This window comes from Hahella sp. CCB-MM4 (assembly GCF_002260525.1).
In the GTDB taxonomy this organism is placed as follows: Bacteria; Pseudomonadota; Gammaproteobacteria; order Pseudomonadales; family Oleiphilaceae; genus Hahella.
Genome location: NZ_MRYI01000003.1, coordinates 461,371 through 519,041, shown reverse-complemented (window position 1 = coordinate 519,041; position 57,671 = coordinate 461,371). Strand labels below are relative to the sequence as shown.

General features: G+C 48.4%; 50 protein-coding genes and 1 tRNA gene (2 of these 51 only partly in view). 20 read left to right on the top strand and 31 right to left on the bottom strand.

Annotation, left to right across the window (positions count from 1 at the left end; translation table 11 throughout):
* From rplT to BTA51_RS09405, 6 genes are all read left to right on the top strand, one after another.
* Positions 1-180, top strand: the 3' portion of a protein-coding gene (gene rplT / locus BTA51_RS09430; protein WP_020406610.1) for a 50S ribosomal protein L20. The gene continues 177 nt to the left of window position 1, outside the view; 180 of the gene's 357 nt are visible here — the last part of the coding sequence; the start codon falls outside the window, past its left edge; it ends in the stop codon at positions 178-180.
* 85 nt (positions 181-265) lie between these two features.
* On the top strand, positions 266-1,261 hold the full coding sequence (pheS, locus tag BTA51_RS09425) for a phenylalanine--tRNA ligase subunit alpha (RefSeq protein WP_094707176.1): 996 nt from the start codon (positions 266-268) through the stop codon (positions 1,259-1,261).
* A gap of 151 nt (positions 1,262-1,412) precedes the next feature.
* A complete protein-coding gene (gene pheT, locus BTA51_RS09420) occupies positions 1,413-3,785 on the top strand; it encodes a phenylalanine--tRNA ligase subunit beta (protein ID WP_094707175.1) in 2,373 nt (790 codons plus the stop codon).
* Between the two features lie 2 nt (positions 3,786-3,787).
* Positions 3,788-4,093: an integration host factor subunit alpha gene (gene ihfA / locus BTA51_RS09415; protein ID WP_020406607.1), complete on the top strand. Its 306-nt coding sequence runs from the start codon at positions 3,788-3,790 to the stop codon at positions 4,091-4,093.
* Entirely contained in the window at positions 4,071-4,427 is a 357-nt protein-coding gene (locus BTA51_RS09410; protein ID WP_020406606.1) for a MerR family transcriptional regulator, read from the top strand. The genes ihfA and BTA51_RS09410 overlap by 23 nt, the downstream gene beginning before the upstream one ends.
* 127 nt (positions 4,428-4,554) lie before the next feature.
* Positions 4,555-4,631: transfer RNA gene (locus BTA51_RS09405), tRNA-Pro, on the top strand.
* A 294-nt stretch (positions 4,632-4,925) separates the two neighbouring features.
* On the opposite strand, the gene BTA51_RS09400 is transcribed toward BTA51_RS09405, so the two are convergent.
* Together BTA51_RS09400 and BTA51_RS09390 are read right to left on the bottom strand one after the other, a co-directional pair.
* A complete protein-coding gene (locus BTA51_RS09400) occupies positions 4,926-6,371 on the bottom strand; it encodes a DHA2 family efflux MFS transporter permease subunit (protein WP_094707174.1) in 1,446 nt (481 codons plus the stop codon).
* A gap of 329 nt (positions 6,372-6,700) precedes the next feature.
* On the bottom strand, positions 6,701-7,318 hold the full coding sequence (locus tag BTA51_RS09390) for an aspartyl/asparaginyl beta-hydroxylase domain-containing protein (RefSeq protein ID WP_094707172.1): 618 nt from the start codon (positions 7,316-7,318) through the stop codon (positions 6,701-6,703).
* Between the two features lie 506 nt (positions 7,319-7,824).
* Between BTA51_RS09390 and BTA51_RS09385 the strand changes: the two genes are divergently transcribed.
* On the top strand, positions 7,825-8,667 hold the full coding sequence (locus BTA51_RS09385; protein ID WP_094707171.1) for a sulfotransferase domain-containing protein: 843 nt from the start codon (positions 7,825-7,827) through the stop codon (positions 8,665-8,667).
* A gap of 95 nt (positions 8,668-8,762) precedes the next feature.
* On the top strand, positions 8,763-9,686 hold the full coding sequence (locus BTA51_RS09380) for a sulfotransferase domain-containing protein (protein WP_094707170.1): 924 nt from the start codon (positions 8,763-8,765) through the stop codon (positions 9,684-9,686).
* 84 nt (positions 9,687-9,770) lie between these two features.
* Here BTA51_RS09380 and BTA51_RS09375 read toward each other — a convergent pair whose 3' ends face one another.
* The 26 genes from BTA51_RS09375 to BTA51_RS09245 form a co-directional block, all read right to left on the bottom strand.
* On the bottom strand, positions 9,771-10,754 hold the full coding sequence (locus BTA51_RS09375) for a hypothetical protein (protein WP_094707169.1): 984 nt from the start codon (positions 10,752-10,754) through the stop codon (positions 9,771-9,773).
* 266 nt (positions 10,755-11,020) lie between these two features.
* A complete protein-coding gene (locus BTA51_RS09370; RefSeq protein WP_094707168.1) occupies positions 11,021-11,803 on the bottom strand; it encodes an OTU domain-containing protein in 783 nt (260 codons plus the stop codon).
* A 270-nt stretch (positions 11,804-12,073) separates the two neighbouring features.
* Positions 12,074-13,669 (bottom strand): DUF4157 domain-containing protein, encoded by a 1,596-nt coding sequence (locus BTA51_RS09365; RefSeq protein ID WP_094707167.1) that lies wholly within the window; start codon positions 13,667-13,669, stop codon positions 12,074-12,076.
* A gap of 37 nt (positions 13,670-13,706) precedes the next feature.
* Complete coding sequence (locus BTA51_RS09360; protein ID WP_094707166.1) at positions 13,707-17,066, bottom strand: DUF4157 domain-containing protein; 3,360 nt, start codon at positions 17,064-17,066, stop codon at positions 13,707-13,709.
* Positions 17,063-18,454, bottom strand: coding sequence for an ATP-binding protein (locus BTA51_RS09355; protein ID WP_094707165.1), 1,392 nt, complete (start codon positions 18,452-18,454; stop codon positions 17,063-17,065). Before BTA51_RS09355 ends, BTA51_RS09360 begins: the two co-directional genes overlap by 4 nt.
* An 8-nt stretch (positions 18,455-18,462) precedes the next feature.
* Positions 18,463-19,521 carry a hypothetical protein gene (locus BTA51_RS09350; RefSeq protein ID WP_094707164.1) on the bottom strand — a complete coding sequence of 353 codons (1,059 nt, stop codon included), beginning with the start codon at positions 19,519-19,521 and terminating at the stop codon, positions 18,463-18,465.
* Complete coding sequence (locus BTA51_RS09345; RefSeq protein WP_094707163.1) at positions 19,505-20,104, bottom strand: DUF4255 domain-containing protein; 600 nt, start codon at positions 20,102-20,104, stop codon at positions 19,505-19,507. Before BTA51_RS09345 ends, BTA51_RS09350 begins: the two co-directional genes overlap by 17 nt.
* Complete coding sequence (locus BTA51_RS09340) at positions 20,101-21,882, bottom strand: hypothetical protein (RefSeq protein WP_094707162.1); 1,782 nt, start codon at positions 21,880-21,882, stop codon at positions 20,101-20,103. Before BTA51_RS09340 ends, BTA51_RS09345 begins: the two co-directional genes overlap by 4 nt.
* 8 nt (positions 21,883-21,890) lie before the next feature.
* On the bottom strand, positions 21,891-22,763 hold the full coding sequence (locus BTA51_RS09335) for a hypothetical protein (protein WP_094707161.1): 873 nt from the start codon (positions 22,761-22,763) through the stop codon (positions 21,891-21,893).
* Positions 22,760-23,968, bottom strand: a complete 1,209-nt coding sequence (locus BTA51_RS09330) for a hypothetical protein (protein ID WP_094707160.1) — start codon at positions 23,966-23,968, stop codon at positions 22,760-22,762. The genes BTA51_RS09335 and BTA51_RS09330 overlap by 4 nt, the downstream gene beginning before the upstream one ends.
* A complete protein-coding gene (locus BTA51_RS09325; protein WP_094707159.1) occupies positions 23,958-27,641 on the bottom strand; it encodes a baseplate J/gp47 family protein in 3,684 nt (1,227 codons plus the stop codon). Before BTA51_RS09325 ends, BTA51_RS09330 begins: the two co-directional genes overlap by 11 nt.
* Positions 27,638-28,033 (bottom strand): GPW/gp25 family protein, encoded by a 396-nt coding sequence (locus tag BTA51_RS09320; protein WP_094707158.1) that lies wholly within the window; start codon positions 28,031-28,033, stop codon positions 27,638-27,640. Before BTA51_RS09320 ends, BTA51_RS09325 begins: the two co-directional genes overlap by 4 nt.
* 2 nt (positions 28,034-28,035) lie before the next feature.
* Positions 28,036-28,431, bottom strand: a complete 396-nt coding sequence (locus BTA51_RS09315; RefSeq protein ID WP_094707157.1) for a PAAR domain-containing protein — start codon at positions 28,429-28,431, stop codon at positions 28,036-28,038.
* Between the two features lie 59 nt (positions 28,432-28,490).
* On the bottom strand, positions 28,491-29,168 hold the full coding sequence (locus tag BTA51_RS09310) for a phage baseplate assembly protein V (RefSeq protein WP_094707156.1): 678 nt from the start codon (positions 29,166-29,168) through the stop codon (positions 28,491-28,493).
* Positions 29,169-29,178: 10 nt separating this feature from the next.
* Positions 29,179-30,219 carry a phage late control D family protein gene (locus BTA51_RS09305; RefSeq protein WP_094707155.1) on the bottom strand — a complete coding sequence of 347 codons (1,041 nt, stop codon included), beginning with the start codon at positions 30,217-30,219 and terminating at the stop codon, positions 29,179-29,181.
* 2 nt (positions 30,220-30,221) lie between these two features.
* Positions 30,222-30,854, bottom strand: coding sequence for a peptidoglycan-binding protein LysM (locus BTA51_RS09300; RefSeq protein ID WP_094707154.1), 633 nt, complete (start codon positions 30,852-30,854; stop codon positions 30,222-30,224).
* Positions 30,854-32,479 (bottom strand): hypothetical protein, encoded by a 1,626-nt coding sequence (locus tag BTA51_RS09295; RefSeq protein ID WP_094707153.1) that lies wholly within the window; start codon positions 32,477-32,479, stop codon positions 30,854-30,856. Before BTA51_RS09295 ends, BTA51_RS09300 begins: the two co-directional genes overlap by 1 nt.
* Positions 32,480-32,944 (bottom strand): phage tail protein, encoded by a 465-nt coding sequence (locus tag BTA51_RS09290; protein ID WP_094707152.1) that lies wholly within the window; start codon positions 32,942-32,944, stop codon positions 32,480-32,482.
* Positions 32,945-32,957: 13 nt separating this feature from the next.
* Complete coding sequence (locus tag BTA51_RS30885) at positions 32,958-33,158, bottom strand: DUF6760 family protein (protein ID WP_094707151.1); 201 nt, start codon at positions 33,156-33,158, stop codon at positions 32,958-32,960.
* Complete coding sequence (locus BTA51_RS09280) at positions 33,155-33,523, bottom strand: phage tail assembly protein (protein ID WP_094707150.1); 369 nt, start codon at positions 33,521-33,523, stop codon at positions 33,155-33,157. Before BTA51_RS09280 ends, BTA51_RS30885 begins: the two co-directional genes overlap by 4 nt.
* Before the next feature lie 41 nt (positions 33,524-33,564).
* Entirely contained in the window at positions 33,565-34,008 is a 444-nt protein-coding gene (locus tag BTA51_RS09275) for a phage tail protein (protein WP_094707149.1), read from the bottom strand.
* Positions 34,009-34,021: 13 nt separating this feature from the next.
* The gene (locus BTA51_RS09270; protein ID WP_094707148.1) at positions 34,022-35,620 is read right to left on the bottom strand and encodes a phage tail sheath C-terminal domain-containing protein; all 1,599 of its coding nucleotides are present in this window, start codon (positions 35,618-35,620) and stop codon (positions 34,022-34,024) included.
* A gap of 37 nt (positions 35,621-35,657) precedes the next feature.
* Positions 35,658-36,359, bottom strand: coding sequence for a hypothetical protein (locus BTA51_RS09265; protein ID WP_141215568.1), 702 nt, complete (start codon positions 36,357-36,359; stop codon positions 35,658-35,660).
* A 47-nt stretch (positions 36,360-36,406) separates the two neighbouring features.
* Positions 36,407-37,003, bottom strand: coding sequence for a hypothetical protein (locus BTA51_RS09260; protein WP_141215567.1), 597 nt, complete (start codon positions 37,001-37,003; stop codon positions 36,407-36,409).
* Between the two features lie 163 nt (positions 37,004-37,166).
* On the bottom strand, positions 37,167-37,808 hold the full coding sequence (locus BTA51_RS09255; RefSeq protein ID WP_094707145.1) for a hypothetical protein: 642 nt from the start codon (positions 37,806-37,808) through the stop codon (positions 37,167-37,169).
* A gap of 467 nt (positions 37,809-38,275) precedes the next feature.
* Positions 38,276-38,968, bottom strand: a complete 693-nt coding sequence (locus BTA51_RS09245; RefSeq protein WP_094707143.1) for a response regulator transcription factor — start codon at positions 38,966-38,968, stop codon at positions 38,276-38,278.
* A gap of 735 nt (positions 38,969-39,703) precedes the next feature.
* Here BTA51_RS09245 and BTA51_RS09240 point away from each other — a divergent pair.
* Positions 39,704-40,159 carry an isoprenylcysteine carboxylmethyltransferase family protein gene (locus tag BTA51_RS09240; protein WP_168188111.1) on the top strand — a complete coding sequence of 152 codons (456 nt, stop codon included), beginning with the start codon at positions 39,704-39,706 and terminating at the stop codon, positions 40,157-40,159.
* A 606-nt stretch (positions 40,160-40,765) separates the two neighbouring features.
* Positions 40,766-42,103 carry a CSLREA domain-containing protein gene (locus tag BTA51_RS09235; protein WP_094707141.1) on the top strand — a complete coding sequence of 446 codons (1,338 nt, stop codon included), beginning with the start codon at positions 40,766-40,768 and terminating at the stop codon, positions 42,101-42,103.
* Positions 42,104-42,175: 72 nt separating this feature from the next.
* Here the strand turns inward: BTA51_RS09235 and BTA51_RS09230 are convergent, their stop codons facing one another.
* The gene (locus tag BTA51_RS09230; RefSeq protein WP_094707140.1) at positions 42,176-43,450 is read right to left on the bottom strand and encodes a YncE family protein; all 1,275 of its coding nucleotides are present in this window, start codon (positions 43,448-43,450) and stop codon (positions 42,176-42,178) included.
* 697 nt (positions 43,451-44,147) lie between these two features.
* On the opposite strand from BTA51_RS09230, the gene BTA51_RS09225 reads away from it, so the two are divergent.
* A complete protein-coding gene (locus BTA51_RS09225) occupies positions 44,148-44,930 on the top strand; it encodes an outer membrane protein OmpK (protein WP_210404794.1) in 783 nt (260 codons plus the stop codon).
* Between the two features lie 84 nt (positions 44,931-45,014).
* Positions 45,015-46,079, top strand: a complete 1,065-nt coding sequence (locus BTA51_RS09220) for a BMP family ABC transporter substrate-binding protein (RefSeq protein WP_094707139.1) — start codon at positions 45,015-45,017, stop codon at positions 46,077-46,079.
* A 143-nt stretch (positions 46,080-46,222) separates the two neighbouring features.
* On the opposite strand, the gene BTA51_RS09215 is transcribed toward BTA51_RS09220, so the two are convergent.
* Positions 46,223-48,271, bottom strand: a complete 2,049-nt coding sequence (locus BTA51_RS09215) for an NADH:flavin oxidoreductase (RefSeq protein WP_094707138.1) — start codon at positions 48,269-48,271, stop codon at positions 46,223-46,225.
* Positions 48,272-48,566: 295 nt separating this feature from the next.
* On the opposite strand from BTA51_RS09215, the gene BTA51_RS09210 reads away from it, so the two are divergent.
* Positions 48,567-49,199 (top strand): TetR/AcrR family transcriptional regulator, encoded by a 633-nt coding sequence (locus BTA51_RS09210; RefSeq protein WP_094707137.1) that lies wholly within the window; start codon positions 48,567-48,569, stop codon positions 49,197-49,199.
* Entirely contained in the window at positions 49,189-49,989 is an 801-nt protein-coding gene (locus tag BTA51_RS09205) for an IclR family transcriptional regulator C-terminal domain-containing protein (RefSeq protein WP_094707136.1), read from the top strand. The genes BTA51_RS09210 and BTA51_RS09205 overlap by 11 nt, the downstream gene beginning before the upstream one ends.
* 77 nt (positions 49,990-50,066) lie before the next feature.
* Here BTA51_RS09205 and BTA51_RS09200 read toward each other — a convergent pair whose 3' ends face one another.
* Positions 50,067-50,504 carry a heme-binding protein gene (locus BTA51_RS09200; protein WP_094707135.1) on the bottom strand — a complete coding sequence of 146 codons (438 nt, stop codon included), beginning with the start codon at positions 50,502-50,504 and terminating at the stop codon, positions 50,067-50,069.
* A gap of 306 nt (positions 50,505-50,810) precedes the next feature.
* On the opposite strand from BTA51_RS09200, the gene gcl reads away from it, so the two are divergent.
* From gcl to xdhC, 6 genes are all read left to right on the top strand, one after another.
* Complete coding sequence (gcl, locus tag BTA51_RS09195; protein ID WP_094707134.1) at positions 50,811-52,586, top strand: glyoxylate carboligase; 1,776 nt, start codon at positions 50,811-50,813, stop codon at positions 52,584-52,586.
* 66 nt (positions 52,587-52,652) lie between these two features.
* Positions 52,653-53,429 (top strand): hydroxypyruvate isomerase, encoded by a 777-nt coding sequence (gene hyi / locus BTA51_RS09190; RefSeq protein WP_094707133.1) that lies wholly within the window; start codon positions 52,653-52,655, stop codon positions 53,427-53,429.
* Between the two features lie 109 nt (positions 53,430-53,538).
* Entirely contained in the window at positions 53,539-54,435 is an 897-nt protein-coding gene (locus BTA51_RS09185) for a 2-hydroxy-3-oxopropionate reductase (protein WP_094707132.1), read from the top strand.
* 53 nt (positions 54,436-54,488) lie between these two features.
* On the top strand, positions 54,489-55,802 hold the full coding sequence (locus BTA51_RS09180; protein WP_246840982.1) for a glycerate kinase: 1,314 nt from the start codon (positions 54,489-54,491) through the stop codon (positions 55,800-55,802).
* A 169-nt stretch (positions 55,803-55,971) separates the two neighbouring features.
* Entirely contained in the window at positions 55,972-57,261 is a 1,290-nt protein-coding gene (locus BTA51_RS09175) for an NCS2 family permease (protein WP_094707275.1), read from the top strand.
* 122 nt (positions 57,262-57,383) lie between these two features.
* Positions 57,384-57,671 carry the beginning of a xanthine dehydrogenase accessory protein XdhC gene (gene xdhC, locus BTA51_RS09170; RefSeq protein ID WP_094707130.1) on the top strand. Its footprint extends 597 nt past the window's final position, so the window shows 288 of its 885 coding nt (coding positions 1-288); the start codon lies at positions 57,384-57,386; its stop codon lies off the right edge, out of view.

The following is a 57,671-nucleotide window of genomic DNA, read 5'->3' as shown; positions in this document are numbered from 1 at the left end:
CTGTGGATTGCACGTATCAACGCCGGTGCGCGTGATAACGGTCTGTCCTACAGCCGTTTGATTGCCGGTTTGAAGAAAGCCAACATCGAAATCGATCGTAAAGTTCTGGCTGATCTGGCCATGAACGAAAAAGCAGCTTTTGCTGTGGTCGTCGAGAAAGCGAAAGAGGCCCTGGCTTAATCTACATAGTCAGCATACTTGTTGATGAAAACTCAATAGGGGAAAGGGGCGACTCTTCCCCTATTTTTGTTTCTTGGAGCAATCAATGGAGAATCTTGAAGGCATCGTTGGACAGGCCAAAGATGCGATTACCCAGGCGGCTAACGAGCAGGCACTTGAGCAGCTGCGTGTTGAATATCTTGGTAAGAAAGGCCTGATCACCCAGCAATTGAAAGAGCTGGGAAAACTGGACCCATCTGAACGTCCTGCCGCTGGCGCGCGTATAAATGAAGCCAAAGTTCAGGTCCAGGACTTGATCAATTCAGCGAAAAGCTCCATGGCGGAGAAAGTTGAAGCCGAAAAGCTTGCATCGGAATCCATCGATGTGACTTTGCCCGGCAGAGCTCAGTCTCAGGGAACCATCCATCCGGTCACCCGTACGATGCAAAGGATCGAAGACTTCTTTGCCCGTTGTGGGTACAGCGTAGAGGAAGGCCCGGAGATTGAAGACGATTATCACAACTTCGAGGCGCTGAATATTCCTTCTCATCACCCTGCCAGGGCGATGCACGATACCTTTTATTTTGATCCGACAACGCTGTTGCGGACTCATACTTCTCCAGTTCAGATCCGTGTAATGGAAGAGCGTGAGCCACCATTTCGCATGATTTGTCCGGGGCGGGTATACCGTTGTGACTCGGATATGACTCACACTCCGATGTTCCACCAGGTTGAAGGTTTGCTGGTTGATAAGAAAGTCAGCTTCGCCGACTTGAAAAGTACCATCGTTGAGTTCCTTAGAGAGTTCTTTGAAAAGGATCTGGAAGTCAGATTCCGTCCTTCTTATTTTCCATTCACTGAGCCTTCAGCAGAGGTTGATATCGAATGGGGGCGTGATGAGGAAGGCAATGTTAAATGGCTGGAAGTCATGGGGTGCGGAATGGTTCATCCAAAAGTATTCCAGGCAGCGGGAGTGGATCCGGAAATATACACCGGTTTTGCTTTCGGATTGGGCGTAGAGCGTCTTGCAATGCTGCGTTACGGTGTTAACGACCTGCGAATGTTCTTTGAAAACGACATGCGTTTTCTGGAGCAGTTTTAAGCCGGGGAAGTTGTTCGCGCCAGCCGGCATTGAGCGCGGGCAATCGGCCAGGCATTGAAGATAACCAAAAACAGAATTGAATAGAATTTTGAAGACCTTCCTCTGCAAGAAGACACAGGGAAAGCTTCACAGAATATCCTAGGCGAGCAAAATGAAATTTAGCGAAAGATGGCTGCGAGAGTGGATTGATCCAAAACTGAGTTCAGAGGCTTTGGTACAGCAGATTACCATGGCGGGTCTGGAAGTGGATGGTACAGAGTCAGTTGCCAAGCCATTCAGCGGAATTGTTGTTGCTGAAGTGACTGGATTGGAGCCTCACCCTGATGCAGACAAGCTCAGGGTCTGTAGTGTCAGTGATGGCAAGGAAGTTTTTCAGGTGGTATGCGGGGCGCCTAATGTTGTCGCAGGAATGCGGGTGCCTTTTGCGCGTATAGGCGCAGTTCTGCCTGGCGATTTCAAAATTAAGAAAGCAAAGTTGAGAGGGATTGAGTCCCACGGAATGCTTTGTTCAGAAGAGGAGCTGGGCCTGGCAGAAAAGTCAGATGGTTTAATGCCTCTTCCAAAGGACGCTCCACTTGGTGTGGATGTCAGAGAATATCTGAGCCTGGACGATACCATTATTGATGTGGACCTTACCCCTAATCGAAGCGACTGTCTGAGTCTACTTGGATTGGCCAGGGAAGTGGGTGCGCTGAATAAGGTGACCCTGGATGATCCTGAGGTCAAGGCTATCCCTGCCATCAACGAAGACACTTTTCCTGTCTCCATTGAAGCCATGGAAGCATGTCCGAGATATGTTGGCCGGGTTATCCGGAATGCGGACTTATCGAAGCCGACACCTCTTTGGATGATTGAAAAATTACGTCGTAGCGGGATCCGCAGCATTGACCCTGTCGTTGATATCACTAACTTCGTTATGCTGGAGTTAGGGCAGCCGATGCACGCTTTCGATCTGAACGAGCTGAAAGACGGTATTGTGGTTCGGATGGCCAAGGAAAACGAGAAGCTTGTTTTGCTGGATGGTCAGGAAATCTCAATCAACGAAGATACGCTGGTCATTGCAGATCACGAGAAGCCCTTGGCGCTTGCAGGCATCATGGGAGGCGAGCACAGTGGTGTCAGTGAGAATACCCGTGATATTTTCCTGGAAAGTGCGTTCTTTGCACCACTACATATTGCCGGGAAGGCCAGAAGTTACGGTCTGCATACAGACTCATCCCACCGTTTCGAGCGTGGAGTGGACTTTGCGCACCAGGCCAGAGCCGTCGAACGGGCTACACAATTATTGCTGGATATCGTGGGTGGAGAGCCTGGCCCTACAACGACGGTCGAAAGCAAGGAACATGTACCGGGTAGAGAGTATGTCACTCTGCGTCACAGCCGAATTGATGAAGTTCTGGGGATTCACCTGGACCGGACCAAGGTAGAAGAACTGCTCGCGCGTCTTGGTTTAGTGGTTGAGAAAGTTACCAAAGAAGGTTGGACTTTCAAGGTTCCTACCCATCGCTTTGATATTTCCATTGAAGTGGATCTGATTGAAGAGATCGCCCGGGTATACGGCTACAACAAACTGCCTACCACAGAACCAGTTGGGTCTATGGCTATACAGCCTTTGCCTGAAAAGAAAACTTCTTTGCGTCGGCTGAAGCAACATTTGGTCTCCCTGGGTTATCAGGAAGTTATCACTTATTCATTTGTGGATCCCAAGTTGCAGGCATTGATTACTCCTGAACAGGAAAACATTGCGCTGGCGAATCCTATAGCCAGTGATATGTCTGTAATGAGAACTAGTCTCTGGGCTGGATTACTGAAGACGGCGCAGTATAACCAGAACCGTCAGCAGTCCAGGCTTAAATTCTTCGAGTCCGGTCTGACTTTTGTTAAGGAAGAAGGTGGAATTGTTCAGGAACCGGTATTGGCAGGCTTGATTGCTGGGTCCAAGTCGCCTGAGAACTGGTCTCAAGCAAAACAGTCAGTCGACTTTTTCGATGCTAAAGGTGACGTTGAAAGCCTGTTGGGAATGATCGGGGACGAATTTACCTGGGAGTCGACTCAACACTCTGCTTTGCATCCTGGCCAAACAGCTCAGATCTGCAGAAATGGACAGGTTGTCGGGACTTTGGGAGCTGTGCACCCAAAAATTGCTAAAACTTTGAATTTAAATGGCCCACTTTTTATATTTGAGCTATTCTTAAATCGAATAGCAGACGGAAAAGTGCCATTTTTCAAAGGAGTGTCGCGTTTTCCGGAAATCCGTAGAGATCTTGCTATTATTATTGATGAAGCAACGCCTTATGCCGAAGTCGCTAAATCAATTATAGAAAGTGCAGGGGAATGGCGTGTCAGACACCATATTTTCGATGTATACCACGGTGAATCTGTCGGAAAGGGCAAGAAGAGCCTTGCCATTGGGGTTATTTGGCGTCATCCGGAACGCACTTTACGGGACGAAGAAATCACGGAGGCATTCAATAACGTGATCCAAGAACTTAGCAATCGTTTAGGTGCATCCTTGAGGAGTTAGTCGTGGGAGCTTTGACTAAAGCAGATATGGCTGAGCGCCTCTATCAGGAGGTTGGGCTCAATAAGAGAGAAGCCAAAGAAATGGTGGAAGCCTTTTTTGATGAGGTTCGGGATGCTCTGAGCCACAACGAGCAAGTGAAACTATCAGGCTTTGGCAATTTTGATTTGCGAGATAAAAAACAACGTCCGGGCAGAAATCCGAAAACGGGAGAGGAAATTCCTATTACTGCACGCCGTGTGGTAACGTTTCGTCCGGGCCAAAAACTAAAAGCAAAAGTAGAAGCCTATGCTGGAACCCAGTCACAATGATGAATTGCCCCCTATACCGGGCAAGCGTTATTTCACCATTGGTGAAGTCAGTGATCTCTGCAGTGTAAAAGCTCATGTGCTGCGTTATTGGGAACAAGAATTCCCGCAACTGGCGCCGGTAAAGCGACGCGGTAATCGCCGCTATTATCAGCGTCAGGATGTACTGATGATCCGTCAGATCAGGAGCCTTCTGTATGATCAGGGCTATACGATCGGTGGTGCAAAGCAGAAACTATCGGGTTCCGAAAATAAAGACGATGCAACTCAGGCTAAACAGCTGATTCGTCAGATGATTACGGAGCTTGAGGAAGTCCTGCTGGTTTTGGAGCGATAGGCTCACGTTCTATGGACGAATTGTGGTAATAAATTCGTCCTAAAAATTTACCCATCAACTCTTTAAAAATCTCCAAGCTTGGGGTAATATTCGCACCCGTTCCAACAATCGTGTGGAACTTCTCAGTCGGGGCGTAGCGCAGTCTGGTAGCGCACTTGTATGGGGTGCAAGTGGTCGCAGGTTCAAATCCTGCCGTCCCGACCAATTTAAAGTTCTTTCAACTAGATCAATGATGAAGATAGTGGTCGCATACCGCAGCCGGCCGCGTTCAAATCCTGCCGTCCCGACCAATTAATTCCCTTAAATCTATATGTAAAACCACTTCAAAGTTCGTATTTTTATACCACCGCAGTTCCGGGATGGTCCCTGTCTTCAGCTTTAATCTTCAGAAATGCCAGTCGTTTAGGGGAGGTTTACAAATGGAAGCACAGTCCCCTGGTCTTTGTTGATGGAAGCCACCTTGCTGCTATCAGGAATAACTTCCGTAAAATCTGGAGATCAACAACCAGAATCCTGGTTGCTGCGCTTTGTTTTACGGCCTATTTTCAAGGCCGGAATAATGGCCAGAAGGGTCAGAGTCCCCATCATCCCAAACGCTTCAAAATAGTTCAGACTGCTGACTGACACTTCCGCTCCTGCCTGAATACCAGCGCTGGTCCCACCGGTTTCCAAAACAATTGCCACCAGGTTGATACCAAATGCCGCCCCAAACTGCCGACAAAAATTGATCATTCCTGTAGCCTGTCCCAAATGCTGATCATCCAATTCCAGCAATGCACCGGTACTCAAGGCAGGCATCATCAAAGCCTGCCCAATCCGCCCGAGAACGACGAGTAAAGTTAAATAGAGCAACGGGGAACCGGGAGTGGTTCCGAGCCACAATAGTGCTGCCACACCAAACACCGTTAAACCGACAGCGATTAATTTACGCTGCTGATATTTGTCTGCGGCAAAGCCCGCCAACGGAAAAAGAACTCCATGTACGATGCCTGCCGGAAACATCATAATACCGGCTTCTGTCGCGGAATATTGATAGGCCGTTTGCACAAACAGGGGAATTAAATAGTTTGATCCATATCGCGCCAGCCCCAGAGCTAAAGCCACAATTGCTGCACTACGAAAACTGGCGATACGAAGAAGCGACAACTGGAGTAAGGGAACCCTGCTTCGGTGTTGCTGCCAGATAAATCCAGCCAATAAAAGCAAAGATATCGATGCTTCCAGCAGGACTGTCACTATCTCTTTTCCACCATGTTGCAATCGATTCAAAGCATCCAGACCTGTCGCTATCCCCCCAGCCAGAAGTAAAAAACTCATCCAGTCAAACTGCAGCTTTGTCTGGCTTTGATCACGACCGGGCATATAAGTCATCGACAGCACTAATCCCAAAAATGAGATCGGTATTGGCACGATAAAGACATATCTCCAGTCTAACTGATCAACGATGATGCCCCCTAAAACAGGCCCCAAAGCCGGAGCCAGAATCAATCCAATGCTATATATTCCTATTGCCCGTCCCCTCTGTTCACGGGGAAAGACCTTGAATAGCACGAATATGGCCAGCGGTTGTAACAGACCTGCTGCAGCCCCCTGCAACATCCGGGACAGTATTAGTATTTCCGCGCTTTGGCTAAAGGCTCCTAAGGCTGAGGCTGCACAAAATAACAGCATTCCAACGCCTAAAGAAAACCTGAGCCCAACCCGTTGAGCTAGCCACGCAGCGGTGAGCATTGAGGTGGTCATTGCCGCCATAAACCCAGTGGATAACCAGTGAGCGACCCCTTGCGACAATGCAAAGTAGCGCATGATTTCAGGCAGAGCGACGTTAATAATAGTGGCGGTCAGGCTCGTTGAAATTGTGCCCATTAACACGGTTATCATGGCCAGCCATCGATAGCCCGGGCCATGGCGATCGAACAACGCCGACAGTGCCGCGTCGATCATTAATCACCTCCCTGGTTTCAGTGTCCCTTCCTCATCATGAGCAGACTCCAGTGTCCAAGCATCGGCCAGGTATATCAGCTAAACCCGGCACAGGCTGTGGGTATCGCCGATCCTTCTCCAATCCCTCCAAGAATCTCACTGAGGTGGGTGATTCAATGGCCAGCGCACTGGCAAACTCCATCTGAATAAATCCACCAACCTGTTTTTGGATACATACCATGCAGTGCTCCAAAAGTTCTGGATACATTAGTGAGAGACTATACCTGTCAATTATTTAGGCGAAGATCTCTTCGAAAGAAGAGAAGATTCTGATTCCAGCATCCGCCCAATTAAATACGTGAATCCTCTTTTGGCAATTTCCCGACGTCATCAGGCTCCAGCCCTAGCTCATGCTTCCTGAGCGCTAACAAATCCGACGTCACCCAGTCCATAATCATATGAACCCTATATTCATTTGATCGATTGAATACCCCATGCTGTCTCTGGTTGTTTATTTCCCAGAGCTCTCCCTTTTTTAGGTATTTACGTTCCTGCCCCACTTGAAAGGTTATCTTTTCATTAGTACATATGGGCAAATGCACTCGGTGGGAATAAGGTAAAGATGAGCCGGTGTCATAATGAAGAGGTATTTCCGACATGGGATTCATCCGAACAAGAATCATTCGAATAAAGTAGCCTGTTTGATCCCCGAAAAAATCTTTCATAATACCTTCCATGTCTGCACATACTTCCCTTAATGTATTGACGGCGGCATGCCTGGATGGATTTGAATGCCTGAAATCCTTATCAAAGAGTATAGGAATAGTTTGAGTATGGCGGTGCTCTTTACCTATTCGCTCCTTCCATGACATTTTGCCCCAGTCACTTTCGGTGAACGATAATAATTTGTCTTCAAGAAAAGTAACATCGTATACGCCTATGAGTCTGAAATCCCCTTCAAAGTTCATAGCGTCCTCCTATGTGCTTGGCGTGTATAGCAATTCTTCCTAAAATGCTTATCGTGACGTTTCCCTCCAAAACATCGTTCTTGACAGCGAGAACAGATCAAGTATGGGCTCACACTCTCAAAACTGCCAGATCGTAAAAAACTCTATTTCTGATGTAATCATTGAAATTTCATTGGAAATATCTATTTATAGATTAATTAAAAATAAAAATGAATCTATTTATATTTAATGGTTATGGTGAAAATTAAACACAACTTTAGTTTACACAAATAAAATCAACACATTACAACAGAAATATCTTTATTAAGTAAATTTGCTTTATAATTCTTCGTGGTGTGCAAAATTTGATCTACACTTGGGGTAGCATTAACTACTCATAAGTGACCCAGGCTAGGCCTTATGAAACTCATAGCTTTAAAGCAGTCTGGGGCAATTGAAATAACGAAAAACAGGCTGTACGCATCTAGGTCGTTATCGGAATAATTTTATTTAATACGAGGGACTGTATGAAAAATAAAAACGATAACACAGTATATGGATTGAAAGTTCCTTATTTTATCAATAAGGAGAGAATAGACGAATTAATCAATAAAGTTGAGTTTAGGGAAAGTGACGTATGGTTAGTCACATATCCAAGGTCTGGCACAACGTTAACTCAAGGTATTCTAGCTAACATTTTGAATAAAAATGCTAGTGCACCTCGCTATGACATAGTTCCCTGGCCAGAGGTTGGAGATAAGAATATAAGATATTATATTTCATTAGAAAACCTCGCTAAGATAAATAACCCACGCTGCTTTAAAAGCCATTGGACAGCTTCAGAACATGTTGACCCGATAAAATCCTGCGCCAAATTTATTCACATATCAAGAAACTGCCTTGATATGGTTACTTCTTATTACCACCAGTATTTAAATCCGGTAGATGGAAACAAATCGTACAATTGCTCATGGAATGATTTCTTTGAACAATTTATGGCGTCTGAGCTTCGCTGGGGAGGGTATTTTCATCATTACTACTCATGGAAACAGCATTTTGGTGCACCAAACATTCTGTACTTATCGTACGAAGAAATATTGACGGATATGTCTTCGTCTATAAAAAAAATTGCTGACTTCATCAGTATCGATATTAATTCTCGGGATGTTAAAAGAATCACTGAGGCCTGCCAATTCGAAACAATGAAAGCAAGAGAACCTCAAATGGAACACCATTTCAGACGTGGCATTATAGGCGATCACCAAAGAATGATGAGTGAGGAGCAGCGAAATCGACTAACCCTTAAAATGAATGAAGTAAAAGCTCAACTACAAGCATCTTTCAAATCTGATCTTCTATCTTTTAACTAAATAAAAACGGATAAATATATTTTAATACGTAACAGCGATAATTACTTAAGGAGATATAGAAATATTTGGAGAAACATTAAATAAAGGAGTATTTTATGGACACAGTATTGCTGATAGTTGGGTTTCCTAAATGTGGTACCTCTTCTCTATATTATTGGTTGTCGGACCATCCTGACATTTGCGCTTCTAATCCCAAGGAGACCTTTTTCTTTATCGACAAAGAATGCGAGTTTCAACCTCCTTGGAAAACTTTTCATAATGGTGGCAACTTTGATACTTTTTTCAAAATTGAAGACGAGAGAATCTGCCTGGAAGCATCACCTTTCCACTTCGACCAGAATACCTGCTTTGATTATGCTGTATCCAACCAAAATGTAAAAGTTATCTTCATGCTCCGAACGCCCGAGCTAAGATTATATTCCTGTTATTTATTTTTCACCCAGGTGATCCAGGGAATAAATATAGAATCCTTCTCCGAATACATTGAAATGGTTAACTCCAAAGATAAATTAAGGCGCTCGTCCAGAGAAAAAAGGTTTGACTATATTCTTCACCATTCAATCGAATGGGGAAGATACGCAAAGTATTTAGATAAGTGGAAATCTGCTTTGGGGGAGAAAAATATTTTTGTTGGTACAATGGAAGAAATGGAAATCCGTCCCCTGGAATTAATGCGAAAGCTATGTTCTTGGCTGGACGTTAGCTCTAAATACTATGACGACTATAACTTTAAAGTTATTAATAAATCTTATTCTGTACGGTTTCCTGATATTCATAAACGCTTGCGAGAGATGGCAGGATTTAATCCGATGTGTCGGGACGAGTTGGATACTTATCTGAACTCTTTTTATTTTCTAAGGAGTAAAGGGGTGAGACAGTTTACGAATTACCTTTATTCAATGTTCCAGATTAAAAAGAATCAAATGACACTAGGCGACAGAAGGCTGTTAGCTGAAGTCAAGGATATGTATGAGATGGATAATTTGGCCTTGCTGAATGGTTATGACATTAAATACTAAAAAATAGGGAATGTCCGTGGAGGGCAGTCTGACCCCAGCCCTCCTGTATGGAATTCAATTGCAGGAACCATATCGAGGTGGTAGCTATCCTGGCACGAAAGGCTGTGTAGGGGGCTCGGTGGCAAGGCCTTGGATCGCCTCCTCCACAATGAGCTGCAGCTCATTGCGCGTAAACAGCATCAAACCATTGCACATGGGATTGATCTCAGAAACGAGCCAGTCGCCTGCATCATCACAGATGAAGTCGGCCGACCACTGATAGGGGAAAGCACGAAGGCCCAAGCGCACGCGTAGCTCGTCGAGGCTGGCAACAAACCGCATTACCCAGTGCTCCTGCAAAACGCCGGAGTCTAGACGCTTTGGCGTGGCTCCGCTCTGTACGCTGGCTGACAGCGTTCCGTCGCGCGGCTTCTTCTCGATGACGAAGAGTGGGTGCGTGCGCATCATAATCAGGCGCCGCTCGCCCGTCATTTGAATCGACGGCCAATATGGTTGGGTGATAAAGCTGACTTTCTCCCTGCCTCTGCCGTACACACTGTGCCAGTCGGCGTCGATGGTATTCCTTGCGATGTTCAAAAAGGTCCAGCCTGAATCCTGTCGCTCGGCAAGCCATACGAACTGAGCACAGCAACCGATTTCGCGTTTGACAATGATACGTTTGCTGATTGGCTCTTCCTCGAGCTTTCGGAGCAGTGCTTCCCCGCTTTCGTACACATGTGAGTCGCGAATGAAACCGGGAAGGTCCCGGACCTGCACGGTCGCCAACTTGCTGTCGAGGCGCTTCGTGTCGTCGTCCTTTGGCTCGTAGGGGACACTCGATACCCGCAACCGCTCGTGTACGCTCGGGTTATGTGGTGCGTTCATGCGGAGCAGAACGAAGTCGTAGGCATGAATGTCGGACGGCGACAAGCTCAAGAACTCGCGATCTGACATCACGTTCCAAGCGTATTGTTGGTTGGCGGTAATGAGTAGAATGGTATCTTTGCGTACACTGACCTCCAGCATGCCAATGCTCGCGATCTTCCCGTCGGGTTCGGTTTTTTCGATCAAAAGGATACGCTTCGTCATCTGATATCTTCCTCCGTGTACATGATTCATCCCTTGCGATTGAGCAATAGCTCAAACAATTGAATTCTATACGTCACGCTGCGGCATATGGCTGACAAAAGGCGGCAGGAGAATAGCGGTGATTTGGCACAGCAGATGCCAGAAACCAAGGGACCACCAGAACGTTTTAATAAAGTGGGAAAACGGGGCGAGTTGTTTGAACCCAACATGCGAATCAATACAGAAAATCAATATGCGCCGTAATTTAGGAACCTCTTCAGAGGTTCCTAAAGTTGGTTGCGCGTATAAGAGTTGTAATGGGCGCCTGTATATTGCAGGTGAATGGTTTGCGATGGGGGGCCGACAATAGTGGCGTTAGGGCGCGCATCATAGTAGACGGTCCCATTGGGACGGTGGATGACAATTCTGATACCCAACGCATCGGCAATGATGGCAGGGCCATGATCAGGCACCCATTCCGTTTGTCGGGAGACTTCTTGAATAAAGCGCTCTAGAGCCGTGCTACCTGCGCGATCGGAGCCAAAGTGAGAGGCGGCAAGGCGGGGGTTATGGCGTAATGCGGTGACTATCCTGGCACGAACCGATTGTTGGTCTTGAAGGTTTGAACTTCTTCCATTAAGTGCTTCAAAAATCGAGTGGTAAAAACAGTCTCCTCCTCCAGCGGTATCATTTGCATGTAACACGTGTCCATTCTCGGTCACCTGCACATTGGATGGCTGTATTCCAAGACTGTTGCTTGTGCTGACGCTGCTGCTGAAACTCGGTGGAATGGAGTAGCCAGAGGATTGGGAGGTGCTATTCATGTCAACAAACAGAGCTTTCTCCAGCGCCGCCTTAACCGGATCCAGTGGTGCATCATTTACACCCGAGCACTTCGCTTTCAACTCTTCCAGCATTTTCAGTAACTCTTGCCGGTAGAGCGGAAGGTGTTTTTTTATCGCCTCAATATCGCCGCTGGCAAAGTCGTAATTGCTGCGCACTATTTTGATCCAATCACGAATCGGCCCCAAATAGCGTCGACCTTGCCCTTTATAGTCGCTTTTGAACACCTTGAGAGCTGCTTCGGTGTTGCTGTCAGATAAATCCAGTCAATAGAAGTAATTTTAAATCCTTCTTTTGACGAATGCTTGAGTCGTAATGCAGAGTGGAGAAATAACTTCATGGTCAGCGGTAATCATTAAAACCTAAAAACTCTAACTCCACTCCTGCCTGTGCTGATCTATTGAAAGCGCAGTTGAAATATGTGACTGAGCTGGAGCCGGATAGAATTTTTTTCCGTCCAAGGGTCTGGTTGTCTGATTTTTGTGTTGATCCGGACACTAGATCTTGGGTTCATTTTCATCCTCCCCTTTGCTATGCAGCAGCATGTAAACGATTGGCATAATCTGTAGAAAGGTTAAACCCGCAAAGAGTGAAGTAGCACCAAAACTACCCATACGTAAACGGGCAAAGAACTTTCTTCTCTCACTCTGACTCATACTGTTCAGGATGTAAGATATTCCCATGCCAGCACTGCCGCTGCCAATGATAGATCGGGAGAGATCGAGTGGATTCTGCTTGGGATTAAAATGGACATTTGATGGATCATCCCCCATCAAAAGAGGCAACATGCCCGTGACAGGGCTTAGATTTATTGCCGTGTACATGCCGGCCCCACCATATAGCATGTGCCGTCTTCGCTCGAAGAAAGGCATTTTTGGCGCCAAAGAGGCGGATCTCAATTTATTTAGCGCTATCATAAATACCACTTGAGAGATAACGTCATTAGCATTCTCTTTCAGAGCTGAGTGAGGGAATTGATCTGAACGTTTGTCTTTACCCCTTTGTAGACGAATGACCTCCGCTAATCCTCCTTCATTGCCCATCAACGTGCTCCCTGATGAAAGAAGTTGCTGCATAAACAATGCGGGCAATATAAAGCCGATATTGCGGATGGGTAGTGAGGACATCCCTAGATTTTTAATCAACCCTCTATAGCCGATTGTAGCGCCAAGGCCCAGCTGACCGAACCCGTACATCCAATTGAAGATATCCTGACCAGGAGTAAGTGCTTCTTGCATATCAAAGGGGGTGTCTTGAGTAAGTGCGCCAAGGCTGTTGTTGGCCCCCATCAAATGACTGCCGACGCCGATCGACAGCAAAGATAATTTTAATTTTAGGAAATCCTTGGGCAGCTCCCGACTAAACATCTTGAAGCTCATCTTCGTATATTGAGGCTTTCTTGCCAGGCAACAGAGGATTGAGAAACCCGCCATATTGAGAACAGTGCCGGTGGTATGGGCATAGGGCTTGAATTTATCAATCAGGGAGAGGCTTTTACTGTAGTCCGCATTGCTGTCGCCGTCACCGTTCAATTGAATCGGTGGCATATGGACTAATGACATGGATTCATCGCTGTTAAGCTGGACGGCCGATGAAGGAGGGTGTCGCAGAGCCTTATTCCCCATAATATCCGCCTCTCTTTCCAGTGCGGTATCATTATTGATGGGGATACGGGCGCGGAACTGAGCATTTGCCTGAACACGCCCCTGTTTCTGTTGAATCACATGCCATGCTTCATGGGGCAGATGTTTCTCCTGGCCCGGTGCAATCTGGATCTCCGTTCCCTGGGTGTAGGCGTGTGCATTCAGCTGTGCCGGTTTATCTGAGTTGTAGTGGACTCTGACATCGTCCATCCTGTAGCCGGAGAGCTGCTCAATACCTGATTTAAGCCTGTCAGGTAAGCCTGTCTGATTGGCCTGACGTTGCACAGTCGCTTTTTCCATTAGCTGTATTTGCGCCTGTTGCATGGAGCTTTGCGCGCGCTTATTGGTAATTGGCATGATCTGTACAGCACGGCTTGGCGACGTCTCTTCACGTGGGCGAAGGGTGGGGGATTGCGTGGTGCCTGGTTCTTTATAGGATGAGCGTGGCATGGTTATCTCCTTATCCGGCACGTGTTACTACACTGAGTTACGGCTTATAGATAACACGATAGTGAGCTCCCTGGTGTAGGAGGGCAATGTTGGGATTATTCAGGCCTATGCCGATGGTTGAAACGGCAAGTATCGGTGGTTCCTCAACCATCGTGTTGTTACTGTTAACTGTACTCGTATTACTGGAGAGGAACTGTTGTTGGCTTTCCTTCATCATGCTCTCCTTTTCCTGATCTTCGATTTCTTTATCCTGTTTAATCTTCCTTGCAGCCTGCACAGAGATGTGATTAAGAAGACCAATAACATACGGACCCAGGCCAGGCTCAGGTTGTCCATTGATATAGCCGGCAACGGCAGCAATCATCAGATTTTCTATTTCATTTTGCGGGAGATGATCTGCCAGCCACTTTCTTAGCTCGGTAATTTGTTCGGTGGTTGCCTTGGGGGGAGGAGGGGTGTTATGGAGCATTGCGCAAGCTTGTACCAGGGCGTGAATAAGGCAGTCTCCGTGACCGGGGTTCTCCAGTATCTGGTAGCCATCGGGTAGTTGCTGGTAGATACCGAGCTGAATGCCTAGATGTTGTGCCAACAGGTTCCCTTCGGCTTCTGTCAGGTAGGTGGCTGTAGTGGCGATATCGGCACGATAGGCTGTGACGAATTGACCCATTGCCTCATTCCGAATGGTGCCTTCGGCGGTCACCAGTGAATCTTCAGGGAAGGTGTAGGTATCAAGGTCAACCGCATCATCGAAATCTAAGGTTAAGAATCCCGAGCTATCGATGCTAAGTGAATCATCATCCAGAATGCTCTGTAATAGGGTGCCGTTGCTATCAACCGTCGATTTTCCCATTTCTGTATAGGCTGTTTTGGCAAAGTATTTGTTTATGTAGGGGAAGGAGAAGGCGATATGCTCTTGCAGGCATTCGAATGCGATTTTGATGCTCCTGGCGCTGAGGCTTGAGGTTATCTGCGCATCAAACATACCTGTAATCGCCTTAATGATGCGCTCTTCACTATCGACTATTTTTCTATAGTTCTCGATAGCGAACTCATTTCGGCGCAATACCGCCATATTAGGTCCTTCGCCATGTCCCAGTGCTCTATCTCCTTCATTGGGATTAACATATGTGGTGGAATCCGCCACCTGATACGCGATCATGTAGAGTCGTACACACTCGCTGAACAGCACATGCCAATCATCAACAGGTAAGAGGCGTTCCGCATTATTTTTGATCAGTGTGAAGAGGGTATCCGCGACCTCTTTTCCTTTTGAGTTAGAGATGTTCTGCTCTAACTCCTGACTTCGTTTGTATAGGTAGGAAGCAAGCTCCGTTGCCTTTCTCTCTTGGTAACTCATCATAGTGTTGCGGGAGAGGGTCCAGGGTACAGTGTGGGATTTCTGCGCCTGAATAAACTTGGTTTTCGGCCGGTCAGAATCGCTTATTGCAATCTCCTTTATAGTGAGATCAGTGATGCCGCAGACAAATGACGGAATCGTTATACTATCGCTTATCTGCCTTTCCAGAGTTTTTTGAGTGAAGTCGGGCTGAAGCGTTACGTTGGCAGTAAAGCTGGTATTCAGTTGCTCAAGGTCAATATGCGGGATATCAAACTGATTCAGTGCCAAATGTTTGCCAATAGTTGCCTGCTCTACCTTATGGGCCCTTTCCACAAGATCTCTGACCGTATACTCCTGTTCATTGTCTATATTTAATGCTTGCTTGAACGATGGGCTGACCTCTTTTTCCAATATTTTCTTGGTAATATCGTCCTGGTATAAGGTCATTAGGTGGGGGTAGGCATGCTGTAACATGTCAATCCAGTGATAGATGGCAAAGGCATATTCATCGACTCCCAAAGACTGAAGCCTGAACTGGACATCCAATAACTTAGCGGCATCGATAGCTATCGCGCCAACTTTACGCTTTGTGTTGCCTTGCTCCCGTGCTGCTAACTCATCTTCTTCCAAATTTTTCCTGGCGTGGGCTTCACCATGTCCTTTGGCCAGACCCCGTTTATAGGTTGCCGCGCTACTTAACTGGTAAACCTGAAAATATGATTTGATCAGGCGTGAGACCAGGCGTTGCCATATATCAATAGGTAACCAGGCGGATGCGATGCTCTCCAGGATCTTGTGGGTGGTGACCATTTGCAGCAGTATTTCTCCTTCATCGTTATGGATAAAGGCGGCTATCTCGGAGAAGGCTTTCTGCAGATAGGAAAGGAGTTGTGACAGCTCTTGGCCGGCTAGCCCCATAATACCGTTGCGTACCAGTGTCCACGAAACGGTGTGCGACTCCTGATTGTCGAAGCGGGTCTCGGGTCGGTCCTGATCACCCAGAGAAATGTTGTTTACCCAAATCATATCCGCACCGAATTTAGTCTCGTAAGGGCCGTATTTCATATAGGTGAACTTGCCGAATTTCAGGGGGAGCAGCGAGACGTGGGCGGTAAAGTCGGTGGATAGCTTGCCAATGCTGAACTTTTCCATGATCCCTTCCCGTGCAGTGCCGTAAGGATCATAGAGAAGCTCACTTTGGCTCTCATCTATCAGCGTTGGGTTGTCCTCTTCGTCAAGCTCAAGTTCATCAGTTTCCTCCTCGTTGTACTCCACATGAGTATTATGCTTCTCCAACAGAGTGCCGTTTTTATCGATGACAGCAGTGTGGTTGTCGTTTTTCAGCAGCAGGTTGCCATTCGGATATTCCATACAGAATTCGTAAACCTCACCACTTTCATCATCGAGAAATTGTTTCGTGTCCGGTACTCGTTTGAACATGGCTTGAATGGTAGGCGTCGCGATTTGGCGCTGTTTTAAGACTGAGGCCTCATTATTATTTTTGTGGGGAGAAAGAGCAGGATTTTCGTGGGGAGAAGGAGCAGAATTTTCGGGAGGAGAGGGAGCATCCATTGCTGCCGCACCCATGGACGTGGCTTCCTGTTCCAGGGCATGTTCGGTGTTGATGCCCTCTCCCTTAAGCTGCGTAGTGGCTGCCACTCTTCCCTGCTTTTGCTGCACAACATGCCAAGCCTCATGGGGCAGGTGTCTCTCCTGGCCCGGGGCAAGGTGGATATCACAGCCTTGAGCGTAGGCATAAGCGCTGAGCTGCGCCGGCTTTGTGGAGTTGTAATGTACCTTTACATCGTCCATGGTGTAGCCGGAGAGGGACTCGATGCCTGATTTCAGTTTGTCCGGCAGGCCGGTGCTATTGGCCTTGGGCTGCGAGGCTTGCATCGCCTCGATCTGGCGCCGTTGGGAGGTGGTCTCCAGGCGATTGTCAAAAATACTTTGTGCCTGCACCGTTTCGACAACCGGTTGGCTGCGTAGACTCCTTGCATCCTGATGTTGAGTGGTGCTGACGCTGTTTGGCGTTGCTGTCGAGGTGGCTGGGCTCATAGGCTCTTACCCTCTTTAGCCAGTTCACGGCGTACGCCTTCAACAAGATCCTCCATGTGAATATCCCGAGACTCTCTTTTCAGTGCCATCAGCGATACATAGCGCACGACATTGTTGATCGTACCGCCGGGTATCTCAAACTGTTGGGCAAGTGGTTCCAGAGAGAAGGTCGGGGGAGAAAACAGGCTGCTGTGGTTCAGGCCGTTTTCCCATAGGCAGAGCCGCTCATGCTTGCCGGGAAGGGGGAAATAGACAAAGGATTGAAAGCGGCGGATAAATGCATTATCAAAGTTGTCTTTGAGATTGCTGGCCAGAATGACCACATTGGGGCAATCTTCGAGACGCTGTAGTAGATAAGCGGTGCTTTGATTGGCGTAACGATCATTGGAACTGTTGATCTGGGTACGCTTGCTGAAGAGTGAATCGGCTTCGTCAAAAAACAGGATCCAATTCTTTTTTCGCGCCTCCCGAAAGACCTTTTCCAGATTCTTTTCGGTCTCACCGATATATTTTGATACCAGCTGTGAAAGATCGATGCGATAGACACCGCACTCATACTTCTGTGCTAGCAGGCTGGCTGTCAGGGTTTTTCCTGTACCCGGGGGGCCATAGAAGAGGCTGCGGTATCCGGGTTTGAACTGCTTTTGCCCCTCTTTTCTTATAAGTTGTTCACCAAACTGCAACCACGCCTCCAATTCTTGCAATTGATTGGCTGTTTGTGTGGTTAACACAAGATCAGACCAGTTTTTTTCTGTGCTAAGGCACGTGGCGGGGAAGTCGCTATAGCCTGGGGTTACTTCCCGTAAGCCCAACAGGTAGTGCTCAATGACCGAATGGGGAACACCAAGCAGGGCAGTGCTTATCGGCTCATCGTGATGGCCCGCGGGAGCTAGCAGCAACTCTTGTTGGTATAGCGGGTGTTGTGGACGAAACAAGGCCATTAAGGCGAGCCGTTTATCCAAATCGTTACCCGCAAGGATAAAAAGCGCTGTCTCCATGGTGGGAATAAAGCCACCGTGAATGCGCCCGGCTATCCCACCAAATTCGCTGTAGATGCGGTCGTAGAGGACATTTTTAGTAAAGAAAATATCCAATAGCTGGGGCTGTATGTGGGGGGTGAGCGCTAGTATAAAGAGCAGTCTCTCTTCATCATTAAGATTGAGTTGCCTCAGCAGCCTGGCAAACTCACCTGCGTGTCGTTCAGGCAGTTGCGGAGCTCGGGGAAAAGGGGCTGGGTCTTCCTCATCGCCTTGAAAGTAGAGCTGGATCCGGTAATCGATACAGGCCTGCAGCCACTGTAACTCGTTTGACAGTATCTGCTGGGTATCTGGCAGCCCGGTGTACTTGGTTTCCAGTGCAAAGGGTTGGTGGATCTGCCGATATTCCATGACGCCACCTATATGTAGATATACTGGTCGGAGAAAGCTTGGTTTTGATCAACCACCAGTTGTGTCATTGCGGGGGAGGGAAGATGATCAATCAATACCCCCTGAGTGCTGCTGCGCAGAGAGAGTCCTGCTAAGCCATCACTTGAGAGGGGGATGGGGGTTTGTGAGTCGAACCGCGAGGCAGGCAGACCCTTTTTGATGGTGACTGCTTGGGGAGCGCCAAATTGATAGCGGTCATTGGTGCTATCAATCGTGAGTTTTCCAAAGGCGTGTTCTGAACGATATTTTTTGATGACGAAATAGCGCCAGGTGGTTTGCTTGGCCGGTATGGTCAGGACAAATTGTTTCTCTTTAATCTCCCCGCTATGAGGGGTGACGAACTGCCCGTCAGACGCTACCAGAGGACCTGTCTGCAGGGTGAGTACCGCCAGCGGTGGGCGCCATTGTAGTGCGGGATCGACATAGAAACTGCTCTGCAAAAGGTTGTCTTGATACAGCCGGTATTCGCCGGGAGGATAGCCGGAAAGATTGATTGCGATGCCCTGGGGCGTTTTGCTAAGCGTTTCGGCTGGTAAATCACAGCCGCTGTTTACTTCGCGAATCACCCAGCTGCCACTATGATTGCGGATCGGCCAAGTGAATTGAGTTGTTTGTAAGGGGAGCCAGTTGGCGCGACTCTCCCAGGGATTGTTGCCTGATGGTGGCGGCAGCGAAGGCATCTGCTGATTATCACAACTACTGTTGCGCAGATTTAAAATGCTGTTGTGCGGTAGTTGGGACGGGAACTCGGATATCTCTTTTAGGGGCACTTCCGCAGGGTAGAGTGCGAAGGTAAAAGCCTGGGTACTGCGTAATATCTCAGGGGCGAGGTATTGTTCCCCGCGGGGTGATTTTTGTACCTCGCAGAACAGCAACAGTTGATTATCCGCGAACTTGAGTCCGGCACGGCTTTGGCGCAACAAGCGCTGACATTCGGGGGTAGGCTTGATCTCCAGCAGTCGGGGTGGATGTGCTGAATAGTAGTCATGCTCCAGGGTAAAGTGGCAGAGTTTATGGTAGGTGATCATTATCACCTCCGTCGCGATTGTTGATAATGATATCGATGCTTTCTACCACGCTGTCGATATGTTCGATCATCTGCTCTTGTATTTCGATAGAGCGTAGACGATACATGACAGACGGCATGTAGCGCCCTCCGAATAAACTCCAGGTATGGTTGTGTTCAGATACATTCTGGGTAAACAGTGTTATACCGAAAGGGTTCATATCCTTATTCATCTCAGGGCAGTTGCTATGGTCAAAATAGTTTTTGCTTTGAAAGCAGGCCATTGCCGCAGAGATGTATTTTAGTGACTCGGTGTAGTCATTGAAGTTGGCGGCAATGACAATTTCCAGGCTTAGAATGACCGGCGGAAGTATCTTCTCATATTCACTCTGCGCAATACTGGGCTGGTACTCTGTCTCCACCACCCGATCTTCGACGATCCGATAGAGAGTGATTCCCAGCGAGTTAAGAGGAATCGTGGATTGCCCGTTTTGATCAATAACCGACGTCAGTACCACCTTCTCTTCGATCTGATCGATCTGGAGCTTTAGGCGGATAAACTGGCGCAAGGTATTGCGGACAAGAAGCATTGCCTGATCGATCATGACGATGCCCCTCCGCCATCATCAATAAACATCCACAATGAGGCAGTGAATCCCAGCCACTGGAAGCCATTGTTGGTTTCACCAGGCTTAACCGTAATCGTCAGATTTCCCTTTTGAATGCTTTGATCCGCTACCGCACCCGGTGCCTGATTGTTTACATGGGGGTTATTCAGCTCGGTTGGTGCCTGGACCTGAAGCATGCCGGATAGTTCACTCTGAATGGAGCCAAGATCGCTGCACCCTTCGATAACGATACGATACATTAGCGAGCTGGTTTTCAGCGCTTTGTTCAGTGATGCAATGTCAAAAGTGATCGGGCTATTCACCGGGTCCCAGCTGACAAACTTATGGAAATCACGGATGACAGCTCCACCCTGGCTGGCAAGGCTGGTATCGGCTGTGACTTGATTACTGTTGAAGGTTCCTGTGGTGGTAAAGCTCGCTGCGCTGATATTGCCTTTGGCTATTATGTTCTCTGCCACGCTAACGCCTTGGGTGACTTCCAGGTTCTTTGTGGTGACCTTGTTGGTGACGGTGATATTCTGGTCAACAGTCAAATAGCCGGACGCGCTGATATCTGTCGCTTGTATATTGTCGTTAAAGGTTGCATTCCCTTTCAGGTTTAATCCTTGGCTTCCGGTGATCAATGCCCCGACATTCAGCGTTGAGTTGATATCTGCGGTATTGACAGTTATCGACTCGTTTATATTGAGCGCCTTAAATTGGGATGTGCCCTGTGTGGCGTTGACGGCATTAGTGAGGGTCAGGTTGTTACCACTGAGATCTCCTGCAACGCTAACGGAGCCTTGGCTGACATTCAGATTACCGGTCTCGATTTTCAAGTCACCGGAGGGGATGGTAATACCGCCATTTGCGGTAAATGTATTATTGACTGCAAAGTTATTGTTAATGGTCAGGTCGGTGGTAGTGAGGGAGTCATTTACTACGATGCTCTTGGCGGTGATATTGCCATTGCTGATGTCGAGACTGCTACCGGTAAAGGTGGCGGATTCTGCAGTCAGTGCACCATTGCAGTTGATCTGGGCTGTCGCGGTCAGGCTATCGGCATAGATTCCCCCGCTGACTTTCAGTGCGCTCCCGGGTGGCATCGAACTGATTGCACCTGGGTTGCCGACAGAGAGGGAGCCATTTGCGGCGAGGTTGCCATTCAGTACCAGATTGTATTGGTCATAGCCTGGAGAGGTGATACCGAAAACAGTATTTATGTCATAGATAAAGGACTTTTCCTGATAGTCAATCTGTGGCGTTTGCCCCGGGGCAACGGTAACCTTGCCCAGTATCACAAGACTCTTATCTGAACCGGGTGACTGGCTGCTGAAGCCCACCTTGGGTTGTTCCACAATGTGAATATAGTCAGGCCCTTTGTCCTGATCCATATTCTGTTTGATGGTCTGGTAGGTGAGGGTGACATAGAAACTACTGCTGTTGTTAAACGCCTCCGGGGCTGTAGTACTGAGTTCATCGGGCAGCAGCAGTCCGGTGCAATAGGGTTGTGTATTTGCCTCGTTAACCTGGCATTGAGCAAATCCGGCAGCGATGGTGATAATCCACTGGCTGGAGTTGTTGCCGTTATTGGTGACACTGTTCTCCTTCACGCTAAGTGTGAGGCCGGAGGCAACTCCGAGCGCTTGATGGATATATTGATTATGATAGCCCAGCATATCCATGCCGTACTGCTGCTCAGTGGTAAAATCACTGGCTTGTAGAAAAAGGCCGTTGTAATAATTTAGCCTGGTCGGGTAGCTATTTTCACCCATGATAACCTCTATGATGGATTTTCCTGAAGACGCTGTGGTTGTTGGGTATAGATCTGTTTGCTCAGTTCAGCGGGAATATCTTCACACCAGCTATTGATGGTGTGGGTCTCCTTTTGCAGGGTCAGAGATGTATTGACACCTACGGTACAGCTCCCTCTGGCACCCACTTCAAGTGGGGTCGTGGTGTAATTAAGTTGATACTGGGTTTGCACCGGTTTTTCCGCATTGATACAGCTGATGATGTTGCTGACCCGTTTGAAGAGCGATTTTTGTCGTTCTGGATAGGGGCCTGATACGGAAATCGTTAGGTTGATAATAAAGAAACAACCGAACATTCGTCCGCCGGGAATCATGTTCTCTTTTTTTGACTGCCCGGCCACTTCACCAATACGGCCTGAGCAAAAAAAGATTTTCGGATTGTCTGTAATCGGCTTGCGATAAAAGCCGATACCGAAACTGCCCAATATCTCAATGACCTGGGCAGGATAGGTGGTCAATATGGTGAACAGCGCCTCCATTCCCGATTTGGTGGTGCGAATACGGTAGATTGGGATAATCTGCTTGATCATCTGCTTAAGCTGGAAGTAGCTCCAATCTTGCTGTGGCATAACACCCAGGCAGCGAGCCATCCAGGGGCCCAGGTCATCAAATAGTGATAGTGGTATTTGATCCGGGTCGGAGTAGCGTGATGCGTTATCGACAATACGTCCGTAGGAGATCAACCCCTCCATGCCGAACTCTTGGGGAAGGGACTCTTTTCGTGTCAGTAGTGCTTCAAAAATCGATAAAAAGCCTGCCAGGTCCTGGTTCAGATTATCATCCTGATACGTGAAGCTGACTGGCAGAAGATCGAGATAGCTGGAGATAGGGTTATCACTCATAGCCCGTCTCCTGTTTGATGATTATTTGATTGAAGATCGCTTTGCGAATTCAGCGCCAGTGCTACCACTTCAGTGTTAACGGTGCCGATAAGTTCTTTAACGATCACCGATGAGAACGCTGGATTCTGGATATCTTCAGCTCTCACAACCTTTACCAGTTTCTGCATCTCCTTTTTGTTATCCACTATTTCAACGCTCTTTTGCTGATCAGAGGATTGTCCCGGGCTAGTGGGAACTGGTTTGTAACTGTGGAGAAGGACGCGATCCACCATTTCGACGCCGTCCACTTCGCCAATCAGGCGAATAAGGTCGAAGCTGACCAAGGGGTCTCCCAACGGCCAGCCGTTATTGTTGCGTCCCCCGTAGAAGGGGCTGACATATTGGTTTATTTTTCGCTTGATCGCACTGATCACCAGTTCTGACCTGCTAGAGCTGCTGAATTTGATATGGACCATTAAGTCGATATTGGTGTAGTGCACCTGCCGTACTTGAAGCAGGGTGCCTAGCGCTCTTCTCGGTACAATGAAATTTTTAATCGCCATCAGCATCTGTGGTACGTTTAGCTGGAAATCCTGGTTATCCTGCTGAGCTGGGGGGCCAAAATCGTTTTCGGTATATGAGATATCAGGAGCGGTGTTGACGATAATATCGATACGCTTTACCGTCTCTGCACTGCAGACTTGGACATCGGCATCGATAAAGATTCGTCTGAGCTGTTGAAGGTGATCTAAATCCAGTTGACGATAGTTAATGCTGTTGTCGGGAAGGACGCCCTTTTGTCGAGCCTCTTCGGTGTAGTAGGCATCTACTGAGAGAGCCATATAGTCCACTTCCGCAATCGCTCTGTTGCTGGATGTCCAGTATGCCTGGACCTTGGAGGCGACGTCGGCAATACCCTCTTCCGTCTGGGGGATGGGCCAGTTTTCTACAGCATCCAGCAGAACAGTGTGATATTTGTCTTCTGGAGGATAGGATTGCTCGCCGACAATCAGCTTCAGGTAGTTGTAGTAGCTCAGATCGGTAATGGTATTGGCCCGGTACAACAGGGATTCGCTTACCCAGCTTAATAGCTCCAGCAGTGTGATACCGGGATCTGATGGATTGAAGTCCGTCCAATCGCTTGAGTATTGGGGGATTGAACGAACCAATTCATCTACTAGTTGTTGATAGCTGAGATCATCAAGATTCGGTATTTCAATCGCCATTGCCACCTCCCTGTGCAGGTGGTGCAGCAGGCTCTTCAAACTGGATGTCGAAGTTGCCAGGCAGCGGCAGAGTTTTGCTGTTGAGTTTGATAAAGTTTAGTGTTTGTCCGTGGCTGTTGTCGTCATCTATCTGCGGATCATTAGCAGGGCCTGGGCCATTCTCAGGTACCGGTGATGTTGTACCGCTATCAGCCAAATAGGGGAGCACTTTCAATGAATAGACTCCGGTAACACCTGGTACGTTGAGGATTACTCCGTTTACCTGTGAGGTGTAAATTGTCGAGGCGAAGTCCCATCCCTTGCTATCGTATTGCCCTTCCACCGGATCAAAAAACTGGCTGAGCGCGGCTTGCAGGTCAGAGTAAACCGATGTTTGGGTAAATCCGCTTTGGATGACGATGGTGGCATGGACATCTATCTTCTGGTAGTCGGGGGCACGGATGATAATCTGCTGCTTGAGTGTCGGCAGGGCCCTATCCTGAAGATAATTGAGTACGTTTTCCGTTAGCTGGGCACCTGGGTAGTAGCTGCCGTACTGGTGACTTGGAACAATAATCACCTCGATATAGTGGGGGGTGGTTTTATTCTGATAACAGCTGGCCCGGGCAACCAGATTGGTCGACTGAAGCGCCAGTAATTGAAAGTCCTCTAATGTTACCGCCCGGTCCCGGGTTTTTATGTTTTTGGGAATGCGCTCCAGGAATTGCTCTATCGTTTCCTGGCCCTGTTTTCCGTAGGCATCCTCATAATTTGTGACTGATTTTACGTTCGGGATGTTTTTAAGCAGCTTAGTGAGCTGGTTTGCACTTGGCATATCCGCATTGTTGTTCCCACGGCGAAACTCTGCGGCGACAATGTTGTTTTTCAATCCTGGGGGGATCATTCCCTGTACGCCGTTGCCAAACTGAATGGTGCCGGTTTCGTAGTCAATGGTGTAGTGCCTTGACTTAGGAGTGGAGAGCCTTAGATTCGGTACGGCATGCCAGCATACCCATATCTCCTGCACCCCTCCGTTGTCGACGATACGGATCGCATCAGCACCTTCCTCCAGCTTGATGATTTTAGCTTGGTCGGGTTCGGGATAGGTGCTCTCTCTGATCTCTATCTTTTGTTCGGGGTAAACCAGATAGGGGGTGATTTGAAATTGTTGATTGGCGGTCTTGTTACTGGTCCCTAAAACCTTGTTGTATTCTGTTGTATAGCCCTCCGCCCACACTGAGTTGGGATAGATGCCTTTCATCTCAATGCCGATAGGTGCTTCCGCCTGAGACTTTTTATCTTTGTTATCTCCAGCCTCTTCTACACTGTCATCTACTTTTGGCAAGGGCCTGAGTACTAAGGTAAATCGAACCCACCACAGCGGCTTATCCAGTGCAAAGAGGGTGAGAGGAGTGGCCGCGTCTGGTAGCTTCCAGGTAATAATACCGCTTTTTATTAACCCTTCCGTCTGGTCGATGTCGACAGGCAGGGATTCCCAGCCCTGATTTGAATAGTATTCATAGAGTACGTCATAGTTCTGGGTATTAATGGTCGGTTTTGACGGATTGGGAATGGAGAAAGAGAAGTATGCTGTCCAGAATTGTTCACACGGCAGGCCGCTAAAACCGAGATAAAAAAGCGGTGTCCCACAGATTTTGTAAAACGGATAGAAGGGCAATGGTGGGTTAACCTTGATCGTAAAATTATTATTTGTGATGGTGTCAGAGATCGTTGCAGCGCTCTTTTTATACTGTAGTGTCATCTGATTCATGTACGGGGGGACGCAGTCTTTCTTGCTGGCGATGGTCCACCCTTGTTCAGAAAGGTATTTGAGAATGGTCTCCAGTGTTATGTTCTCGGAGAGGTATTTCTCCATGTTGCTGTCCAGCGAGGGATTAACCTTGTTCAGTCCGGAGTCATTGAGGATATTTTCTGCCCCCTTGACCGTGACAACCTTGTCGTAGTTGAAGAGATCATCGACAGAAGATTTCTTCAGTAGATTTTCCAGTGCTTTTAAGGGATCGCCGGTAATGAGGTCGGTAAGCGCAGAGAAGAAGCCTTTCTCCAAGGATACGTTTTTGTTCTCAAAATTCGCCAGCTTCATCAACTCATAGAGTAGAAAGTTACTCTGGTCCGGTATCACATCTGATTGCCAGTTGTTGCTTAGTTTGACCAGCTCTGAATTCAGGTCGTTCCCCAACTGTTGTTGTTCATCCAGATTGATGGGGGTTAGCACATAGCGGCTACCGTAGTCTCCTTGTAAGATCCTTATTCTTATCCAGCGACTTGCCACTTCGTTTATTTTCGTTTGCTCAATTGCCGGGCAGATGAAACGAATGGTTATCTCTGTTGCCGAGGTACTATCGCTCACAGAGGTGGTGTCGCTCTCAAAGGAGATCATCTGCTGGTTTGGGATGGGTTGCCATGCGCCATTATCATATTTTTCGACGGTGGTATTGCTTTGCAGATCAAGCCACTCTTCGCCGTCCCAATATTGCCATGCCAGCTTCAGGTCATCACTGCCTTTTCCCGGATTAACGTTCATGGAGAGGGTGACTTCAAATCCCTCGATGAAGGCTTCATTATTGCCGAAGTAGAAGGTGTCCATTACCGCTGGATTATTTCCAAAGATGTAGAAGCCTTTTTGTGCACTAACCTCCCCGTCATTGACAAACAATTTGTCCCAGGCAAGATTGCTGGCGCTAAGGTCAAATTTTATATCCGTGATTTGTGCGAGCAGAGGTTGTTCCGGCCCTACCAGGCTGGCATGTCTCTGTTGCCTGCTCTGTTGCTTGCTCTGTTGAGATGACAGCTGATCAAGCAGGGGAATCTTATCTTGGTTTAGCTGACAACCCAGCCAGTTGCAGAGTTGTCCCTCTACGATGGCTGCAGGAATAAGTAACTTGGTAAAGCTAAGGGACAAAAGTGAGCCGGATACTGTGGTCAGCGGCGCCGGATTCAGGAACTGGCGCTCTCCCTTGTCGTCATAGATAAACCAGCGAAAAAGCGTATCAATATCACTCGCTATCTGCTCATCAAAAGGGGCTGCGAAGGTAATATTCAATACCAGGGCGGCAGGGGTGTGGTAGTCAAAATATTTGCTGCTTAAATGGAGTGTATGGGTGAAGGGCACGATGCTGCTTTCCGGCATTTCTTCTTTGTATTGGGTGCTGCTGCCAAAAATGCTGAACAACTGATTCCTGGATAGGACGACGCCACTCAAATCGATATAGCCATCATCAACGGGGGAAATGGTATACGCTGCCATTAGCGGGATATTGGTGGCATTAAGCGGGGTTATGGTTTCATAGATAACCTTTTGGTCTTTGGCGGAAGCAACTTGCGAACCCGTGGGAATGACTACGGGCTGAGTAACATCGGTCGAGAGTTCATAGGAAAGAAGAACCTGTGCCGGTTTGGGGAGTTGCTCTTGCAGACCAAGAAATTGATAAAAGCTTAATAGCTGTTTATGGGGGATGAGGTTGAAGCGCCGTGATAAGGTATTGCTTAGCTGCGCAAACAGTTTTAACAGGACAACACCGATGTCCTCTTCATCCACCTCAAGCTGGTTGATGTTGCTCCATTGTGGACAGTAGATTTTCGCCAGGGCAAGCGCCTGCTGGTAAATATCCGCAGTGCTTCTCGGATCCACTTTACCTGGCGATAGCGGCCACTGATCCGGGTCCTGATTCACGACGAGGTACCTTGCAAGTAGAAGGGATAAACCAGGTTTCTGGATGAGTTAACGGCTTTAACAATATATTCCAGGCATATGTTGAGCTGATTGCCGTTGTGCGCATCCTTTTCCACTCTGACTGATGTCAACTCCACCCGAGGCTCAAACTTGCCGATGGCATCCTGCACCAGGAACTCAAATTGTGTCGCCAATGCGGTGTTATTGGCCTCAAAGACCAACTCGTTTATGCCACAGCCATAATCCGGGCGCATCACCCGCTCGCCTTTGCGGGTGCTTAGTATCTGCATGATGGATTGGGCGATAAGATCATCGCCTTCGGAACTTTTTACTATCCCTTTGCTAAAGCTGAAGGGATAGTTGACACCATTGCCTAGAAAGTTTTTATCCACCGTTAACCACCAATTAATACTGTACTGACCGCGATAACCGTGCCAATGGGTAGTTCTGTGGGATCATTACAGGTCAGGGCGGTGTCACCGGCACGAGCGGCCATTTTGTTATTGATAAAGACCGTTGCGCTGCCCATGATGATCTTGCCACGGTTGCTGGGTGGTGTCTGGAAGGGGCCTCCGACAGGAATATGTGGCGGGATGTTATTAGCGACCGAGCCCACAGTAGCTGCCGGCATTCCCATAATTTTGACATTGCTGCTCAGGCTTTCATTGATAATGCCATTGAACGGATTGGGGAGCGGAGTCGGAATGGGCCCGCCTGGCGATGGTATCAGTACGATATGTGTATCGACTGCCACCACCTGATCTCCTTGCTTTGCACCTGGCATCCCCATTGTCTTCTCCTTAAGTATCGTTAGTGCGTTCTCTCACTTAGTTAAGGTTGATTTAGTGCTTAGTTAAGGTTGATAGTAACGCCCTTGATTGTCACTGTTGCTCCTGCTTTCATTTCAGTGGTAGCTCCCGATTCCATAGTGAGTGAGGTGTCAGCGTTTAGCTTGATTTGTCCTCCCTTCAGTGAAATGGAGCTGGTGCCGTTAAGCGCGATATCTTTGGCATTGATGGAGGCGGTTCCCTTTGGTGCTTCGAGCTTAATATCCTTATCACTGCTGATGCTAATGGTGTTGTCGTTGCTGGTAATCACTATTTTGTTGTTGGTTGTTTTATCGATAATTTCAATCTTTTCCGCGGAGGATTTGTCGTCAAAGCGTATAACATGCCCGCTGCGGGATTTGATCTCACGAATATTATTTTCACCGTCTTGATTGTTTTGCGGTGGGGTATCCACACCGTTATATAGTGCACCGATAATGTAAGGGGTGTTGATATCACCAAACTGAAAGGCAACCAACACTTCATCACCTACCTCTGGGAGAAAATAACTGCCTCTGTCTTTTCCTGACATTAGGCAGGCAATGCGTATCCAGTCTGATTCCAGAGTATTGTTCAGCAATGGGTAGCGTACCTTTACCCTGGCCAGATTTTTGGGATCTTTGTTATCGGTAACCAGTGCATTGATAACGCCATGCATCAGTGGTTGATCTGTCAGTTCCGAGTTGAGAAGTTCATCCATCTTATTTGCCTTATATTGCTGTCTTTTTCACATCAAACTGGGTTTGATAAGAATCACTGTTAAGCGTATGGGTAGCGGAACTGATGTAGTAAATGCCGCTGAACTTCTTTCCTATGCCCTGGACTTCGATGGTTTTTCCGGCTCGAATATCAACATTGCCCAGGCACTGCCCGTTGCCTGTAATAAAATCAAGTAGCAGCTCGTTGTATTTGTCTCGGGCTAAACTCTTGGCATTACTGATATCTTCCGGATTGGAAGCTTGTAAAACGATGGGGGATTTGCCGCTGGAGAGTTTGAAGCCGCTCTCAGACTTACCCATTTTGCTATCCTCATCTCCTTCACTGGCACTTCCTGAGAACTCCTCTTTCTTGAAAATATCCCAACCACGCACCTCGACAGAGCTGCCCTGATTCAAATTGTTAACGGTGACGGAAAAGTCAAATAGGTTGATGCCGAATTTCAGCGTTGTAACCGGAGATTTGTTCTCCTGTGATTGTCTGAAAATAAGGGATTTTTCCGTGGCGCCAAGCTCATAACTGATACGCTTCGCCCGTTCCAGCAGGAACTGGAAGTTACTTTGGTTATCCTGGATGACGCTGTCGTATCGGGTATCAGTGCTGTCCACTTCTGCTGCAAGGTTTTCACGGGTAGCGATTTCCGATGCGATTTCGCTATCGGACTTTTCCGTATATTGCTTGGTGATGGTGCCGAAGGTCAGCTTGTGGAGCCACGAGAAGCCGCTTATCTCCACGCTGGATTCATCACCGAAAGTGACGTTTAAACTGTCGATTGAGCCGGAGATAAGCTCCTTGGTTTTATCCATGCCCAGGTATATGTCGATACGATCTCCAATGGCAAACATATCCAGGTCGATTCCCTGCCATGTCCCTTTCAACAGATTGACGGTGCTATAGCGAAAGCTAAAGGAGGAGGGCATATCAAGGTCATCCTTAACCATCACATAGGAAATGTATTTTTTGACATCATTGGCCAGCTTGCTACCGTTGAGATAGATGTCAAAATTTGGGACTTCTATCTGACGTGTCGTCATGGTTACAGCGGCTCCTTATTGGCAATATCAGGGATCAATAACTGTCTTCCCAGGTCCTTGGCTGTGGGAAACGTTAACGGGTCCTCAATACGATTGGTCTCGGCTATCAGGCTCCATAGGGCAGGGTTGTTGAGGGTTTCATTAGCGATAATATCGAGTCTATCACTGGATTTAACCTCCCAGAATTTGACGCAGGCCTCTTTGCCCGAGTAGTCACTCTCCTCTTTGTCTGTGGGCCAGGAGGTAAACGTCACCTGTAACTCTGCTCTCACCGGTACACCGGTAGAGAGAAACATGGTGAACTTTTGTTGAACCTTGCTGACAACGCCCCGGTAGCTGAAACCGCCCCAACTGAATAGGCATATCGGGGGACGCTTAGTATTCGTTCCCGATATGGTTGGAATCGCCAGATCAGCTACTTTCTTGGTGTAATCACGAATGTCGCTGCCCTCGGCATAGCTATCAAAGAACAGGGAAACGCTAAAGTCTTCCAGGTCGCTACGGTTGTATTGCAGGTTGCCATTGCTCTGTGAGTATTTAGCACTGGTAATGACTTCATACTCCTCTGGGTTGAACATCACCTCGAGCTTTTCATTACCTTTATCGACATTGATGATAGTGGCTTTACTGACCATCAGAGCAATCCTCTTCGGCGTTTTTCAAAGCGCAGGCGCTGGTTAATCAGCTTATATACCTCATCTGCCAGTTGACGAAACTGAAACTGAGTGAACTCTGGTAACTGATGACTCTTAACCACTTGAGGTGGGGCCGCCTGGCGTGTTATCTGCGGTGGTATGTTGGCCTCTTTTTCACCGCTATACTCTTGGGTGCGTAGCGCGCTCTGTTTGTCACGGGGTGTCTGCGCCTTGCTCTCGGGGCCTCTCTCCTTTTTACGGAAGATAAACTCCTGCTTGGTTTTATCAAGCAGGCGGATAGTGGGCGTGGTGCTTTTGCCTGTCGTCTCCAACTGGCTGCCTGCGGGCAATTGTGGCTGCGGCGATAGCGCTAATCTCATTCGTGGGACGATCATCGGGGGGGAGTATATTCCTGCGGTCGCCCCTCCGGTCATGGTGGTTGAGCTGTTTCGGGTTGTAAGTGGTATCAGGTGCGTTAAGTGCTTCCGTAAATAGTGGTAGTTTCCTTTTTCCCCGGTGGGAGGCTGGAGCTCGGGGACGTTGGGAATCGTACCTTTAGTGGCCAGAAAGTGATTTGTGGCCAGAAAGTGACTAGTGGCTAGAAAGTTGCGCTTGTCCAGGATCTGCCCAATGTGCGTGCTGATTGCCTGCGAAGAGGCTTCGTTGGCGGATCTATCGCTCTTTAGCAGATATTTGTCCGCCATACTATGCTTTTTCGCAACGAGTGCATGGAGGTGTGGGTCCATATGTCGGGATAGGGTATAGGGCAGATATTGGCGAATGTCCTGATACTGCTTGTCGTACTGTTTAACCAGAATATCCCCACCAGGGGATTCGTTTCTTCGGCTTAGGTAGTCAGTCAAACTTGAGAGATATGAAGTGTGATGCCGGCTATCCTTATTAAAGGTATTGAGTATCAACGGGCGGCTGATTATTGGCTGCTGGGCTTTGGGGGCTCTCTTTGCGGATTGACTGCCGCTAGTTGAATCTATGGTATGGCGGTTACCTGCCACTTTATCCCGGTATTGAGAAAGAAGTTTGAGCGCAATGCGACTTGCCAGTTGTAGCAGAGGCGTGAAGCGAATTGAGGTAGAGGATGGCGGATTCTTCCTCATGAGTGTGCTCGGTAGTGCCTGGTTCCACTTCGGGTTATGGAACGAATCGTGTCGATACGAGCGAGGGACGGGCGGTTGAAACGCTTTACCTAACCATTTTACCGAGACGCGCCCAGGGATTGCTCTGGTGCCGCTTTCTGCAAGCGATAGATTGCCGCTGGATAGCGGGAGACGAGTACGACCACTTTGCAGCAAGACAAGTTTGTTGACGACCTGATGCAGAGGGGAAATGAGGTTGTGAATGTGGGTCTGTTTGTCGATGTAGGTATGGCGTTGGGTTAGGCTGTTCAGTATCATTTTGCGTGGATAGTGAAAGATCATCTCCGGGTATGAGGAGACAATCTGTTGCCGTCCCTGGTAGCGGTTGATAATGGCATCTGAATAGGTGTGGATGTCCTTCAAGTGGCATTTCAAGGGGAGTAGCGCCCCATTGCTGACGGTGGACAAGCCAGCAGCCGAATCTCCGCGCAAGCAGCTAACAGGTGACATGGGCTTAATCACGCTGATCATTTACACACCCTTTTTCAGCTCTCGGTAGGTCAGGGTAAGGCTATGAGTAGCGATATCGTTGCCTTTAGCATCCAGGCTGGGACCATCCCAGCGAATTGGGTAGGCCTGATAAAAACTCCAGTATTTAAGGTTTTTTGACCCTAGATCATAAAGATAGATACTGCCGCTGCGAGGCTGTATCTTTCCTTCTACAGTGCTTTGAAACCAATTCCACATATAGTCATATTGTGAGACGCCCTGCTTCAATACCAGGTCGGTATATGTGGCCTGCTTGATAAATTTATATTCCGTATGATTTTCACCACCGAACCTTCGTCGCTCTACCTCCAGCTCTATTCCCAGTCCTGATACCTCGCTGTAACCCGCTGCCAATATGCCATCCACTTCAACGACAAAGTTAAAGTTACGGAAAGGATCAATAAGGTGGGATAAGCCCTGATTAATTAACCCTTGAATCGTTGACATAGCTGTACCCCGCTTACGTTATTGAAAGTATGGAGGCTGAAGAGCTTGTTGCATCCTGATCTTCATTGATCTTGCGATTTATCGCACTGGTTTGGGATATCCACTGCTGTCGTTCAGTGTGCTCCATTTCCAGTAGGCTCTCGTAGCTCCAATGCAGGTAGTAGCCTAAAAATGCTATCTCCTCGTGCAGGCGTTCAAGGGGATAGCATACTATTCCCCCGAGAAGCTGATCTCCGTCTCGAACTCATGCTTGCATTGTGGACAGACTGCTGAAAACTCCATGCCATCCTTATGGTTGATGCGGTTATAGGTGTCCTGTAAAAAGGCAAAATCAGCACTGAACAGGTTCTCGACGATCTGGGTGTTTATGGCATCAAGAGATCCGAGGCGGGTGATAACCCGGGATAACAGAATGACGGAAAGGTAGCCGGGGTTTTGTTGTACCCGGGGATCCCTCATCGGCTGTATCTCATCACCAGCAGTCGCCAGGCGCATGGTCACCTCTTTGTGAAGGTTTCCGTGGCTGTCAATGTATCCACGGGGCAATGTCAGTTGATATTCGGTTTGCAAAACACTCATGAGATCTATCCTGTTCAACTTATATAGGAGAGGCGAGCGGGTTATTTAACCCGCTCGATACCTTCGTGAGTAATCTCAAAGGTCTCTATCAATACATCATTGCCTTTGGCATCCAGTGAGCCCGCTTCGTATTTGGTTGGCCAGGCGTATACGATGTCCCAACGGCTTTTATCCGCACCGGTCTCATCGATCAGGATAATCGAGAGATTTTTTCGGGCACTGCCGGCACCGGTGGTCTCTACCTGCTTTTTCCACTTATAAAGGTCAAGGCTGTCTGTAATTCCTCGTTTAAGGCTTACCGAGCCCGAGCTGGTAAGGCCGGAGAGGTGGCGAGTTCCGGGTGGATAGGTACCTTCACGATATTCGATATCCGCAGTCGTTGAATCCGGAATGGTCACTTCGGAAAAGCCAGCGATCTGAATACCATCGATTTCCACTCTGAAACGAAAATTTTGATACGGGTCTACTCTTTTTCCTGTACTCATAATTTAAGTCCTTTTAGGCTGGCAGGGTTTTTTGACCGATGCGAATAATGACGAACTCAGCGGGAAATACCGGTGCGATTCCTATTTCTATAACGAGCTCGCCATTTCTGCGTTGTTCCGGTGGGTTGTTCTCAGCATCCACTTTGACAAAGAATGCCTCTTCAGCAGATGAACCGGCAAATGCACCTTCCCGCCATAGCGATGTTAGAAATACGGTGATGTTGCGGATAATTGTTCCCCATAGTTTGGGGGTGTTGGGCTCAAACACAATCCAGTTGCTGCTCTGCTTTATAGATTGCTCAACAAAAATAAACAGCCGCCTTACATTGAGGTATTTCCATTCGCTGGCATCACCAGCTGTTGTCCGTGCGCCCCAGATACAGACGCCAACTCCCTTGAACGTACGAATATCATTGATACCGTTCATGTTCAGGTTGCCCAAGTCGGTTTGGGTGACCTTTACCTGCTCGTTTAATGCGAGGTTCAACACCCCATCTACGACACCCGCAGCCGGTTTGAAAACACCCACGGAGTTGTCTGTTGCGGCGTAAGCACCTGCCACAGCACCGGAGGGGGGAAGGTAGATGTATTGATCAGGAGGATTTGCTGGTGGTGTGCTGCCTGCCGGTAGCGGTGGATAATAGAGATCAGGATTGGAAATTTGGATATAGGGATAATAAACCGCACCAAAGCCCTCATAGGGAAGCAGTGTCATGTCGTCGACAAAACTTTGCAGTTGTGAAGGGGTATTATAGTTTGCATAGCCGGAGGGAACATCTGCAATAAAGAAACAGTCTCCCCGGTTTTTGCAGTAGTCGAATGTTTGGGTCAAAGCTGTTTTCAGGTTTTCCCCAGTTAGGTCGGTTAGGGTGAGATCGGGTATGAGGATGAGATTAACATCATCGACAACATCATATTTTTGCAAGCCACCATAAAGAGTGGCCCAGGTAAAATTGTTACCACTCGGTGGTGGAGTATTGCCACCGCTACCTCCGCCACCTGTGGGATCTTGACCTCCTTCCAGATTTGCCTGATCAAATTCTATTAACTCATCACTGCCTTGTGCACCACTAGCCAAATCAATAGTTACCAGCTTAGATTTTCCATTTACCTCGTTCATGATGTCGCTTAGATTGACTGATGGGCCTGCACCATAAGTCGTGGTGTTTATCTTCAAGCTTTTGGTGAAGGTGGTACCGGTATATGAAACAGTAATGTTGTTACCGCTCGTTCCCACATCTTTTGCTGTGACGACAATCTGGTTGTTGAATGTCTTTGTTGCCTTGGTGCCTGGGCTGTTGCCGCCCTGCTGAGGGGGAGGCGTCCCACCGCCTTGAGTCGCACCGTTGATATTCACGATATAGCATTGGCTCCCCCCTTGTTGAAAGAATGCATAGACGGAATAGGCTAGGAGGCTGGTTGTCGGGGGAAGAAAACCTCCATAGTTGGATCTGAATTCGGTAAAACTGGTGACAAGTCTCGCCTCATTGGTATAGTTCGTTGTCTGGCAATACCCCACAAAACCGGCAGTAGAGGTGCTGACCCCGACGATACTTGGCGGAGTTTGTACTTCTTCTATATAGACTCCTGGTGCTTTATAAGTTGTTGGCATTATTGAAGACTCCCTGCATGTGCGTTTTTGGGGTTGCTCAGTTACCTACCAATTGCCTATATGAAACATTGGCTTGTGTTGTCGGTGTTTTTGATGCATTGACGATTAATAAGCTTTTTCCCAGCTTGTCATTCAGGGAAAGATCAATGGAGTTGTTTTTGGTCATTTTTATATTTGTATTGTTATCAAATTCAGCTTCGCCGTTGACGGTATACGTTATTAGCTCATTGCCGATGAGCACGACAAATATAGCCTCTTCAAAAGGGGCGTTGAGTTGTAAATAGGCGCTGCTGGCAGCAATGTTGCCCCCTGCTGTCTGATACTGTGCGAGTGGTATTGGACTAAAATCATCCTTAAGGGGCAGGTTGGGTGGCGTGGTTATCCCATAAAAATTAAGCTGCAATGACGCCTCATCCGAGATGCTTAGGTTGGTAACGGTTATCGCTGCACCGTTCCAGTTGTTTGGCCATAGCTGTGGAGTGGGATCACCGATTGGAAGGGTGCGTATACTACTGTCCCCACCGAATGCAAAGCTGTATTTGACTTCAAATCCCGCCAGTGCGGATGAAACATTACTGATAAGAAGCAACATCGGGCTCTTAAGTGTTTCGGCTGAGACTTGGTTGCCTCTTTGCAATACAACGGCTTTACCATTTGCTTCCAATGATGCGGCTGCAGAAATAACGCAATAAAGGGTTAACACCAGTGTGAAAGCGGCCATTTTAACTAGTGATTTCATACTGTTATTCTTATTGTTTAGCATTAACGACACTCTATGGTGGGTGGTTAGTTACTTATCGTACACGTGCTCGGAGTTACTGATAGGTTGAAGAGCGCCACATAGACTCCTTGCCAGTTATTTGAGAATTGATATTGATCATTCTCTATGTATTGAATATCTTCTGATATGTATTTGTAAGCACTTGGATGTGATGATTCGCTGGTGCTAATAGCAAAAAATTCAGGGCTATTATTTCCATTAACGTACGCAATGAGTGCTGGACTTGCACAATATATGTAGTAACTTTTCAGCTTAGCTAGAGTTTGTTCACTCACCGATTCATATTGCGATAGAGTGACTGTTCCACCTCCGTCGGGAAACTGGTAGGTTGTCTCAGCTGACAGGCCGTAAATTCCAACTTTTGTCACACCCTCTCCCGGCGGAGTGCTCTCTATACGAATCGCGTTATTATTAAAGTCTTGGCTATAAGGCCATATGACTGGTTCACCACGAGGCAGAGAAATAACCTCACGATTACTACCATATCTGATTGATATAGTGCTCGAATTATTGTTTACGCTTTGTAGCGTAATAATCTGGTATCGACTTGATTGTAGCGCTTGCGCAGTTTCCCCAAGCTGCAGTGCTACTGTGTCATTCATTATGAGATCAATGGCTGTTGCCGGGGGTTGTGAGGCCAGGGCTTGCACAGTCCATAAGCGACACATTAGTAGTAAAAAAATACTCCCTATTGCTTTCACTGTAGCCTGCTACTTGATTCAAAAAAAGGGGGCGTACCTTAAGGCACGCCCGCTTTACAGTAACTTAGAACAGTGAAACTTCTACATCAGTGTTTGCACCGATTGAGACGTTGACCACTGTCAGAGTTGCACCAAAGAAGTTTGCAGATACCGAGTAGGTATTGTCTGATTCTGCGGAGAGCTGGTTGGAATCTATCAGGTTTTTGTAAGGAGTGCTTAGTGCACCCTTGTCAATGTTCAAAGCAACAAATGCGGGAGGATTAGCGCCTTGCAGAATGGCTACCAGTGCGGGATCACGGGCTTTGATTTGCAGGGTGCGGGTTTGTGCAGGAGTTCTGAAGCTGACAACGCCGTACTGCTGGATGTTAGCGCTTGAGCCGTTGCAGTAAGGCAGTACTGCCGGCATACCAAAGTAACCAACGTCGAAGTTGGCACTGTTATCACCACTGGTGTTGGTAATGGTTACACGGTTGTTAGACCACTGAGTGGAGATTGGATAAGGGATAGGCTGGCCAGCTGGAATTGGTGGCGCTATAGATGACGGCAGTGTGGTAGCGCCACTCTGTACGCGATAGGTTGCTTCCAGATTTGTTGGTTGGATAACAAAGAAGCTGCTATCTGCTGTGGACGTTGGGTTAGTGGTATCTGCAGATTGAGTAGCTGGCAGTCCAACTGGTCTGTTATTCAGAGATAGAGGTGTAGTCATATTCAAATTCCCTATTTATTAGACAGGTTATAAACGATTTATCAACGAAGATTCTTTAATCACTCTTTTTTAGAATCCATCTTCAGGGACACTGTATATAAGAGTTCATTAAACAATCGCTTCGCTCCTTGTTGAGCTTAAAAATCTAGCAAATAAGTTTTCATATAGGCTGACAAAGGCTGACATTTTTGGAATTTATTTACACTTATATTTAATTGTTATCAGATATTGTTGTTTTATATAAGGTAAGAATATATAAAGTAAAAATGCTATTCACAAAATAGCTGATATAACTTCCCATATACATTATTTGTAAGCGGCCAAACACGGTCTCTTTAATCTCGAGTTCAATTAATCCGCGTTCTGCGATGGAGGCCGGGAGCAACAGCTTGGCCTTAATCCAGGTACCCACGGGAATACCAATTTTTTAGTCTGGCCGGTTACCATTATTCAACTTGGTGTACTTGTTAAGTGGCGAGATTAAGTAGAAGCTGATAGCCAAGGCCCCTTGCCGCCTTAATGCTCTCTGTTCCCGCCATGGCGACGTTTAGTTTCTTTCGTAAACGACTGACTGAGGCTTCCAGACGTCGCTCATCGTAGTGGCGGAAGTCCTGGTTAAGTGATTCTATTAAGGTTTTTCTTGATGCCGGCAATGGCGCAATCTTGGCAAGTGCATCTAGGATAATGCCCTCTGTTGCTGTGAGTTTTATTTCCGTTCCCGTTTCAGCGCGTAAGGTGCGTTTGGATGGGCAAAGAAACCAGGTGGAGTTATCATTCGTGTCGGATGTGTCTGGCTCTGTGTGTATTCTCCGTAACAGACTCTCTATTACCGCGATTAACTCACTGGTGCTGCTATCGAGTGTCAGGCATGCATCAGCACCGGCATAAAGCCCTTGTATACGCTCGTCTGGATTGTTGCTATTGGTATAGAGCAGAATACCAATTCCCTTGGTTTGATGGAGTTGCCTGATTAGTTCCACTCCCGTTGTGTTATGAATGGCAAGATAGATAATCAGAATGTCAATTTTGGGTCTGCTGATGTAATAGTTATAGTAATCATCAATGGTTGGTAGATGAACAACGTTATACCTCCCTTGATTCTTAAGAACATCCATCTGTTCACATAACGCATTGTTATCATCAATTATTGCAACATACATATCGCACACCACCCTCCCTGCTGTGTTTGTTAACTACATATCGTGATTACTTCCATCCTTTTGTTATTTTGTACGGGTTCTACCCCGTTACTGCAGACACTTCTAAAAAAGAGGCACAATGTGCCAAAGGAGTGTTTATGAGCAAACCTAAAAAATATAGACCAGAGTTCAAGTGAGAGGCAATTTCTTAGGTTTTAGCTTTCGCCAGATTGCCTGGAAGATTGGCTTTAACCCCAATCGCTTGTCGAGTTGCACGACTCATGTCAAAGCATAGTATCCAGAGGCGGAGCTGCAAAAAGGCACACGAATTTATCGGCCACCGGGGATCAAAAATTATCTGGAGCGGAACGTCACTGCACTGGAGCTAAATATAAAGTGGGTCACGGATATCACAAAAGTGTCGACTCAGGAAGGCAAACTCTTTCTATGTGTAGTGATTGACCTGTTTCGCAAGCTGGTGATTGGATGGTCCTTGCATTATCGACAGGATCGCAAGTTAACAGTCGTTTAAAACCGTCAATGGAAACGGGGTAGAAGCCCTGGAAGTCTATGGATCAATGGCGCTGAATCGACGAAACACTGGGGCATCCTAACAGAAGGTGATAGAGCTCAAATACCTTAGTATTATAGATAAGGTAAAAAGGAGGCAGCATTGAAATATGGAACATACAAAAATACTGCTGAGGGCCCTCCCAGACTACTATTCGATTTATCCAGAGCGGAGTATTAGGGGTCGTGGCATTGTTTGCAAAGGCTCTACTGGCCTTCATCGTGTTGCCTGGCATTGTGGCGTTTGCCATCCCCATTTCCTGTCTGTTAGCCACTGATCGCAGTGAGGTCGTTCAGCCATTTGGGCTTATCCCATTGATTGTAGGTTGTGTTGGTCTTGCATGGTGTGTTCGAGATTTTTATATTCAAGGTAAGGGTACGCTTGCGCCATGGTCACCACCAGCGAATCTTGTGGTCGTCGGTCTCTACAGATTTACGCGCAACCCCATGTATGTCGCCGTCACGTTCATTCTATTGGGATGGTCAGTCTCGTATGGGGTGGCTGGGCTATACGTGTACACAATTCTTGTAATCACCGTGTTTCATTTGCGCGTAGTGCTTTTTGAAGAACCCTGGCTTGCCCGTAAATATGAGGGGCTATGGATTGAGTATGCGCAGAGGGTTCCGCGTTGGTTCTGGTAAGAGTCTCTTGTCTTATGCCCCTGTACACCATCGAATGTCAGCCTCCCGGAAGGCATCTGGTTTGTCCCGTTGTTATCTTTGAAAAGCAAGAAAATTCAATAAATTAGAAACACAGTATTTCAAGTGGTCGGTCTGGATATAGGGTGTAGCTGTGACACATGGTTCTCCTGATGGCCGGAGAACGGATTTCAGGCCCTTTTTTCAATGGTATCCTGGAGCTCTAAGAGGTATCTTCAGATACCTTAGCCTGGCAAAAGAGCATGCGCGATATACCTATCTAAGACTCCCAAATAACAGTCTCAGGAGGAATCTAAAGTGATGTACTTTAAAAACCTCGATCAGATAGTTGAATCACTCGAAGCAGATGAAACGACAAAAAACGATCCGATCAAAAGAGCCTTTGTGTTTGATGGGAAGCATTTAACGGCAAATGTCGGACTTTCTAAGCATAAATTCTGCTGGCCCGACCAAATTAAACTCCTTTTGATATAAATACGTATGAGGAATGGTCGGGTACTTAATAATGTTACTCGGATATCTATTGTGTAGCTCCAGCTATTTGATGGAGCACTTAAGGATTGATTCTTTAAAGAAAAGGAAGTCGATATGAAACATCTCAAAATGCCTGTCTTCATTTTACTATCACTCTTTGCTGACACAGGATATGCCCAAACTATTGAGGTAACAAAGTTTACGGATACATTCGACGGTACCTGTGATGAGGACTGCTCGTTGCGAGAAGCCATTACCCTGGCGAATCAGTCCCCTGGGTTGGACAGGATTTACCTGGATGCTGGAAGCTATACGCTGGAAATTCCCCCCGAGCCCGATGACTGGGAGTTTATTGACGAAAACAACAATGTCAGGGATGACTTTGACATCACTGATGATATCGAAATCATTGGGGTTTCCATGGAGGACACCATCGTGAAAAATACCACTCGTGGTTGGGTATTTCACGTGGTCAATGGTAATGTCTGGTTTGAAAGGTTAAGCATTGTCGATGGTGACACCCCATACAAGGGTGGGGGGCTTTTAAATAGTGGGGATACGGTCCTGTATCGTTGCAAGCTATATTCGAACGCAGCTAATGAGCGCGTTTTTACTAATAACCCTGTGGGAGGAGGCGCTGCCAATAATGGAACGCTTAGGGTCTATTCCTCCCAATTTCTGGAGAATTCTTCAAGTGGTGGTGACAGTGGTGGGTTTGGTGGAGGAATTTATAATGATGGCAACCTGATGGTCCGGGATTCGCTATTTAAAAGTAACGAGACAAGTGGATATTATGGTGTGGGAGCTGCCATTTACAATAGAGGTTCCGCGGATATCCGGCGCAGTATGTTTTATCAGAACCATACTTGGTCCCATAGTGATGATGCAGATGGCACGGCAATTAAAAGCTCTTATGGCGGCCAGCTAAAGATCGTAAGCAGTACCTTCGCAGAGAATTATGGGGATTCGCCATGGATGGATGATTTTCCGGTAGATATTGCGACTATCAGCTCCCGAGGTAAGTTATGGATAACCCACTCCACAATAGTCAACAACGAGGGGGCTGGCGTTGCTCTGTTTGGTGATAGCTATATAAAGAATACGCTGATGGCACACAACGGTCTGGAGTATGATTACAACGCCCATAATTGTTTCAGCCAAAATGGAGATAAGTTGACTAGTCTGGGGCTTTTATTGGGCGCTGGCTGGAATGCCGGATGCATGGCGGATATTGAAATAAATGACGCAACGACGTTTACAGAGTTGTTGGAGCCGGTAACGGGCCATGAGCGTTTTGGTGTCTACTATCGACCTAGGTCTGAAAGCCTTGCAATCGATGCAGCTGAATCGCCCTGTCCTCGATATGATCAGCTTGGGCAGGAAACCGGTTTTGACGGCGACAATGATGGCGTTGACCGGTGTGATTTAGGAGCTGTGGAGTGGCGCCCATAGTCAGGGGCTATTAATTGATAAGCTTCAAGGGGTGTAGTCAAGGAGGCGGTAGAACCGCCTCCAGTGACCGAATCAGTATGCTGTCCAGTTCACCGGTACATAACCTTCCCGAATCCGTTGTGGATGATCCCCAACATCGATGCGGACCACTTCTTCTCCTGATTCGTAATTAATGACCGACATTTGATCCGTCCCACTCCAGGAAATGTAGCAGTTCTCTCCGGTTTTATCACTGGTCACCCAATACGGTTTTTCGCCAAGATCAGTGAGAATCTGATAGTTAAAGGTTTCCCGGTCTACCAGTGCCACATAGTCGTCCATGGTGCCTGCGACACACAAAGTATCACCATCACCGTTCATAGCAATACCATGATGTGCGGAGTCATTAACGTACTGGGTAATCGGCATGTCAGGTACGAGGTTTGGAAGTTGTGCCAAACGAGTGATCTTATCTTCCTGCATATCATATTCGACAAATCCGTGGAGGAAGGAGAGCTGGAAGTAGAACATGCGTTCATCCGGTGTGTGAGCCATCGGACGGACTGCGGGGCTAAGATGATCCAGGCCGGCTTCGCTGAGTTTGTCGGCCATATCAAACTGTTTCAGGATCTCAAGGGAGTGCGTATCGACCACTTGAAACCTGCGTTTTCCCTTGGTGAAATCCAGAAAATCCACGTCAAGCGGTGTATACACCTTGCCAATACTGGCATGGTAGATTTTGCTGCCGTCTTTGGAGTAAACATTCTCGTGAGGGGAGTCGCCACTGGGGAATTGCCCTAGTTCCTCACCGGTATTCACATCCAGAATATGAACAACATTTCCCGTTGAGGCTGATACGGCAACCTGAGTTCCGTCCGGAGATATCGCCATATGGTCTGAACGGATTCCCTTAACACGGAAACGCCATTCGACCTCATTGCTGGCGATATCTATGCCAACGACGTCGCCGTAGCTCGGGCGTGAAATGATCAGTAAGCGTCCGTCTTGTGTGCTGTACATATCGTCGACCAGTTGATCGTGTCCCTCACCGATAAAGAGACGGATCGCCTGGAAAGCCAGCAGCCTGAAGGGGTTAAAAATGATTTCCGCCATGCGGGTGTGTTTGTCCGGGATACCGTTAATTCGACCTATTTTGACGTAGTTTTCCGAATCTATAACGTCGATAGACCCCTCCCAGTTATTTCCCACAAAAATGACGGGGCGCGTACTGTCTGAGGAAAATGCCTGATCGGATTCAGTTGCATAGGTGGTGAACGACAGAGTGCTTAAAGATAAGCCTGCGGATATTGCTGCTGCCAAACGAATAGTACTCCCGGAGGGAATAAGGTTTTGAAAATGTGAGAGCATTTTATGTCTCCTTACCTGGTTATTATTTTACTGCTCACCGAAATCGTAACGCCCTTTCTTAGCGGAAGAATGTCGGAATACTGACAGACTTCTTCGGATTTGATTATTTCTCAATCATGAAAACATCCCTTAACCATAAGAAAATCCCTGTCGTTTATTTCCTTAATAGCCATTGAATCCAGTACCTGATTTCAACCAACGGATCGCTGACGATTGCAATTTGTCACAAATTTTCCATTTCAATCAGGGGGGGCGTAGAGAGCTGATTTAGAAAGATAAAGAGACAGGTAGCGGCGATACGGATCTTTATAAAGTTGACATATGTGTCAAATTAAACTTGACACAAGTGACAGATAAATGATTATTTGTTCTGACTCTCACCATTGCCTATCCGGCGAAAATGCGGGAGGCAATGGACTGACTCAAAACAAAAACAACATGAGATGGTCGAAGTAAATATGTCGTCGTATACATCAGGGCAGAGCGATATTAATGCCCGGAAACACTTATCCGCTTCTCAAGCCTGGCACGCTTTTCCTGGTGCTTTTTCTGGCATATATCCATTCCTGTCATTTGCTTCGCTAGGCGTCGTTGCCTTCCATCCTGATATTCCCTGTTCCCCCCAACAACCCCTGACTAGTCCCGCTGACCGGTCATTGCAGTTGTCCTCAACAAAAATAAATCAGGAGAACTAAACGTGAGAACCACCCAAGCAATTTTTAACTCTGCAGCAGTCTTTTTGCTTTCAGCCTCTGCACTCTCTGTAAGTGCTGCCAACTGGAGCGTTACCGAGGCGCAAATGCAGCATGGAGATCTGAAGCAGGCGTTCGTCAATGAAGATAGGAGCACGACCATACTGACCCTCCAGCATGCCAGTGGATGGGCATACGGTGACAACTTTTTCTTCTTTGACCACCTGAATTACAGCAATGAAGCTGGCGGTGATGGCGATGAGCTATATGGTGAATGGTATTCCAACTTCAGCCTGGGAAAAATTTCCGGTAAGGACCTTTCGTTTGCGTTTGTCCGGGACCTTGGCGTCATTGCCGGTTTCAACTTCGCACCGGAAGTAGACACGATTTATTACCTGCCGGGCATCAGGCTGGCGTTGGATCTGCCAGGATTTGCGTTCGCCAACCTGGATATGACGGCCTATATCCAGGATTCGGACATGCTGCCCAAGGAAGATGATTCATTCATGGTGGATTTTAACTGGGCCTACCCCTTCAGTATCGGCAGTGCCGCCTTTAGTGTGGAAGGGCATGTGGAATATATCGACGGTGCTGAAAATGATGCCGGAGGGGAAAGAGAATCCTGGATTCTGGCCCAACCACAAGTCCGCTACGACATCGGTAAGTCGCTATTCAGCCAACCTGATTCCTTGTTTATTGGCATTGAGTATCAGTATTGGCAAAACAAACTGGGCGACAAGAATACCGATGAAAATACGGTGCAGGCGCTGGGAGTCTGGCGTTTCTGATTAATCCAATAAGAGGCTGGATTTCGGTTCTGATCGGAGCCGGGAGCCGGTCTCTTCATCTCAAAAAAGCGAGAGGTCTGTCGTATGGATTATTTCAAGAGTCTTTTAATTGTCCTGATCGGTTTGAGTGGTGCTGTCCATGCAGAGGCAGTCAAAGTCGCGTTTGTTTATCCGTCGCCAGTCGGTGAGGCGGGATGGTCCTTTGCCCATGATCAGGGAAGAAAGTATCTGGAAACAAATTACCCGAATTCTATCAGTACGGTATTTAGCGATAAGGTGCCGACCGGCAGTGAATCACGAGGGACAATCCAGGGCTATGCGAAACAAGGCTATGACCTCGTTATCACCGCTTCCAAGGATTTCGGTGTGCAGACTTCCCAGGCAGCCAAGGAGTTTCCCGGGACCCGCTTTATTAATATCGGTGGCTATCGGAGTTCCGATAATTTAAGTCAGGTGCAGATTCGAGGCTATCAGGGCCGTTACCTGACGGGGTTGATTGCTGGAGGCATGACCAAAAGCAATGTGATCGGATTTGTGGCGGCTTTTCCTGTACCGGAAGTGACCAGGGGAATTAACGCATTTACCCTGGGCGTCCGGGAAGCCAATCCAAAAGCGGTTGTGAAAGTGAAATGGAGCCACAGTTGGTTTGATCCTGAAACAGAGAAAAAACTGGCGAATGAATTGATCGCGGAAGGTGCTGATATTCTGAGCAGTCAGGTCGATTCCGTCACGACTCTGGAAGTGGCCGAAGAGAAAGGGGTATACACCTTTGGCTTCTATTCGGATATGTCACGTTATGCTCCCCGTTATCATCTGACCTCTGTGGTGTATGAATGGGGCAAGGTCTATGAAGATTTTCTCAACGATGCATTGAACAGCAAGCTTTCACAGAGAGCGACATGGCAGGGTGTGGCAGAAGGGGCAGTGACTCTGAGTCATCTGAATGCAGACATTCCCATTGATATTGTGAATATGGTTGAAGCCAGACGCCAGCAGATTGCTTCCGGGGAATATCATGTCTTTCAGGGACCCGTTAAAAACCAGCGTGGATGGGTGGTGATCAAAGAAGGAAACATTCCCAGCGATCAGGAATTACAGGGAATGACCTGGTATGCCGAAGGCATCGATGGGCGTATGCCTTCACTCTAACGACTGATGTCAGTACTTTGTCGTTTAAAGGTTTAAAGGTTTAAAGGTTTAAAGGTTTAAGGGATAGAGGGATAGAGGGATAGAGGCAACTTTTTCTCTGTTTGCCCTTATCCCACTAAGTACCTTCTGCCTTGACCTGAACGCTAAAGATCCTTTACCAGGCGCAGGGCGTCGTAAATGGCGGCATGGGTGTTTCTTGCCGATACAGCATCGCCAACTCTGAATAACTGGAACTTTCCTTCAGGATTGCTGGAAACGATCTGTGGTTGTCCGGCAATGAGTTGTTCGTAATTGACTTCACCGCTATTGGTAGAGTGCTTTTTGAGTTCAAAGTAGAGATCATCCAGAGGGAGTGTGCCGTGATTGATGACGACTTGGTCCACCAATCGGCTTTGCTGAAAGTCCCGTTTTCCGTCATTGTAGTCACTGTCGACGATGGCCTGCAGGTGATTGCCCTGGCGTTTTACTGATTGCAGGCGATAGGTCACGGTGAAGGTGACATCCTGCTTCTGTAGCGTACGCATGTATGGGACCAGATTCATCGCCATGACCTCTGGTGCGAAGCTGCGGTCTGGTGTCATGATCTCCAGTCTGGCACCGGTATTGGCAATCACTTCAGCTGCCTGAAGCGCCGAGTGATCGCCGGCATCGTCGAACAGCAGGACATTCTGGCCGGGCTTTACATCGCCTGAAATAATATCCCAGGCGGAAACTACCAATTCATTGCCGGATTCCAGAATGTCGGTGTCCGGATAGCCTCCTGTGGCGACAATCACCACGTCCGGATTTTCCGCCATCACGGTATCGGCTTCGGCCCATGTATTAAATTGGAAGCGAACTCCCATGGCTTCACATTGGGACATTCTCCAGTCTATTAGACTGATCATTTCATGACGTCGTGGACTCTGGGCGGTTAAACGCACCTGACCGCCTGGCTTGTCTGCTGCTTCGAAGATAGTTACTTCGTGGCCCCTTTCCGCAGCAACTCTAGCCGCCTCCATCCCTGCCGGTCCTGCACCTACAATAACAACTCTGCGAGTGACTTCAGCTTTAGGAATATCGTGGGGCATGGTCAGTTCACGGCCAGTCGCAGCATTATGAATACAGTAAGCTGCGCCTCCCTGATAGATACGGTCGAGGCAATAGTTTGCGCCAACACAGGGGCGTATGCTGTCCTCCTGTCCAGACATGATTTTGCGAATGATATGGGGATCTGTCATATGCGCACGGGTCATTCCGATCATGTCCACCTTGCCACTGGCAATGGCATATCGGGCCGTCGCCACATCCGGAATTTTGGCTGCATGAAATGTGGGGAAATCAGTTTCTGCCCGTATTTCTCCGGCAAAGTCCAGGTGAGGGGAGTTGCGCATTCCCTGGATGGGGATCACATCGGTGAGCCCGGCATCGGTATCGATATGCCCTCTGATGACATTGAGAAAGTCGATCATACCGCTATTTTTCAAGCGATGAGTAATTTCCAGACCTTCTTTAGGTCCGAATCCGCCTGCGAGCATCTCATCGGCGACGTAGCGTATTCCTACAATAAACTCTGGACCCACGCGCTGGCGGATCGCCCGCAGTGTATCGAAAGTAAATCGAAGACGGTTGTCCAGAGAGCCGCCAAAGTCATCTTGTAACCTGTTGGTTAAAGGCGACCAAAACTGGTCCATGAGATGCCCGTAGGCCTGTAATTCAATGCCGTCTAAACCTGCCGCTTTCATGCGTTCAGCGGCATCGGCGTAGTCTTTGACAATCCGCGCAATGTCCCAGTCCTCCAGTTGTTTGGGAAATGCCCGGTGGGCAGCTTCCCGTTTATGAGAAGGGGATACTGCGGGTAGCCAGTCACCTTTATCCCAACGGGTACGACGACCGAGGTGGGTTAATTGAATCATCACCGCAGCACCGTGCTCGTGACATTCATCTGCCAAGTCCTTCAACCAGGGAACGACTTCATCCTTGTAGGCGAGGATATTGTTGAATACCGGCGGACTGTCTTTGGAAACCGCAGCAGAGCCAGCGGTCATGGTCAGGGCAACTCCGGACTTGGCCCTTTCTACATGATAGGCACGGTAGCGCTCCTTCGGCATGCCGTCTTCCGGGTAGGCCGGTTCATGGGAAGTAATGATGACTCTATTGCGCAAACGCAGGTGCTTGAGTTGATAGGGCTGAAGCAGAGGATCATTGGACATGCTGGTTTACTCCCAAGGATTTGACCGGTGGAATGGGGTGTCTTTAGTGGCACGTTAATTAAAAATGTACACAAGTGTCAATATAATGTTCATAGATGTCGATTTTGGAATATTGTATGTCGATAATCTGTTCATTGCTGTCTCCGTGGTGGACAAGGTTGTACACTTTTGCTTGAGTTGATACTTGTGATAGTGGATAAAGAGCACCGGCAAAGACATTCATTCATAGAGATTCCAGAATTTGCAGATTTCTAAAAATTCCAGGCTTACTGGCAAAGAAGCCGAACAGGAGAAAATGCAGCAAAGCAGCGGCTGGCGAGGGTCGGCAGATATTTGGTTGCAAGCTGCCTATGAAAATCTGATTGAGTCAGGAGTGGATGCGGTGCGTATTCAGCCTCTGGCAAAGCAACTGAAGTTATCGCGTACCAGTTTTTACTGGTTCTTCAAGGACCGGGAAGAACTTTTGTCCGCCTTGCTGGCGCAATGGCGGGAGAAGAATACCGGCAATCTGGTGAAGCAGGCGGAGCGGTATGGGGAAAGCATTATTGAGTCGGTGCTCAATGTGTTTGATTGCTGGCTGGATCAGGATCTGTTTGATACCCATTTTGAGTTCGCTGTGCGAAGTTGGGCTTTGCAATCGAATGATGTTAAGGCACAGATCTCAGAAGCTGATGAGATAAGGTTGGCGGCTCTCAGAAGTATGTTCCTGCGATTTGGATTTGAAGGTGAGGCTGCAGATGTTCGGGCCAGAACTGTTTACCTGACGCAAATCGGATACATATCAATGAAATCCCGGGAAGATCTGGCGATTCGTATGAAACGGATACCCGAGTATGTCCGGATATTTACCGGTAAATCCCCTGAGCAACGCGACTTGCTGCGCTTTTACGCCCGCCACAATTACACCCAGGAACCCTATGAAAAGTAAATCTACCAGTAGATCTCCACAGACCGTTGGTGGTCAGGTCCAATCCCTCGTGCGTGGGTTAAAAGTATTAGAGCAGTTGGCTGCATCGTCTGTTGCCTTGAATCTCACTGAGGTGGCTGAGAAAGTGCGATTGCCCACCTCTACCACACACCGCTTACTCAATACGTTATTGCAGCTGGGGTATGTATTTCAGGATCATGAACGTGGTGAGTGGTCGGTAGGAGTTAAAGCCTTTTCCGTAGGAAATGCCTACTTGAAAAGCCGGGACTACATCTCTGCAGCAAGGCCATTCATGCGCGATCTGGTTTTGGAATCCGGTGAAACCAGCAACCTGGCTATCATGCAGGAAGGTGGGCCGGTATTCGTTGCCCAAATTGAATGTGATGAAATGATGCGCATGGTGGCAAAGCTGGGAAGCCGGGCACCACTGCATGCGAGTGGGGTGGGTAAATCCATGCTGGCGCAAGAGAGTGATAATGAAATAAGACAATTGCTGAATGAATACGATCTTAAAGTGCTTACCCCAAAAACGATTGCAGCTGCGGGGGAGATGCTTGAGGAGCTCGGCCGTATTCGTCAGCGGGGATTTGCGGTGGATGATGAAGAGCAGTCAATGGGATTGCGTTGTATCGCCGCCAATATCTATAACGAATATGGTGAGGTTGTTGCCGCCATATCCATTTCAGGGCCGGTGCAGAGGATCACTGTGGACCGGATTGATGAACTGGGAAAACTGGTCTGCAGCAAGGCTGAATCCATAACACTCGCCATCGGCGGCAAACAGCCCTGAGGGGCTGCTGCCGAATTCTTTAATGTGCAGAAATTCAGATTTGAACCTCTGCACACCCGCACATTGAACTGAATCGACTATTCCGGCAGCCGGGTTTTCAGCTCCGCTGCTTCCACTCCTGCAATTGCACAGCACTCATCGACGTCAGAAACGTCTCCAGTAATACCCACTGCACCGATGATCTCGTCCTGGTGATTCAGTATCAGGATTCCTCCAGGAGCGGGGATCAGTTTGCCATGGGTCAATGAAGCCAACGAGGCAAAAAATGCTGGCCGGTCAGTACTGAGTTGGCCAAGTTCCCTTGAGGAAATGCCTAATCCTATGGCCCCCCAGGCTTTGGCGATTGCGATATCCGGTCTTAGCACACTGGTTTGGTCCTCTCGGCGAAAGGCTTTGAGATGTCCGCCGTCATCGAGCACGGCAACCGTCAACGGTTTGGCGTTTAATTCGCGCCCTTTGCGCAAGGCGGCGTCAATAATTCTGTCAGATTGTTGCAGGGTCAATTTGCTTGTCATTGTTATTTTCCTCTCTGATTTTGGGTTGTGTTAACCGGGTTTCACCCATGTACAGCCAGCGTGGGGAAACGTGATAAGTACAAAAAATAAACAAAAAAATTGCCGTAAAACGGAGATTTTTTGTTCGCCTTTTGTACTGAAATGCTCATGTCTCACCTTTTAAAGATCCAATAAACTATTGAATATAAATAAAAAATGTATCGATTTTCATAATGTGGAAAATCTTTTCATAAAAAGTTGACACAAAAGACAAGAAAATACTAGTATCGCTTTAAAACAAGAATTCACAACAAGGGGAAATTTTTTATGGCAAAGATGAAAGCCGTAGAAGCGCTGGTAGAGGTGCTCAAAAAAGAAGGGGTAACCAATGCCTTTGGTGTTCCGGGGGCTGCTATCAATCCCTTCTATGCCGCGATGAGAAAAATCGGTGGTATTGATCACGTCCTGGCCCGTCATGTAGAGGGCGCGGCCCATATGGCCGAAGGCTATACGCGAACTGCAGATGGAAACATTGGTGTTTGTGTCGGAACTTCCGGCCCTGCCGGAACCGATATGGTGACAGGACTTTACTCAGCCCAGGCTGATTCCATTCCCATTCTCTGTATCACAGGCCAGGCGCCTCGCGCCCGCCTTCACAAGGAAGATTTTCAGGCCGTAGATATCACCAGTATTGTTCAACCGGTAACCAAATGGGCCACTACGGTGTTAGAGCCGGCTCAGGTTCCTGGCGCAGTGCAAAAGGCTTTCTATCTGATGCGTACCGGTCGCCCCGGTCCTGTGTTAATCGATCTCCCGTTCGATGTTCAGATGGCTGAGATTGAATTTGATCCTGACACCTATGAACCGCTTCCTGTCGCTAAGCCTCGCGCTACCCGGGCGCAGGTAGAAAAAGCGCTGACAATGCTGAATGAGGCAGACAAGCCTTTGCTGGTCGCCGGCGGTGGAATCATTAATGCTGCCGCTTCTGATTTACTGGTCAAGTTTGCAGAAATTACCGGTGTACCTGTGATTCCCACTTTAATGGGGTGGGGAACGATTCCCGATGATCATCCTCTGATGGTTGGAATGGTCGGCCTGCAGACCGCACACCGGTATGGCAATGCCACGATGCTGGCCTCAGATTTCGTGTTCGGCATTGGCAATCGCTGGGCTAATCGCCATACCGGCAATCTGGACGTATTCACCAAAGGGCGCAAATTCGTTCATATAGATATTGAGCCTACCCAGATCGGCCGCGTGTTTGGCCCTGATTACGGCATCGTGTCCGACGCAGGGTTGGCTCTGGAAGAACTGATCAGCGTTGCCCAGGAGTGGCGGGAAGCAGGAAAGCTCAAGGATCGTCAGGACTGGTTACAGGAATGCCAGGAACGTAAACGTTCAATGTTGCGCAAGACTCACTTTGATTCGGTGCCGGTTAAACCCCAGCGGGTTTATGAAGAAATGAACCGCGCCTTTGACCGGGACACCTGTTACGTCAGCACTATCGGCTTATCACAGATTGCGGCAGCCCAGTTTCTGCATGTCTACAAGCCCCGTCACTGGATCAATTGCGGTCAGGCGGGCCCTCTGGGGTGGACAATTCCTGCGGCCATCGGCGTGTGTAAGGCAGATCCAGGCCGCAAAGTGGTGGCGTTATCCGGTGACTACGATTTCCAGTTCATGATTGAGGAACTGGCAGTGGGGGCTCAATTCAAACTGCCCTACATCCACGTGGTGGTCAATAACTCGTACCTTGGACTGATTCGCCAGGCCCAGCGGGGTTTTGATATGGACTACTGTGTACAGCTGGCTTTTGAAAACGCCAATGCGCCTGAATTAGGGGCCTACGGCGTGGACCATGTTGCTGTGGCCGAGGGCTTGGGATGTAAGGCGATTCGTGTTCTCAAACCTGAAGAAATGCCGGCGGCATTTGAACGGGCCAAAGAACTGATGGAGAAATTCCAGGTTCCCGTGGTTGTGGAAGTCATTCTTGAACGGGTTACCAATATCTCTATGGGTACTGACATTGATGCCATCAATGAGTTCGAGGACCTGGCGGAGAGTGCGGGTGACGCACCGACTGCCATCAGCCTGCCGGCTTGATCAGCAGCCCGGAAGGGCTGCGTTGCACGAACTGATTGCCAACACATTTATGCTAAGGAGCAAGACATGCCACGTTTAGCTGCCAACCTTTCCATGCTGTTCACTGAGCTGGAATTTCTGGATCGATTTGACGCTGCTGCCAAAGCCGGTTTCCGCGGTGTCGAGTATTTGTTTCCCTATGATTTTCCTGCAGAGGAAATTGCCTCCCGGCTTAAAAACAACAACCTGACCCAAGTGTTGTTCAATCTGCCGGCCGGTGACTGGGCTGCGGGAGAGCGGGGAATTGCTTGCCTTCCTGACCGCACCGGAGAATTCCGTGAGGGTGTTTCCAAGGCTATTGACTATGCTCAGGCACTGGGCTGCAAACAGATTAACTGTCTGGCGGGAATTGCCCCGCAGGGCGCTCTTTCCAGAGCCGAGGAAACCTTCGTTGAAAACCTGCGTTATGCGGCCAACCAGCTGGAACAGGCGGGCATTCAACTGGTCATTGAAGCGATCAATACCCGCGACATTCCTGGCTTCTTCCTGAAAAACACCAGGCAGGCCCTGGAAATTGTCGAAGCCGTGGGAAGCGGAAACATTGCCCTGCAGTATGACATTTATCATATGCAGATCATGGAAGGGGATCTGGCCAGAACCATCGAAGACAATCTCGCTTCTATCAAACACATTCAGCTCGCTGATAATCCCGGGCGCCATGAACCGGGTACCGGTGAGATCAATTACCACTATCTATTCAAATTCCTGGATCGGATCGGTTATCAAGGCTGGGTCGGGTGTGAATACAAACCCGCTACCACCACTGAAGCCGGATTAGGTTGGTTGACTGCCTATGGTCAGTAGGTGAGTGCCTGAACCCTCTGTGTCTATAGCGCTCGTCTATCAGAGACCCAGAGCTCAATGAGAGATCCAGATCAAAACTCCTAATCAAATAAAAAAGCGGAGAACACACATGAGCAAGATAGGATTTATCGGTACCGGCATTATGGGTCTGCCCATGGCCAAACATCTTCAGAACCAGGATCACCAACTGTATTTTTCCGAGCACTTCCAGAGCGTTCCGGCCGAATTGGTGGGACCTAACGGCAATGTTTGTCCTACGCCGAAAAGTGTGGCGGAAACGTCTGAATATATCATTCTCATGGTGCCGGATACCCCACAAGTAGAAGACGTTCTGTTTTCTGAAGAAGGCGTTGCCGCAGGCCTGGCTCCCGGGAAAGTGGTCATCGATATGAGCTCGATTTCACCACTGGCCACCAAAGACTTTGCCAAGCGCATCAACAACCTTGGTTGCGAATACCTGGATGCTCCGGTGTCCGGTGGAGAGGTGGGCGCCAAAGCGGCAAGCCTGACCATCATGGTAGGAGGCAAGCAGGAAGTCTTTGATAAGGCTCTGCCATTGTTCGAGGCCATGGGGAAAAATATTACCTGGGTCGGCGGTAACGGTGATGGCCAGACCTGTAAGGTCGCTAACCAGATCATAGTTGCCTTGAATATCGAGGCGGTTGGCGAAGCTCTGCTGTTTGCCTCCAAAGCCGGCGCCGATCCCGCGAAGGTAAGGGAAGCTCTCATGGGTGGATTCGCTTCTTCCAAAATACTGGAAGTCCACGGTGAGCGGATGGTGAAACGCACCTTTGATCCGGGCTTCCGCATTGGTCTGCATCAGAAGGATCTCAATCTGGCCCTTACCGGCGCACGCCAGTTAGGTATCAGTCTGCCCAACACGGCCACAGCTCAAGAGCTGTTTAACAGCTGTAGCGCACATGGGGGCATCAATTGGGATCACTCCGCCATGGTGAGGGCGCTGGAAATCATGGGGAACCATGAAATTGCTTCTACCGAGGGTTGATCCCTAACCGGAAGCATCATCGCATTTAGGCGAGCGGAGTTGTCGCTCATTGCGTGACTCCGCGATACCTTGAATCACTTGAGGGTATAACCGTGGTGGAACACCCAAAAGAATTTCTGCTGGAATTGTTTAATGCTGCTGTCGAGGCTGCCCATCCGGCACAGGTATTAGCAGAACATCTCCCACAGGACCGCAGTGGCCGGGCGATAGTTATAGGCGCAGGAAAGGCCGCCGCGGCCATGGCGAAGGCGCTAGAGGAACATTGGGAAGGACCGTTGTCCGGCCTGGTGGTGACTCGTTATGAGCATGGTTTGCAGTGTGATCTCATTGAAGTGCTGGAGGCTGCCCATCCGGTGCCCGATGACGCCGGACGCGAAGTCGCTGAGCGTATTATGGGGCTGGTGAGTAGCCTCAGTGCTGAGGATACGGTCTTCTGTCTATTGTCAGGAGGTGGATCGTCACTGTTGTCTTTGCCCGCTGAGGGAATTTCTCTGGCTGATAAGCAGCAGGTCAACCGGGCTTTGTTAAAATCCGGAGCCGCCATCTCAGAAATGAATTGTGTCCGCAAACATCTTTCTGCCATCAAAGGCGGGAGACTTGCGAAGGCCTGTTGGCCGGCGCAATTACATACCTTCGCCATTTCCGATGTCCCGGGGGATGACCCCAGCGTCATCGCGTCCGGCCCGACGGTGGCCGACCCTACAACCTCATCAGATGCTTTGGGCATATTGTGCAAGTATCAGATTGATGCTCCTGCTTCCGTCACTGAGTGGTTGAATAACCCTGCTTCAGAAACCGTAAAACCTCATGATCCGGTGCTGGAGAACAGTCACTTTACGTTGATCGCGACTCCTCAGCAGTCATTGGAAGCCGCTGCTGCCCTGGTACGTAGTAAGGGACTGACTCCGATGGTGCTGAGTGACAGCATCGAAGGGGAATCCCGGGAAGTGGCTAAGGTTCATGCGGCCATTGCCGTTCATGCCCGCAAATACCGGCAGCCTGTCGGTACCCCGTGCGTGATTATTTCGGGTGGGGAAACCAGTGTGACGGTGAAAGGTAATGGACGTGGTGGCCGTAATGCAGAATTTCTGCTGTCGCTTGCGAATACCCTGAAGGGAGAGCAGGGGATATACGCTTTGGCAGCAGATACAGATGGAATTGATGGTTCAGAAACCAATGCCGGTTGCTGGCTGACTCCAGATACCTGGAGTCGTGCGGAGCAACTGGGGCTCAATGCCGAAGCCAGTTTGGAGGACAACGATGGTTTTGGTTTTTTTGAAGCCCTTGGCCAGCTGATCGTGACCGGTCCCACCAGGACCAACGTCAATGATTTCAGGGCCATTCTGATATTGAACGAGGATCAATAGCTCATAGGGAATGTGGGATTGAAGTACCAATAAGATCGATAGACTTATTTCGCCGTCGCCCCGGCAACGGGGCGGACTTAAACAAAAATAAAAGTAGAGGCTGTCTATGAGCAACGTAGCTGAAAACACACTAGATACGGAGATAACGTCCGATGTGAGAGACTCCGGCATCCTGGAAAGAGTCTTTAAACTGACGGAACGTGAAACCAATGTCAAAACGGAAGTTGTTGCCGGGGTGACGACATTTCTGACGATGGCATACATTATTTTCGTTAATCCGAATATTCTATCTGCCGCCGGCATGGATCACGGGGCAGTATTTGTGGCCACCTGTCTGGCGGCAGCTATTGGCTGTCTGATTATGGGGTTATATGCCAACTATCCCATTGCACTGGCGCCTGGGATGGGCCTGAATGCATTTTTCAGTTTCACCGTCGTTGGCGAACTGGGCTATACATGGCAAGTGGCTCTAGGGGCTGTCTTCCTTTCTGGAATGATCTTCCTGGCGCTGAGTATCTTCAGAATTCGCGAATGGGTGATCAACAGTATTCCGCTCTCACTGCGCCGTGCACTGGCAGCCGGTGTCGGTATGTTTCTGGCCATTATCGCTTTAAAGACTTCCGGCATTGTTGTAGATAGCCCTGCCACACTGGTCACCCTGGGGGATCTGACATCTCCCGGCCCAATTCTGGCCGCTGTCAGTTTCCTGATTATTGCCGTTCTGTCCCACCGCAACGTTCCAGGTGCAGTAATGATCGGTATTCTGGTGGTTACCGGCATCAGTCTGATGTTGGGGCTGACCGAATATCACGGTCTGGTGTCCGCGCCGCCGAGCCTGATGCCGACCCTGGCACAACTGGATATCTCAGGTGCTTTTGAGGTTGGTATGATCAGTATCATCTTTGCCTTCCTCTTCGTAGATCTGTTTGATACCGCCGGCACCCTGCTCGGTGTTGCCCATCGCGCCAAGCTGCTTGATGAAGACGGTAACCTGCCACGTATGGGGCGTGCCCTGATGGCAGACAGCAGTGCCAGTATCTTTGGTTCATTGCTGGGATCTTCCACAACCACCAGTTTTGTTGAAAGTGCTGCAGGGATTGCCGCGGGTGGTCGTACCGGACTGACGGCAGTGGTCTGTGCCGGGCTCTTCCTGGTCGCCATGTTCTTCGCTCCGATAGCAGGTATGGTGCCTGGTTTTGCGACTGCCGGAGCATTGTTGTTCGTGGCGGTACTGATGACCCAAGGCCTTGCGGAGATTGACTGGGATGATATCACCGAAGCTGCGCCGGCAGTGGTGGCGGCGATCATGATGCCGCTATCGTTCTCGATTGCCAACGGTATCGCACTTGGCTTCATCACCTATACGATCATCAAGGTGGCAAGTGGCCATATCAAAGATGTGTCTCCGAGTGTTTATGTCCTCTGTGCACTCTTTGTTGCTAAGTTCGCTTTCCTTTGATTTGGTAAAACTCCGTGTTCCCAGGGTGCTGGCAGGTGATGCTGCCACCTGGGAAGACCTGGATACGAGTGTTATGTATTGGAAATTTCTGATCGTCGGGGACGGTGTCTGAGGTAAATGTCATGAGAGCAACTAACTGGATTGATGCAGCCAAAGTAATGCAGCAGAGAGGTGAGCCCTATGTGCTGGTGACCCTTCTTGGCTGTACCGGTTCTACGCCCAGGGATCAGGGAAGCAAAATGGTGGTATCCGCAGAAAAGTCCTACGACACCATCGGAGGGGGACAGCTGGAATTCTCGGTCATCCAGAAATCCAGGGAATTAATGACCGGTACTGAGGCGACCCAGGTCATCCAGCATTTCCCGCTGGCTGCAGCACTGGCTCAGTGTTGTGGTGGATCGGCGACGGTA

Coding starts and splice junctions, on each gene's coding strand:
- BTA51_RS09390 (WP_094707172.1), bottom strand. CDS start 7,318: ATGAACTTTGAAGGGGATTTCAGACTCATAGGCGTATACGATGTTACT.
- BTA51_RS09260 (WP_141215567.1), bottom strand. CDS start 37,003: ATGAATGACACAGTAGCACTGCAGCTTGGGGAAACTGCGCAAGCGCTA.
- BTA51_RS09235 (WP_094707141.1), top strand. CDS start 40,766: ATGAAACATCTCAAAATGCCTGTCTTCATTTTACTATCACTCTTTGCT.
- BTA51_RS09365 (WP_094707167.1), bottom strand. CDS start 13,669: ATGCCACGCTCATCCTATAAAGAACCAGGCACCACGCAATCCCCCACC.
- BTA51_RS09375 (WP_094707169.1), bottom strand. CDS start 10,754: ATGACGAAGCGTATCCTTTTGATCGAAAAAACCGAACCCGACGGGAAG.
- BTA51_RS09275 (WP_094707149.1), bottom strand. CDS start 34,008: ATGAGTACAGGAAAAAGAGTAGACCCGTATCAAAATTTTCGTTTCAGA.
- BTA51_RS09185 (WP_094707132.1), top strand. CDS start 53,539: ATGAGCAAGATAGGATTTATCGGTACCGGCATTATGGGTCTGCCCATG.
- BTA51_RS09355 (WP_094707165.1), bottom strand. CDS start 18,454: ATGGAATATCGGCAGATCCACCAACCCTTTGCACTGGAAACCAAGTAC.
- BTA51_RS09210 (WP_094707137.1), top strand. CDS start 48,567: ATGCAGCAAAGCAGCGGCTGGCGAGGGTCGGCAGATATTTGGTTGCAA.
- BTA51_RS09400 (WP_094707174.1), bottom strand. CDS start 6,371: ATGATCGACGCGGCACTGTCGGCGTTGTTCGATCGCCATGGCCCGGGC.
- BTA51_RS09305 (WP_094707155.1), bottom strand. CDS start 30,219: ATGACGACACGTCAGATAGAAGTCCCAAATTTTGACATCTATCTCAAC.
- BTA51_RS09345 (WP_094707163.1), bottom strand. CDS start 20,104: ATGATCGATCAGGCAATGCTTCTTGTCCGCAATACCTTGCGCCAGTTT.
- BTA51_RS09270 (WP_094707148.1), bottom strand. CDS start 35,620: ATGCCAACAACTTATAAAGCACCAGGAGTCTATATAGAAGAAGTACAA.
- BTA51_RS09245 (WP_094707143.1), bottom strand. CDS start 38,968: ATGTATGTTGCAATAATTGATGATAACAATGCGTTATGTGAACAGATG.
- BTA51_RS09360 (WP_094707166.1), bottom strand. CDS start 17,066: ATGAGCCCAGCCACCTCGACAGCAACGCCAAACAGCGTCAGCACCACT.
- BTA51_RS09200 (WP_094707135.1), bottom strand. CDS start 50,504: ATGACAAGCAAATTGACCCTGCAACAATCTGACAGAATTATTGACGCC.
- pheT (WP_094707175.1), top strand. CDS start 1,413: ATGAAATTTAGCGAAAGATGGCTGCGAGAGTGGATTGATCCAAAACTG.
- BTA51_RS09255 (WP_094707145.1), bottom strand. CDS start 37,808: ATGACTACACCTCTATCTCTGAATAACAGACCAGTTGGACTGCCAGCT.
- BTA51_RS09340 (WP_094707162.1), bottom strand. CDS start 21,882: ATGGGTGAAAATAGCTACCCGACCAGGCTAAATTATTACAACGGCCTT.
- hyi (WP_094707133.1), top strand. CDS start 52,653: ATGCCACGTTTAGCTGCCAACCTTTCCATGCTGTTCACTGAGCTGGAA.
- gcl (WP_094707134.1), top strand. CDS start 50,811: ATGGCAAAGATGAAAGCCGTAGAAGCGCTGGTAGAGGTGCTCAAAAAA.
- pheS (WP_094707176.1), top strand. CDS start 266: ATGGAGAATCTTGAAGGCATCGTTGGACAGGCCAAAGATGCGATTACC.
- BTA51_RS09330 (WP_094707160.1), bottom strand. CDS start 23,968: ATGGCGATTGAAATACCGAATCTTGATGATCTCAGCTATCAACAACTA.
- BTA51_RS09410 (WP_020406606.1), top strand. CDS start 4,071: ATGCTGGAACCCAGTCACAATGATGAATTGCCCCCTATACCGGGCAAG.
- BTA51_RS09230 (WP_094707140.1), bottom strand. CDS start 43,450: ATGCTCTCACATTTTCAAAACCTTATTCCCTCCGGGAGTACTATTCGT.
- BTA51_RS09205 (WP_094707136.1), top strand. CDS start 49,189: ATGAAAAGTAAATCTACCAGTAGATCTCCACAGACCGTTGGTGGTCAG.
- BTA51_RS09380 (WP_094707170.1), top strand. CDS start 8,763: ATGGACACAGTATTGCTGATAGTTGGGTTTCCTAAATGTGGTACCTCT.
- BTA51_RS09335 (WP_094707161.1), bottom strand. CDS start 22,763: ATGAGTGATAACCCTATCTCCAGCTATCTCGATCTTCTGCCAGTCAGC.
- BTA51_RS09350 (WP_094707164.1), bottom strand. CDS start 19,521: ATGATCACCTACCATAAACTCTGCCACTTTACCCTGGAGCATGACTAC.
- BTA51_RS09280 (WP_094707150.1), bottom strand. CDS start 33,523: ATGAGTGTTTTGCAAACCGAATATCAACTGACATTGCCCCGTGGATAC.
- BTA51_RS09265 (WP_141215568.1), bottom strand. CDS start 36,359: ATGAAATCACTAGTTAAAATGGCCGCTTTCACACTGGTGTTAACCCTT.
- BTA51_RS09300 (WP_094707154.1), bottom strand. CDS start 30,854: ATGGTCAGTAAAGCCACTATCATCAATGTCGATAAAGGTAATGAAAAG.
- BTA51_RS09215 (WP_094707138.1), bottom strand. CDS start 48,271: ATGTCCAATGATCCTCTGCTTCAGCCCTATCAACTCAAGCACCTGCGT.
- BTA51_RS09220 (WP_094707139.1), top strand. CDS start 45,015: ATGGATTATTTCAAGAGTCTTTTAATTGTCCTGATCGGTTTGAGTGGT.
- BTA51_RS09310 (WP_094707156.1), bottom strand. CDS start 29,168: ATGGATGAACTTCTCAACTCGGAACTGACAGATCAACCACTGATGCAT.
- BTA51_RS09315 (WP_094707157.1), bottom strand. CDS start 28,431: ATGGGGATGCCAGGTGCAAAGCAAGGAGATCAGGTGGTGGCAGTCGAT.
- BTA51_RS09295 (WP_094707153.1), bottom strand. CDS start 32,479: ATGATCAGCGTGATTAAGCCCATGTCACCTGTTAGCTGCTTGCGCGGA.
- BTA51_RS09290 (WP_094707152.1), bottom strand. CDS start 32,944: ATGTCAACGATTCAAGGGTTAATTAATCAGGGCTTATCCCACCTTATT.
- BTA51_RS09385 (WP_094707171.1), top strand. CDS start 7,825: ATGAAAAATAAAAACGATAACACAGTATATGGATTGAAAGTTCCTTAT.